49 protein-coding genes and 1 rRNA gene are annotated in these 56,724 nt (G+C 52.9%); 27 read left to right on the forward strand and 23 right to left on the reverse strand.

The features are described 5' to 3' along the window. Positions 1-8 precede the first annotated feature (8 nt). Positions 9-124 (forward strand): 5S ribosomal RNA (gene rrf, locus AADEFJLK_RS08915). Between the two features lie 320 nt (positions 125-444). Here the strand turns inward: rrf and AADEFJLK_RS08920 are convergent. From AADEFJLK_RS08920 to folB, 7 genes are all read right to left on the reverse strand, one after another. After that, positions 445-2,235 carry an ATP-dependent nuclease gene (locus AADEFJLK_RS08920; RefSeq protein WP_103973996.1) on the reverse strand — a complete coding sequence of 597 codons (1,791 nt, stop codon included), beginning with the start codon at positions 2,233-2,235 and terminating at the stop codon, positions 445-447. A 140-nt stretch (positions 2,236-2,375) separates the two neighbouring features. Continuing rightward, complete coding sequence (locus AADEFJLK_RS08925) at positions 2,376-3,368, reverse strand: mitochondrial fission ELM1 family protein (protein ID WP_249028011.1); 993 nt, start codon at positions 3,366-3,368, stop codon at positions 2,376-2,378. Next, entirely contained in the window at positions 3,349-4,332 is a 984-nt protein-coding gene (locus tag AADEFJLK_RS08930; protein ID WP_103973997.1) for an NAD(P)/FAD-dependent oxidoreductase, read from the reverse strand. Before AADEFJLK_RS08930 ends, AADEFJLK_RS08925 begins: the two co-directional genes overlap by 20 nt. A gap of 467 nt (positions 4,333-4,799) precedes the next feature. Next, positions 4,800-5,012: a type II toxin-antitoxin system RelE/ParE family toxin gene (locus tag AADEFJLK_RS26065; protein ID WP_211299181.1), complete on the reverse strand. Its 213-nt coding sequence runs from the start codon at positions 5,010-5,012 to the stop codon at positions 4,800-4,802. After that, positions 5,012-5,257 (reverse strand): type II toxin-antitoxin system ParD family antitoxin, encoded by a 246-nt coding sequence (locus tag AADEFJLK_RS08940; RefSeq protein ID WP_103973998.1) that lies wholly within the window; start codon positions 5,255-5,257, stop codon positions 5,012-5,014. The genes AADEFJLK_RS26065 and AADEFJLK_RS08940 overlap by 1 nt, the downstream gene beginning before the upstream one ends. 161 nt (positions 5,258-5,418) lie before the next feature. After that, positions 5,419-5,922, reverse strand: coding sequence for a 2-amino-4-hydroxy-6-hydroxymethyldihydropteridine diphosphokinase (gene folK / locus AADEFJLK_RS08945; RefSeq protein WP_103973999.1), 504 nt, complete (start codon positions 5,920-5,922; stop codon positions 5,419-5,421). Next, positions 5,919-6,278: a dihydroneopterin aldolase gene (folB, locus tag AADEFJLK_RS08950; protein WP_088621020.1), complete on the reverse strand. Its 360-nt coding sequence runs from the start codon at positions 6,276-6,278 to the stop codon at positions 5,919-5,921. The genes folK and folB overlap by 4 nt, the downstream gene beginning before the upstream one ends. 179 nt (positions 6,279-6,457) lie before the next feature. On the opposite strand from folB, the gene AADEFJLK_RS08955 reads away from it, so the two are divergent. The 7 genes from AADEFJLK_RS08955 (at position 6,458) to rsmD (ending at position 15,581) form a co-directional block, all read left to right on the forward strand. Then, the gene (locus AADEFJLK_RS08955; RefSeq protein ID WP_103974000.1) at positions 6,458-7,057 is read left to right on the forward strand and encodes a DedA family protein; all 600 of its coding nucleotides are present in this window, start codon (positions 6,458-6,460) and stop codon (positions 7,055-7,057) included. A 243-nt stretch (positions 7,058-7,300) separates the two neighbouring features. Then, positions 7,301-9,259: a molecular chaperone HtpG gene (gene htpG / locus AADEFJLK_RS08960; protein ID WP_088621022.1), complete on the forward strand. Its 1,959-nt coding sequence runs from the start codon at positions 7,301-7,303 to the stop codon at positions 9,257-9,259. 210 nt (positions 9,260-9,469) lie between these two features. Then, the gene (locus AADEFJLK_RS08965; RefSeq protein WP_088621023.1) at positions 9,470-10,705 is read left to right on the forward strand and encodes a hypothetical protein; all 1,236 of its coding nucleotides are present in this window, start codon (positions 9,470-9,472) and stop codon (positions 10,703-10,705) included. 417 nt (positions 10,706-11,122) lie between these two features. After that, positions 11,123-12,496, forward strand: a complete 1,374-nt coding sequence (locus AADEFJLK_RS08970) for a M16 family metallopeptidase (RefSeq protein WP_103974001.1) — start codon at positions 11,123-11,125, stop codon at positions 12,494-12,496. Positions 12,497-12,572: 76 nt separating this feature from the next. Further along, a complete protein-coding gene (locus tag AADEFJLK_RS08975) occupies positions 12,573-13,313 on the forward strand; it encodes an Lcl domain-containing protein (protein WP_088621025.1) in 741 nt (246 codons plus the stop codon). A gap of 416 nt (positions 13,314-13,729) precedes the next feature. After that, a complete protein-coding gene (locus tag AADEFJLK_RS08980) occupies positions 13,730-15,031 on the forward strand; it encodes a M16 family metallopeptidase (RefSeq protein ID WP_088620881.1) in 1,302 nt (433 codons plus the stop codon). Further along, the gene (gene rsmD / locus AADEFJLK_RS08985) at positions 15,021-15,581 is read left to right on the forward strand and encodes a 16S rRNA (guanine(966)-N(2))-methyltransferase RsmD (protein ID WP_103974002.1); all 561 of its coding nucleotides are present in this window, start codon (positions 15,021-15,023) and stop codon (positions 15,579-15,581) included. Before AADEFJLK_RS08980 ends, rsmD begins: the two co-directional genes overlap by 11 nt. Before the next feature lie 131 nt (positions 15,582-15,712). Here rsmD and AADEFJLK_RS08990 read toward each other — a convergent pair whose 3' ends face one another. Both AADEFJLK_RS08990 and AADEFJLK_RS08995 read right to left on the reverse strand, forming a co-directional pair. Then, a complete protein-coding gene (locus tag AADEFJLK_RS08990) occupies positions 15,713-18,070 on the reverse strand; it encodes an AMP-binding protein (RefSeq protein WP_103974003.1) in 2,358 nt (785 codons plus the stop codon). Further along, positions 18,060-19,043: a uroporphyrinogen decarboxylase family protein gene (locus AADEFJLK_RS08995; RefSeq protein WP_103974004.1), complete on the reverse strand. Its 984-nt coding sequence runs from the start codon at positions 19,041-19,043 to the stop codon at positions 18,060-18,062. Before AADEFJLK_RS08995 ends, AADEFJLK_RS08990 begins: the two co-directional genes overlap by 11 nt. Positions 19,044-19,240: 197 nt before the next feature. Here AADEFJLK_RS08995 and AADEFJLK_RS09000 point away from each other — a divergent pair, with 197 nt between their 5' ends. Next, positions 19,241-19,597, forward strand: a complete 357-nt coding sequence (locus AADEFJLK_RS09000) for a hypothetical protein (RefSeq protein ID WP_103974005.1) — start codon at positions 19,241-19,243, stop codon at positions 19,595-19,597. A gap of 139 nt (positions 19,598-19,736) precedes the next feature. Here AADEFJLK_RS09000 and AADEFJLK_RS24445 read toward each other — a convergent pair whose 3' ends face one another. The 3 genes from AADEFJLK_RS24445 to uvrA all read right to left on the reverse strand — a co-directional run bounded on the left by AADEFJLK_RS24445 (position 19,737) and on the right by uvrA (position 23,688). Continuing rightward, a complete protein-coding gene (locus tag AADEFJLK_RS24445) occupies positions 19,737-19,910 on the reverse strand; it encodes a hypothetical protein (RefSeq protein WP_157679432.1) in 174 nt (57 codons plus the stop codon). 247 nt (positions 19,911-20,157) lie between these two features. Beyond that, positions 20,158-20,502, reverse strand: a complete 345-nt coding sequence (locus AADEFJLK_RS09005) for a hypothetical protein (protein WP_088620876.1) — start codon at positions 20,500-20,502, stop codon at positions 20,158-20,160. A gap of 366 nt (positions 20,503-20,868) precedes the next feature. After that, positions 20,869-23,688 carry an excinuclease ABC subunit UvrA gene (gene uvrA, locus AADEFJLK_RS09010; protein WP_103974006.1) on the reverse strand — a complete coding sequence of 940 codons (2,820 nt, stop codon included), beginning with the start codon at positions 23,686-23,688 and terminating at the stop codon, positions 20,869-20,871. Between the two features lie 555 nt (positions 23,689-24,243). On the opposite strand from uvrA, the gene AADEFJLK_RS09020 reads away from it, so the two are divergent. After that, positions 24,244-26,589 carry a hypothetical protein gene (locus AADEFJLK_RS09020; protein ID WP_103974008.1) on the forward strand — a complete coding sequence of 782 codons (2,346 nt, stop codon included), beginning with the start codon at positions 24,244-24,246 and terminating at the stop codon, positions 26,587-26,589. A 143-nt stretch (positions 26,590-26,732) separates the two neighbouring features. On the opposite strand, the gene AADEFJLK_RS09025 is transcribed toward AADEFJLK_RS09020, so the two are convergent. After that, on the reverse strand, positions 26,733-28,325 hold the full coding sequence (locus AADEFJLK_RS09025) for a multicopper oxidase family protein (RefSeq protein WP_146054547.1): 1,593 nt from the start codon (positions 28,323-28,325) through the stop codon (positions 26,733-26,735). A gap of 203 nt (positions 28,326-28,528) precedes the next feature. After that, entirely contained in the window at positions 28,529-29,338 is an 810-nt protein-coding gene (locus tag AADEFJLK_RS09030) for an alpha/beta fold hydrolase (RefSeq protein WP_103974010.1), read from the reverse strand. 226 nt (positions 29,339-29,564) lie between these two features. On the opposite strand from AADEFJLK_RS09030, the gene AADEFJLK_RS09035 reads away from it, so the two are divergent. Continuing rightward, positions 29,565-30,038, forward strand: a complete 474-nt coding sequence (locus tag AADEFJLK_RS09035) for a hypothetical protein (protein WP_103974011.1) — start codon at positions 29,565-29,567, stop codon at positions 30,036-30,038. 248 nt (positions 30,039-30,286) lie between these two features. On the opposite strand, the gene AADEFJLK_RS09040 is transcribed toward AADEFJLK_RS09035, so the two are convergent. The 3 genes from AADEFJLK_RS09040 to dnaK all read right to left on the reverse strand — a co-directional run bounded on the left by AADEFJLK_RS09040 (position 30,287) and on the right by dnaK (position 34,787). Next, positions 30,287-30,487 carry a hypothetical protein gene (locus AADEFJLK_RS09040; RefSeq protein ID WP_170065066.1) on the reverse strand — a complete coding sequence of 67 codons (201 nt, stop codon included), beginning with the start codon at positions 30,485-30,487 and terminating at the stop codon, positions 30,287-30,289. A gap of 216 nt (positions 30,488-30,703) precedes the next feature. Beyond that, a complete protein-coding gene (locus AADEFJLK_RS09045) occupies positions 30,704-32,260 on the reverse strand; it encodes a complex I subunit 4 family protein (protein WP_103974013.1) in 1,557 nt (518 codons plus the stop codon). A gap of 400 nt (positions 32,261-32,660) precedes the next feature. After that, positions 32,661-34,787, reverse strand: coding sequence for a molecular chaperone DnaK (dnaK, locus tag AADEFJLK_RS09050; RefSeq protein WP_103974014.1), 2,127 nt, complete (start codon positions 34,785-34,787; stop codon positions 32,661-32,663). A 499-nt stretch (positions 34,788-35,286) separates the two neighbouring features. Between dnaK and AADEFJLK_RS09055 the strand changes: the two genes are divergently transcribed. Then, positions 35,287-35,565: a PepSY domain-containing protein gene (locus AADEFJLK_RS09055; protein WP_088619776.1), complete on the forward strand. Its 279-nt coding sequence runs from the start codon at positions 35,287-35,289 to the stop codon at positions 35,563-35,565. A gap of 345 nt (positions 35,566-35,910) precedes the next feature. On the opposite strand, the gene AADEFJLK_RS09060 is transcribed toward AADEFJLK_RS09055, so the two are convergent. The 3 genes from AADEFJLK_RS09060 to corA all read right to left on the reverse strand — a co-directional run bounded on the left by AADEFJLK_RS09060 (position 35,911) and on the right by corA (position 39,821). Beyond that, complete coding sequence (locus AADEFJLK_RS09060; RefSeq protein WP_103974015.1) at positions 35,911-36,618, reverse strand: hypothetical protein; 708 nt, start codon at positions 36,616-36,618, stop codon at positions 35,911-35,913. 180 nt (positions 36,619-36,798) lie between these two features. Beyond that, entirely contained in the window at positions 36,799-38,916 is a 2,118-nt protein-coding gene (locus tag AADEFJLK_RS25855; RefSeq protein WP_103974165.1) for a cytochrome-c peroxidase, read from the reverse strand. 263 nt (positions 38,917-39,179) lie between these two features. Continuing rightward, the gene (gene corA / locus AADEFJLK_RS09070) at positions 39,180-39,821 is read right to left on the reverse strand and encodes a copper(I)-binding protein CorA (protein WP_103974016.1); all 642 of its coding nucleotides are present in this window, start codon (positions 39,819-39,821) and stop codon (positions 39,180-39,182) included. A gap of 823 nt (positions 39,822-40,644) precedes the next feature. On the opposite strand from corA, the gene AADEFJLK_RS09075 reads away from it, so the two are divergent. From AADEFJLK_RS09075 to AADEFJLK_RS09135, 13 genes are all read left to right on the forward strand, one after another. Further along, positions 40,645-42,243 carry a nitrite reductase gene (locus tag AADEFJLK_RS09075; RefSeq protein ID WP_103974166.1) on the forward strand — a complete coding sequence of 533 codons (1,599 nt, stop codon included), beginning with the start codon at positions 40,645-40,647 and terminating at the stop codon, positions 42,241-42,243. After that, on the forward strand, positions 42,243-42,545 hold the full coding sequence (locus tag AADEFJLK_RS09080) for a c-type cytochrome (RefSeq protein ID WP_103974017.1): 303 nt from the start codon (positions 42,243-42,245) through the stop codon (positions 42,543-42,545). Before AADEFJLK_RS09075 ends, AADEFJLK_RS09080 begins: the two co-directional genes overlap by 1 nt. Further along, a complete protein-coding gene (locus tag AADEFJLK_RS09085) occupies positions 42,542-42,892 on the forward strand; it encodes a c-type cytochrome (protein ID WP_249028012.1) in 351 nt (116 codons plus the stop codon). Before AADEFJLK_RS09080 ends, AADEFJLK_RS09085 begins: the two co-directional genes overlap by 4 nt. 259 nt (positions 42,893-43,151) lie before the next feature. After that, on the forward strand, positions 43,152-43,568 hold the full coding sequence (locus AADEFJLK_RS09090; protein WP_088619782.1) for a HEAT repeat domain-containing protein: 417 nt from the start codon (positions 43,152-43,154) through the stop codon (positions 43,566-43,568). 6 nt (positions 43,569-43,574) lie between these two features. Further along, positions 43,575-44,117 (forward strand): DUF2380 domain-containing protein, encoded by a 543-nt coding sequence (locus AADEFJLK_RS09095; RefSeq protein WP_088619783.1) that lies wholly within the window; start codon positions 43,575-43,577, stop codon positions 44,115-44,117. A gap of 7 nt (positions 44,118-44,124) precedes the next feature. Continuing rightward, on the forward strand, positions 44,125-44,652 hold the full coding sequence (locus AADEFJLK_RS09100; RefSeq protein WP_170065067.1) for an Imm42 family immunity protein: 528 nt from the start codon (positions 44,125-44,127) through the stop codon (positions 44,650-44,652). Positions 44,653-44,687: 35 nt separating this feature from the next. Then, complete coding sequence (locus tag AADEFJLK_RS09105; RefSeq protein WP_103974020.1) at positions 44,688-44,861, forward strand: type II toxin-antitoxin system Phd/YefM family antitoxin; 174 nt, start codon at positions 44,688-44,690, stop codon at positions 44,859-44,861. Between the two features lie 22 nt (positions 44,862-44,883). Beyond that, the gene (locus tag AADEFJLK_RS09110; RefSeq protein ID WP_103974021.1) at positions 44,884-45,078 is read left to right on the forward strand and encodes a UPF0175 family protein; all 195 of its coding nucleotides are present in this window, start codon (positions 44,884-44,886) and stop codon (positions 45,076-45,078) included. Between the two features lie 34 nt (positions 45,079-45,112). Then, entirely contained in the window at positions 45,113-46,279 is a 1,167-nt protein-coding gene (locus AADEFJLK_RS09115) for a cytochrome D1 domain-containing protein (protein WP_103974022.1), read from the forward strand. 3 nt (positions 46,280-46,282) lie between these two features. Then, positions 46,283-47,308 carry a siroheme decarboxylase subunit beta gene (ahbB, locus tag AADEFJLK_RS25520; RefSeq protein WP_170065068.1) on the forward strand — a complete coding sequence of 342 codons (1,026 nt, stop codon included), beginning with the start codon at positions 46,283-46,285 and terminating at the stop codon, positions 47,306-47,308. Then, entirely contained in the window at positions 47,301-47,744 is a 444-nt protein-coding gene (locus AADEFJLK_RS09125) for an Lrp/AsnC family transcriptional regulator (RefSeq protein WP_103974023.1), read from the forward strand. Before ahbB (AADEFJLK_RS25520) ends, AADEFJLK_RS09125 begins: the two co-directional genes overlap by 8 nt. Position 47,745: 1 nt before the next feature. Next, positions 47,746-48,219, forward strand: a complete 474-nt coding sequence (gene ahbB, locus AADEFJLK_RS09130; protein ID WP_103974024.1) for a siroheme decarboxylase subunit beta — start codon at positions 47,746-47,748, stop codon at positions 48,217-48,219. A gap of 120 nt (positions 48,220-48,339) precedes the next feature. Continuing rightward, positions 48,340-48,825 carry a hypothetical protein gene (locus tag AADEFJLK_RS09135; RefSeq protein WP_146054548.1) on the forward strand — a complete coding sequence of 162 codons (486 nt, stop codon included), beginning with the start codon at positions 48,340-48,342 and terminating at the stop codon, positions 48,823-48,825. 62 nt (positions 48,826-48,887) lie between these two features. Here AADEFJLK_RS09135 and AADEFJLK_RS09140 read toward each other — a convergent pair whose 3' ends face one another. From AADEFJLK_RS09140 to AADEFJLK_RS09150, 3 genes are read right to left on the reverse strand one after another with little or no spacing between them, the layout of a single operon-like run. Beyond that, positions 48,888-50,345 (reverse strand): efflux transporter outer membrane subunit, encoded by a 1,458-nt coding sequence (locus AADEFJLK_RS09140; RefSeq protein WP_103974026.1) that lies wholly within the window; start codon positions 50,343-50,345, stop codon positions 48,888-48,890. Further along, a complete protein-coding gene (locus AADEFJLK_RS09145; protein ID WP_103974027.1) occupies positions 50,342-53,515 on the reverse strand; it encodes an efflux RND transporter permease subunit in 3,174 nt (1,057 codons plus the stop codon). Before AADEFJLK_RS09145 ends, AADEFJLK_RS09140 begins: the two co-directional genes overlap by 4 nt. Positions 53,516-53,518: 3 nt before the next feature. Continuing rightward, positions 53,519-54,667 (reverse strand): efflux RND transporter periplasmic adaptor subunit, encoded by a 1,149-nt coding sequence (locus AADEFJLK_RS09150; RefSeq protein ID WP_103974028.1) that lies wholly within the window; start codon positions 54,665-54,667, stop codon positions 53,519-53,521. A 162-nt stretch (positions 54,668-54,829) separates the two neighbouring features. Between AADEFJLK_RS09150 and AADEFJLK_RS09155 the strand changes: the two genes are divergently transcribed. Both AADEFJLK_RS09155 and AADEFJLK_RS25070 read left to right on the forward strand, forming a co-directional pair. Further along, positions 54,830-55,513, forward strand: coding sequence for a TetR/AcrR family transcriptional regulator (locus AADEFJLK_RS09155; protein WP_103974029.1), 684 nt, complete (start codon positions 54,830-54,832; stop codon positions 55,511-55,513). Positions 55,514-55,755: 242 nt separating this feature from the next. Next, the coding region (locus AADEFJLK_RS25070; protein WP_282957359.1) for a calcium-binding protein at positions 55,756-56,724 on the forward strand (969 nt) is incomplete at its 3' end.

The following is a 56,724-nucleotide window of genomic DNA, read 5'->3' on the forward strand; positions in this document are numbered from 1 at the left end:
CCGAATTGCTTGGTGACCATAGCGAGCGTGAACCACCCGACCCCATCCCGAACTCGGAAGTGAAACCGCTTAGCGCCGATGATAGTGTGGCAGTTTGCCATGCGAAAGTAGGGAATCGCCAAGCTCCTAAACGAAAGCCCCAACCTGACGGTTGGGGCTTTTTTTTTGCCTGCGGTTTTGCCGCTTGTTAGGATCGTGCATAAAATTAAGTCGGCGTTCCATTGCAACTCAGCGTGTCCGGCCCCGCCTCTGGGTCCCTGAGTGGAGCCAAAAAGCCGCACCCTTCACCCATTTCAGCGAAATCGATAATCAAGTAACACGGTTCTTAAGCTAACAACGCAAGGTTAATGCTCTCGGTAAAGGTCTTCAGCAATTGCTTGATAGCTATAAGGCCGACTTTTCGTTAGCGTTGGATTCTATAATTGAATATCCGCAGCTAACAGGCTATTTGTTTGATGAAGCAATAAAAGTACATAGCCGATCAATTTGTTTATTTAAATCAAGCACGGTTAAGTCGGCAGGGTAATGCTCAACGTAGTATTTTGCAACTTTCACTTTATTGGCTGCTCTTATATTTGATATTTTAGAGGGGGGCTTTGAAGAATCTGTATTTTTTTCATATTCAAGTAAGTTCGACCATTGGCTTTTTTGTAAAAGCTGAGCAGCACTCGGATGTATTGCCTTAACGCTGGATTCAATTTTCTCAGGATCTAAATAGTTTTCTATTTCCCGGCCTTCGGTGATCCAAGTAAAGCCTGGCCCCTTGTCAAACTCTGCTTTTAATCGTTGTTTTGTCGAATTTAAGCGGGCATGAGGGTCGGATTTATCGCTATCAAATAGAATGACTGCATTTCGGTTAAGTTTTCTAACGGAGACAAAATCATCAATGCTATCTGATAATTCATCCTGATCCACTCCTGTTAAATGACTGAACAGTCGTCCACCATAAAACATGATTGAATAATCAATGCCTTCGGTTAAATTGGTATTTTTAGATGTTAACCAATAGTTTAAGTAAATTCTATCTGATGGCCCTTCTACCCAAATAATGCAGTTGGTTTGCAAGATATCCGATGCTTTGTAACCTAAATCATTACAAATAGCCGAGCGTTGCTGCGTACTGGATATAGCTTCTACTTGAGAAGCTCCGTTAAACTGGGTGACGTGAAAAATTTCTGCTTCTACGGCATCTAAAAGGTGTGCCGAATGGGTTGTGAAGAAATATTGGTTACTGGTTTCTTCTGATAAGTATTTGATTAATTTTCTTTGCAATAATGGATGTAAATGCAGTTCTGGCTCTTCTACGCAGACAATGGTTTCATCTAATAATGTCGCAGCGGCCGCGATAATAATGACTTCATGAATGCCAGTCCCTAAGGATTCAAGAGGCAATATTTTATTATCCATCTCCACTAAGATCATTTGTCGGTCATGTGGGATTTCAATCCTAGCCGTTGGGTTGCTTAAGACATTCTGCAAAAAATGGTTAATGGCAATAAATTTTTCTTTATGTCTTTGTTCTGACAGTAAAGGGTTTTGTATTTGGGCCAATTTTTCAATGATACCTTCGCCGCTAAAATCAGATGCCTGGCTTCCTGCGGCTCCGATTTTTCTGATGGCTGGGATTATTTCAACATTTGGCAATGATTTTGGTGTAACTGATAAAATTTTAAGTATTTTTTCTATACCAATAAAGTCTTCTTGCCAATCATTTATATTTATGTGAGATTTATCTGTAATATCGTGCCAAAGTTGTTGCCATTCATGCGGTTCCATTAAGGCTTTTATCTCATTTGTATTGCTTGTTTCTAATAGAAATTCATTTTTTTTAATCCTTTCAATTGTGTATGTAAACCAAATGGTTCCATTATTATCATATAGATAGTTAAGCAGCTTTTCCAACTCTGGCGTATGTCGGAGTTGTTTGTCTCTCATGTAACTATTAATTTCATTTTTAAATATGGGAAAAGATATTCTGTGTATTGATTTTAAGGCAGAAAAATGAAAATCAATTTCATTAAACGTAGTTTTTTTGGTGTTGTAAGCTATTGGATGGCTAAGTTTAGCGATCTTAGAAAGAAAATAAGGATAATGGTGAGCAAGAAAATTTATTATATTCGACTTGCCAACATTGTTTTGCCCAATAATAAAATTAATTTTTTTCAGCGGTCCTATTTTTACTAAATCATTCCCAAAGCTTCTATAACCAGAAAAGCCAAAGCCATTTAACAACATCGTCGAATCCTAAGTAGCACTATTTACATCTATTAATTTGTTAGGGTAATTATAGCGGGTATGGCATCAGCTTGTTTAAGATTGTAAGAACCAAATATCTTATGTTTTAGTGTTTAATCCAGTGGATGAGACGTTGACAATTAATCAACATCTGATTCCTCTAACAAAAACCGCCGCTGTATCACGCTAACCACCGCCCCGGTCGGATCGGGTGGGGTGTAGTGCCACGGCTCGAAGGTATCGCCCAGTAATTTCGCCGCGCCATAGCTGATGAGGCCGCCGACGATTTGGCGGTGGTAGCATTCGGTGGCGGTGTTGCTGAGGTCTACTAACAGGGGTTTGCCTGTAAAGGCTGCTTCTGAACACATGGATAAGGAGTCGCCAGTGACGACGAACAGGTCGGCGTGGGCGAGTAGGGCGTGGTAGAAGTTGTCGGCGAGGTGTTGCCAGTCGAAGGCTTGGTAGGGGATGCCGTCCAGTCCGGCCAGTAGGGCGTTTAGGGCGGGGGCGGGGGTGCGGCGGCTGTTGGTGATGATTAAGCTGCCGCCTAGGGTTTTGCTGATGGCGGCAACCCGTGTGGCTAAGCGTTGGGCGTGGTCTTCGGTGAAGCCGTCGCAGTAGCGGGTGTTGCCGCCGACCAGCAGGGCGATAAGCGGGCGGGGCAGGGTGTTGAAGTAGGCGGCGTGTTGCTGGCGGGCGAGGCGTAAGTTGTCTTGGCTGAGTTGGTGCGGTACGCCGATCAGGGTAACGATATTGTCGCCCGCCAGTTGCGGCGAGGCGATCAGGTCGTATTCGGCCAGCCTGGGGTGGTGTTCGTCGGGTAAAATGGAAGCTAGGTAAATGGTGACTAATTGTCCGGCAAACAATGGGCGTAAGTCGGCGATGGCGGCGGTGGTCTCTTCGCCGGTGCCGCTGATGATCAGCAAGGGCGTGGCGGTATTGCCTTGGGTTTCATGCCGATAGCGTTGCTGTAAGTGCCGTCCATAAGTGCGGCTAGGCGCTTCAGGTAGGGGGATGAGTTGGTAGCCATAGCCGAGGCGTTCCGCCAAACCGATACGCGCGTGCAGTTCGCCTGTGTAGGTGCTGTCCACGACCCAGACCAGCGGTTTGGCCTTATTGGGATTGCTTGTCATGGTCTTGTCCCCGTTCGCTCAAATCCTGTGCGGCCTTCGCGCCCTCGGCGATGGCATTGACGACTGACTTATGCCGTGCGTTGGCGACATCGCCGATGGCATACACCCACGGTAGGTTGGTGCGTTGCGCGGCATCGGTTTGGATATAACCGTGCTCGGTCGCCAAGCCGTCTAAGGCGCTCAAGCCTGTCAAGCTATCGGTATTGGCGGTAAAGCCCAGCCGGGCAAAAATCCGTGCTACGGTGATGCTGCCGCCTTGGCTTAAGGCTAGGGTAACGCCGTGCGGATGGCTGTGGAAAGCGGTCACTTGGGTGTGGGTGCGTTCTTGTATCTGGCCTAGGCCGATGTATTTTTGTACGGCTTGGCGCACCGCCGCGCGGGCTTTGGGGACGGTGCGGACTACGAGTTGGACGTAAGCTCCGGCTTGGGCGGCATCTTGGGCGGTCAGGTAGGCGTTATCGCCGCCGCCGATAACCGCGACAGATTTACCTGCTAGGGCATCGGGCGGTAGCAAGTGGTCAAAGGGAAAGGTGCTGATTAGCCCGGCTGCGGCGGCGAAGCCGGGCAGGGGCGCGAAAACTTCTAGGCCTAAGGTGCGCACCCCGGTGGCGATGACGATGGCGCAAAAGTTAAGTGTGTACGGCTGGTCGGCTTGCCGGACGGTGGCGGTAAAGCCGTGGGCGGTGGCGGTCAGTGCCAGCAGTTGGGCAGAGTAGATAATGTCTATGGTTTCTTGGCGGATATGGGCGGCGTAAAGCGCGGCCAGTTCCGCCCCCGTTTTGTCGGGCATCCCTAGCACCCAGCGGTTGACGCGGTGCAAATCCCGCAGTTGCCCGCCCAGTTGGGGGTGTTGTTCGATGATAACGGGTGTGTAGTTGAGGTGTTTAAGCCACAACGCACAGGCCATGCCCGCCACGCCGCCGCCGATAATGGCGACTTTTGCCGATGTAGAAGCGTTAACCATAAGCCGTCAATACTGCCCGTCTGGCAGGCAGTCTGTGCCTACAACAGCCCGTAGGCAGGTTTTGGCGGTCGGTAACATAGCGGCTCCTGGGTGGTTAACGTTGGGTGGCGGCTGAACTCCCAACACTTTACCTGAAATTTGCGCGTAAGCAAATAAAACCGCCGCTGTTGATTGGGTTTTGTTGTTTGTGCGGATTTATCTTGGATGGCTTGGCGTAATAAGAAGGGGTGGGGTTTGGCCGTTGGGTTGCGGGGGGTACTTGATGTTCACATCTTTAATACTAACGCTCTCTATGGTATAGATGCCGCCGCTAAATTAAGCAACACCGATGACAGCCCACCCTGAAATTCTTAGACAAAGCCATGTGCATCAACGCTAAGCCGCAGCAACAAGCCATTTATAAATGGGCTTCTATGTCCATTCTTTGATGAAGAATACGCACTATTTCAATAAGGTTTATATCCACTTCACGGGTGTTTACCTAGTTGATATTTACGGTAGCCCCTGCGTATTTCGCTGCAATCATGGCCTTTTAGGTGATCGCTTGCCAAAACATGAAATGACCTGTCAAGAGCCGTTAAATAAAAATCCCTTTGTTGCTTTCCCCAATTATTTTGGGTATACCTACCAATGGCCTTAAGGTCGGATTTTGCTTTATTCGTCAGCTCAAAACCTGACATTAGTTACTGCTTTCTTCGTCTAGCTCAGCTATTAAGCTGTTTAGGGAATAATCAGCCCTGCCGCTTGCTTCGCCTTCTATGAGCGCTTTTTGTAGGGCGGCTAGTTTTAATTCCCGTTCTTCTAGCAACCGCAAACCAGCACGGATGGTTTCACTGGCTGAGCCATAGCGTCCGTCATGAATTTGTTTGGCGATAAATTGTTCAAAATGCGTGCCTATGGACACACTGGTATTTTTTTGCTGCATAGCCTTTATCTCCCACTAAGTACCAATAAATAATAGTAAATGGTATTCTGCTGGTAAGCAAGATATTAAAAAAGGGTTGGCCATTTTACAAGCCGCTTAGACCTTATCGGTTTACTGGTGTATAAAAGCCCTCGGCAAAAGCTAAACGCTTTTGCGGGCCATCACTCCGGCGGTGTTTCCAAAGCCACATCCACCCGCCATTGCAAGGGCTTGGTTTTGGCCATGGCTGCCCATAATTGCGCGTAGCTTTGCTGTAATAACGGGTGCTGTAAGTCGGGGGCGATTTCCGCCAACGGTTCCAGAACAAAGGCATAGCGTTCTATATCGGGGCGGGGCAGTTGCAGGCTGTCGTCGTTGATGACGGTGTCGCCGTAGAGCAGCAAATCCAGGTCTAACGTCCGCGCCGAGAATTTTTGGCTGTCCGCCGGGCGGCCATGGGCAAATTCCAGTTTCCGCAACAGTTGGGCGATGGTGTGGACATCCAATTCGGAATTGAAACCGACCACCAGATTATAAAAGGGTGCGCCGGGAAAGCCCACCGCGTCGGCTTCATAAACACTGGACACCACCAGTTCGCCGAACAGGTGTTGCAACGCCTGCACCCCCGCCGCGATATGTTTATTGCGTTCGATATTGCTGCCGATGCTGATATAACCGATGGTCATGTGCTTTTTACTCCCCGTTCGATGGTGATGCCGACATCAATGCCGCTGCCTATCGCGCCTTTTTTATTGAGGGTGATTTTTACCCACGGCACGGCAAATTCACCGAGGATCAGCTCGGCAATTTCTGAAATCAGCCGCTCCACCAGAAAAAATTCGCTGGCTTGGACAAAGCTGATGATGCGGTCGGAGACGGTCTTATAGTCTAAGGCATAGCGGATGTCGTCGGTGTCCGCCGCTTTGGCAATGTCAAAAGCCATTTCAATATCTAAAATCACGGTTTGCCGTTGCTGCCGTTCCCAATCATAAATGCCGATCAGGGTATCAATTTTAAGGCCGCCTAAAAAAACGATGTCCATATTTAAGGTTCCGCGTGGTCTGCTAAAAAGCCGCTAGTATCGGGGAAATGCACGGGGTGTACAAGTTTACTTTTTGGGGGCTTGGCGCTGACTCAGCGTCTAAAACCATCAATAACACGCCCTTCGCCTTAAAGTGCTAAAATCGCGCTTTTTTACGGTCGCCATTACAGGAAACGCACATGCTACACGAAGTCATCAATTGGCTTGTCACTACCATCGGCTCTATGGGTTATACGGGCATTTTTTTGCTGATGGCGATGGAGAGTTCGGTCATCCCCATCCCTAGCGAAATTATTATGCCGCCTGCCGGGTATTTGGTGCATGAGGGCAAAATGAATATGGCGCTGGTGATTGTTAGCGGCACCTTGGGCAGTCTGTTCGGGGCTTACGTCAATTACTTTGCCGCGCATTGGCTGGGCCGGCCTTTGTTGGTGAAATATGGCCATTATGTGCTGATCCGTGAAGAGACTTTAGTACGGGTTGAGCGCTATTTTGCCGAGCATGGCGAGATTTCCACTTTTATAGGCCGCTTGTTGCCCGTTATCCGCCATCTGATTTCCATACCCGCTGGTTTGGCGGGCATGAACCACCTCAAGTTTTCCCTCTATACCTTACTGGGGGCGTTTCTTTGGGTGACTATCCTCACCTTTGTCGGGTATTTTCTGGGGGAAAACCAAGCGTTGATTGCGCAGTATTCGCATCAGATTGTCTTAGGGCTGTTGGTGTTTAGCGCCATCTTGGTGGCGGTGTATTGGCAGGTAAAGGTGAAGGTTAATTGATCTAATAGCGTTAAACCGCTCATGCTTCGACAAGGTTCTCCTGAGCTTGTCGAAGCATGAGCGGTTTAACGCACATCCCCATACGAACAGTTTTGCGTACGTCACCACACCATGCCAATGCGCTAAGCTCTCTGTTTTGCATTCCCCATCTTAGCGCAACATCTTACGCCGGGCCTTGAAAATTATCAGCTCGCCCCCACATTGGGGTTGTCTATATTTTATAACCATCGGGAATTATCAAACATGACTGTTGAAGCAAAAAAAGAAACTTTGGGCTTTCAGACCGAAGTCAAACACCTGTTACATTTAATGATCCATTCCTTGTACAGCAACAAGGAAATTTTCTTGCGCGAATTGGTGTCTAACGCCTCTGATGCCGCCGATAAGTTGCGCTTTTTGGCCTTGTCTAACGATGGCCTGTACGAAGGCGACAGCGAGTTAAAAATCCGTTTGGCGTTTGATAAAGACCAAGGCACCATTACCATTAGCGATAACGGTATCGGCATGACCCGCGAAGAAGTGCAGGAACATATCGGCACGATTGCCAAATCCGGCACCAAACAATTTTTTGACGCGCTGACCGGCGACCAAGCCAAAGACAGCGAACTGATCGGCCAATTCGGTGTGGGCTTTTATTCGGCGTTTATCGTTGCCGATAAAGTCACCCTGACGACCCGCAAAGCCGGGGCTCCCACCGACCAAGCCACCCGTTGGGAATCCGCTGGCGAAGGCGATTACACCTTGGAAACGGTCGAAAAAGCCGGACGCGGTACGGAAATCGTCCTGCATTTGAAAGAAGCCGAAAGCGAGTTCTTAGACGGCTACCGTATCCGCTCCATTATCAGAAAATTCTCCGACCATATTTCTTTGCCTATCGTGATGGACAAAGAGGCGGCGCCTAGCTACGACGACGAACCGGAAGAGGGCGAAGAAAACGCCGAAGCCAAAGAGCCAGCCGCGCCGGAAATTGTTGAAGAAACCATCAACAGCGCGTCAGCCTTATGGACAAAATCGCGTCAGGAAATTTCGGATAACGATTACAACGAATTTTATAAGCATGTCGGCCATGACTACCAAGACCCGCTGACCCATGTCCACAGCAAAGTCGAAGGCACTAACGAATATACCTTATTGCTGTATGTGCCTGCCCGCGCCCCATTCGATTTGTGGGACCGGGATGCCAAGCACGGCGTGAAGCTGTATATCCGTAAAGTCTTTATCACGGACGATGCCGAGCAGTTGATGCCACGGTATTTGCGCTTTATCAAAGGGATTATTGATGCCAATTCCTTACCGCTGAACGTGTCGCGGGAAATTTTGCAACAAAGCAAACAAATCAGCACCATTAAAGCAGGTGCGGTGAAAAAAGTCTTGGGCATGTTGGAAGCTTTGGCGAAAAATGAGCCGGAAAAATACGCGCAATTCTGGAAAGATTTCGGCCCGGTCATGAAAGAAGGTGTGATTGAAGACCACGGCAATAAAGAGCGCGTCGCCAAATTGCTGCGTTTCTCCTCAACCCTGACCGACAGCACCACCCAAGACGTGACCTTGGAAGATTATGTCAGCCGTATGAAAGAAGGCCAAGACAAAATCTATTATGTGACAGCAGACAGCTTTGCGGCGGCAAAAAACAGCCCGCATCTGGAAATTTTCCGTAAAAAAGGCATCGAAGTCCTGTTATTGTCCGACCGTATCGACGAGTGGCTGGTCACTAACTTAAGCGATTTTGCCGACAAGCATTTGCAGTCGGTCGCCAAAGGTGATTTGGACTTAGGCGTTGAAGAGAGCGAAGAAGAGAAAAAAGCCCAAGAAGAAGTCAGTCATGACTTTGAGTCGGTGCTGAAACAGATTAAAGAGGTGTTGGGCGATAAGGTGAGCGACGTGCGCTTAAGCCACCGCCTGACCGAATCCCCTGCGTGTTTGGTCGCCGACGTTTATGGCATGAGCCTCAATATGGAACGCATTATGAAAGATGCGGGTCAATTAATGGGCGGCATGGGCATGGGCAGAAAACCGATTTTTGAAATCAACCCCAGCCACGCTTTAATCGCCCGCCTGAAGTCTGAGCAAGACGATGCCCGTTTTGCCGATTTGGCGCATATCCTGTTCGACCAAGCGATTTTAAGCGAAGGCGGACAATTGGAAGACCCGACGGCGTTTGTACATAAATTGAACGGCCTGTTGCAAGGCTTGTTGAACTAAGCGCTAATTGGGTGGTATAAAAAAGGCCGGAGCATTCCGGCCTTTTTTTGCGTAGGCAATCAGTTTTTTGGGTAATATTACCCAATCCTAACTGTATTTATGCCTTGTTGCACTTTCCCTGATCGTTGAAAATGGCTGCCAACAACAAAATGTGGCATTTTTGTCATATCTTGTTGGTAAAATGTCAATTCAACTTTAGTAGGAACGCCCATGCAAACAAAAAATACCTTATTATCCGCCCTGACTCTGTTATGTGCCGCACAAGCGGCGGTGGCGGATAATTTTGACACCACGGTGACCTTGGGCGGTATAACCCGTAGTTTAGGGTTCGCAACCTTTGATGATGCCATTAAGGCGGCTAACCATCCGGAAAATTATCAAGGTCTGTTTCCTGGCGTGAAAAGCACAGTCGGGGCAGACATTATTATGAATTTTAAGGGCGTACCGATTGAATTCCAAAAAGTCTCCACCACGCAGGTTAACGTCACCATTCCAGGTTTAGGGATTCAGCAATCGGTGGTGGTCACGCCCGGCGGTGTAGGCAGTTTGAGCAAACAATTGGATACAAAAGTAGAAAACTTTGTCAGAAGCCACAATGCCAGCATTAATAAACAATTGGCTAAGGTTGATCCGGCAGACCCTTTGGGCGGCAATCCGTCCAGTTTGATGGGGGTTATGGTCGAAAACGCCTATTTGTTGGCGATGACCGATGATTGGTCTGGCTCTACCCGCAAAAACCCCAATATAAAAAACCGTTTTGATGGCGGTATCCGTTATGGGCATTATGATTTAAGCGGCAAGTCGGTCGATACCTTTACCCTGCCGCTCAGCTATACGGTTAAGCTGGATGATAGGCAGCAGATTATTGTGTCGGCACCGTTTACTTATATCGACACCCAAGGCGCGACTTCTTATGACGGCGGCGCGGGGGTTGCCTATAAATACCGGATGAACGATAAATGGGTGTTAACGCCTGCGGTGGCGTATAGCTTGCGCGGCTCGTTCGATTTGGCCGATGCCGGGCATGTCGCTTCGGGTACGGTGACCAGCAAATACACCTTTGACCTGGAGTCTTTAGACCCTAATAGCTTAAAACTGACTATCGGCAATATGGCAGGTTACTACACCACCTTGCCGTTTGCGGTTAAAGGTTATTCGGTCGACCCGAATTTGCAAAACTATATTTTAAAGAACGGCCTGATCCTCAGCAAAAACGTCAATGGCGATTTTTGGGGGCATAAGCTGAATGTGGCGGGTAACTTTACCGACACCGAATATTTTGGCTCGCATTTCTTTGTTGACCAATACAATGAATTGGGTATAACAGTAAAAGCCGTCAATGATAAGCATTGGCTAAGCGCGTTGAGCTTGGGCGGCAATTATTTGTTCAGCGCGACGGGTAAGGATGTCAGTGGCTATCGCGTCAGCTTAATGTACCAATTCTGATAAGCCTTAGGGTAGGGTTCTATCTGCTGGCTTATGGGGTTGTCTGGACGTTGGGAATAAGGCCTTGTCTGTCCGGCAAGGTATTGTTTAAGCAAAGCTTACCGCGTTTAGGAGGCTGGTTTTTTTTATAAGAAACCTGTTTCTCGCTAAGTAACGTGGATGAAATTAAGTAGGCGTTCCATTACACCTCAGCGTGTTAAACCCCACTCCAGCCCTCCCCTTCGCAGGGGAGGGAGCGAACGGCTTCCCCGTCGTACAGGCGAAGTCAGGGGAAAAAGCCCCTCCCCCTGGCAAGGGGGACTCCTTCGGCTTCGCTCAGGAGGGAGGGGTGCTGTACTTGCGATTTTATTTCATGCACGTTCCTAACCCACTACTATCGGTTTGCCAGCCGGATTTTTAACCCTATCGTGAGGAATTATGAAGCATCTTATCGTCAGCACTGTGTTGCTGTGTTTACCTGCCGTTGCTAGCCAAGCCGCCGCTCCTGTTGCCGAGCGCGTCTTGGGTAACGGCTTAAAAGTGCTGGTGAAAGAAGACCACCGCTCGCCTGTGGTGGTTTCGCAGGTGTGGTATAAAGTCGGTTCCAGCTACGAACCGGGCGGTATCACCGGGATTTCGCACATGCTCGAACACATGATGTTTAAAGGCACGGATAAGCATCCGGCGGGGGAATTCTCGCGGATTATCGCCGAGAACGGCGGCGATGAGAACGCCTTTACCGGCCACGATTACACGGCGTATTTCCAAACTATGGCCGCCTCTAAGCTGGCGGTGAGCTTTGAGCTGGAAGCCGACCGGATGCGCCATTTGCATTTGCTTGCCGATGAGCTGAAAAAAGAGCTGGAAGTGGTCACTGAAGAACGCCGGATGCGCACCGAGGATAACCCGCAGGCGAAAATGTCCGAGCAGTTTATGGCGCTGGCGTTTACCAGCAGCCCCTACCGTAACCCGATTATCGGCTGGCCAGTCGATATCGCCAATTATCAGGTCGAAGATTTACAAGCGTGGTACCAACGCTGGTACGCGCCCAATAACGCCACGCTCGTCGTCGTCGGCGATGTCGATACTGCCCAGGCCTTCTCTTTAGCCGAGCAGTATTTTGGCGGTCTCCAGCCCGGCGAACTCAAACCCCTGAAACCCCAAACCGAAAGCCCGCAATTGGGTGTGCGCAGAATGACCGTGAAAGTCCCCGCCAAATTGCCGTCGGTGATCTTAGGCTATAAAGTGCCGTCCTTAAAAACCGCCGAACATGAGTGGGAAGCCTACGCGCTGGAAGTGCTGGCCGGGGTTTTGGACGGCGGCTCCAGCGCCCGTTTAAGTAAGGAATTGGTGCGTGGCAAGCAACTTGCCGTGTCCGCCGGGGCGGGTTATAACTTCAGCTCGCGGTTGGCCGATTTGTTTGAGCTGGAAGCCACCCCCGCCGAAGGTAAAACCGTTTGGGAACTGGAAACCGAATTGCGCAGCCAAGTTACCCGCCTGCAACAAGAGACGATCAAGCCGGACGAACTGCAACGCATTAAGGCGCAAGTGTTGGCGAGTGCCGTCTATGAGCGCGACTCCAATTTTTACCAAGCCATGCAGTTAGGGATGCTGGAGACGGTTGGCTTGGGTTGGCAGAAAGCCGACGAATATGTCAGTAAAATCAATCAAGTGACTGCCGAGCAAGTCCGTGACGTGGCGCGGCGTTACTTGGTTGACGACCATCTGAACGTCGCTTATTTGGATCCGCAACCGATAAACGCCGCCCCTGCCGCCCAGAAGGTAGTAAAATTATCCGCCAGAAGACAGTAAAATAAGATGTCTTTGTTAGGGCGCAGGAGCAATCCTTGCGCCTTGATAACCCCATCGAAAAAATAATAATAACGCTATGGCAAAAATACGCACTCATTACGACAATTTAAAAGTCGCCCACAACGCCCCCGATATTGTGATTAAGGCGGCGCATAAGGCCCTGATACAACAGCACCATCCTGACAAATGCCAAGACAAGGCCGCCGCCGAGCGGATTGTCCGTATTTTAAACGATGCCCGCGAGGCCCTGCTCGATCCCGTCAAACGCAAGCAGCATGATGCGTGGATTAAGGAGCAGGAGCACAAATATAAACATCATGCGTCCGCGTCGGCTCCGCCCAACGAAGACCCGCAACCGACCACCCACCCGAAAGAACCGCCCGTTACCGAACAGGTCATCAGCCATTACCGCGCCTTAAGTAACGGTTTGGCCCACGACATCCAAAGCCACCTGATCTGGTGCCGGTTTGCTTTAGGGCAAAGCTGGCAAACCGACAAGGCAGAAGGCGAAGCCGCCTTATATGCGTGGCAAGCCGCCCAAGAGGCGGTACACCTGTTTAATCAGCAAGGCGGTTATGCGGGTTATACCGACTGGCGCTTACCGACCGTGACGGAACTAAAAACCTTGCTCGATAGCCCAATCGGCCAAGCCAGCTTCATCAACGCCCAAGTATTCCCCGCCAACCCGCGCTGGCAATGGACAATCTCGCCCTACGCAGGCTATGGCGGCGGCGCGTGGCTGGTCAACTTTAGCGAAGGTTTGGCGATTAACGACAACCCTAGCTTGCCGTGCGCGGTGCGCTTGGTGCGGGGTTAGGTATTATTGTGTTTTATTATGTAAACTCGATCATCAAGTTTTTAACATTCAGATAAATAGCACAGCTACCGGATAATGAAAATTAAAATTAATTAAAAACAACAAGCTGCATCGAAGCCCGTCTCCCTCCCCTGATGGGGAGGGCTGGGGTGGGGAGAATCTAAATAAGGCTTTTTTCATTAAACGGACAGAAATACGTTGATTAAAATCTCTGAGCCATACGCATAAGTCATTGATTTTATTCTCCCCACCCCAACCCTCCCCATCAGGGGAGGGAGCGTCCACCTTGATAAGCCTTAGCTTTCCGCTAGTTTCCCTCACTATTAAGAGGTGACTTTATGAAAAACTTGATCATTGGGTTTAAAGTAGCCGCCATCCCCCCACAACCGCATTCATCCTAGAGGATTGCTAACATTATGCGTTTTTACTTATTCAGTTTCCTGATCTTCCTACTTAGCCAAACGGCCAGTGCGGCGGCTAAAATCGAGCATTGGCAAACCCCGCAAGGTAGCCGGGTATATTATGTCCATACCGAAGGCTTGCCGATGGCGGACATCCAAGTGCTGTTTGACGCTGGCAGTGCGCGGGATGGGGCGCAGTTTGGCTTAGCGTCGTTAACTGCGGGCTTGCTGGACACCGGGGCGGGCGAGTGGGATGCCAATGCCATTGCCGACCGTTTTGAAAGCGTCGGGGCCAACTTTGGCGCGGCTAGCGCGATAGACAACGCCACCGTGTCCTTACGGACACTGACCGACAAGCCGCTGTTCGACAAAGCTCTGGCGACCATGGAAGTCATCCTCAGCAAGCCGCATTTTGCCGCCGCTGATTTTGAGCGCGAAAAAAACCGCACCTTGGCCGGACTGAAGCAACAGGAAGAATCGCCTGGTGACTTGGCGAAAATCGCTTTTTACCAAGCCTTGTACGGCAACCATCCTTACGCGCACCCTGATGAAGGCACCTTAAGCACGGTCGCCGCCTTAAGTGCTGCCGATGTACAGGCGTTTTACCAACGCTACTATGTCGCCGCCAACGCCGTCATTGTCATTGTCGGCGATTTGTCCGCCGAGCAGGCCAAACGCACAGCCGAGCAATTGGTGCAACATTTGCCTACCGGACAAAAACCGCCCGCTTTGCCGGAGGTCGCCCCGCCAGTTAAAGGCAGTGAGCAACATATCGAATTCCCGTCCACGCAAACCCATGTTTTAGTCGGTTTGCCGGGTACTTTCCGCAAAGACCCCGATTACTTCACTCTGTATGTCGGCAACCATATCTTGGGTGGCGGCGGTTTGGTGTCGAAGTTATTTGATGAAGTGCGCGAAAAACGCGGCTTGGCGTATAGCGCGTCCAGTGCCTTTGTGCCCTTGTTAAAGCCGGGCCCGTTTTTAATCAGCCTGCAAACCCGCAACGACCAAACGCCCGAAGCCTTAAAAGTCCTGCATAAGACCCTGGCTGATTTTATCGCCCAAGGCCCTAGCGACGCGGAACTGAAAGCCGCCAAGCAAAACATCACGGGCGGTTTTGCCATGCGTTTTGACACCAATAAGAAATTGGCCAGCTATGTCGGCATGATCGGCTTTTATGAACTGCCCTTGGATTATCTGGACACCTTCCAGCAAAACATCGACAACGTCACCAGCGCCGCCATTACCGATGCCTTAAAACGCCGGGTACCTGTAGACCTGTTGCAAACCGTTACGGTCGGTAAGCGTGCAAAATAAGCTGCGGATTATTGGCGGCGACTGGCGGAGCCGTCAAGTGCTGTTCGACGATGCCCCCGGCCTGCGCCCCACACCCGCACGGGTGCGCGAGACTTTGTTCAACTGGCTGCACTACGACCTGTTAGGCCACCGTTGCTTGGATTTATACGCGGGCAGCGGTGCCTTGGGATTTGAAGCCGCTTCAAGAGGCGCGAAACAGGTGGTGCTGGTCGAGCAAAACCCGACCGTGTGCCGATGCCTAAAAAGCAATGCCGACAAGCTTGCCGCGACTCAGATTCAGATCGTCCAAACCGATGCTTTCCGCTATTTGGCGGGCAACGCCGAACCGTTTGATGTGGTGTTTATCGACCCGCCCTTTAGCCTAGGTGTGGCGGCGCAAAGCTGCCACTGGCTAGAAGATAAGGGCTGGCTCAGTCCCCACGCGAAAATCTATGTCGAATCGGCCAGCAACGTGCCGCTGACGGACTTACCAACGAATTGGCAGGTGCTGAAAAGCAAGGTGGCGGGCGAAGTGGCTTATCAATTGTTTGGGCGTAACGAAGGCGCGTGATGTATGTACCGCGCTATTGCGCGTCTTATCTGCCTTAAAGGGCACAAGTCTTGGAGCGCGGGCATCTTGCCCGCAAAGGTGGGCAAGATGCCCGCGCTCCACAGAAAGTTATTTATGCCCGTTCCTTGCGGTTAAAAGGCCTTTCTGATGTGGCGGCGTATGGGGGCATCAACCATGCCCATGGCAACCAATAAGGCTTGCCTGACGTGGGCGGCAGCCGCTATGCCCAGCAGTTGCCCCGTACCGCAATCTATCGGTAAGACGTTGATGGTTTGTGCAGATGCCGCCCAGTCCCATCGCTTAGCCGTGTCAGGCGTTCGGGGTGCCAATACGGTTAACGGGCCGGAAAAATAGCCCGGTTGCCAGTTATCGTTGGAGCTGGGTTCGGCAATGTCCGCCATGATGAGCGATTGTATCGGCTGGCCGGAGCCGTTAAGTTGGCAAGCGGCGGTAAACGCGGCCAAGGCGGTGCGGGAGAAGCCCAGTAAATGCTGGGGCTGGGTATTGGCGCGGGTACGGATATGGCTGCTGATATAATCCGCCTGCTGGATAATGGTTGCCTCGCCGGACGGCAAAGTGAGCGTATCAAGGGCAACGGTGTTCGGCAGGTGTTCGGCAAACGCTAGCCAATGGGGATAAGCGTCGCCGTCTGCCATGATGACGTACAGTGTCGCTTCGGCGGCGGCTGGTGCGAGTACGGCTTGCAGCAATCCGGCAAACGTCTGTTGGCTTTGCAGTAAGTCGCGCGGTAGCCGCCGCTGAAGGATGGTTTCCATGCGTACCAGCACCATCAGGGCGGTGAGCGAGTCGCCGCCTTGGTCAGCGAAAGACTGTGCCGGATTAAGCGGCGGGTTGAGCCGCAGTACCTGCATCCAGCAATGCGCCAATTGCTCGGCGAGGGTTTGGGGGGCATTGGGCGGGGCAGCGATGGGCTTAACAGGGACTAGCTGTTGTAGGGCCGCTAAGTCGGCCTTATGGTTGGGTAGCCGAGGTAACTCTGGTAGCCAATGGATATGGGCAGGAATGAAGGCGGCGGGCAGTTTGGCTTGCAGCCGGGCGCGTAAAATGTCCGTCGGCAATGTTGTGCCGACCAGCCAGGCCGCCAGTTCGGGGCTTTCCGCCGTGCCGACCACGACCAAGGCTAGGTCTTGGATGCCGGGGATTTGCCGTAACTCGGCTTCAATGGCATCCAGTTCGACCCGATGGCCACGAATTTTGACTTGCCTATCATTGCGGCCAACAAATTCCAGCAAGCCGTCTGGCCGTTCACGCGCCAAATCACCCGACACAAAACATCGCCATCCGGGGCGTTCTGGATGCCCGTAAAACTTCTCACGGCTCAGCGCAGGATTACGCCAATAGCCTTGGGCGATAAAGGGGCTGCTGATAACCACCTCGCCAATTTCACCCGGCGAAACAGGCTGCCCGTCTGCCCCCCGCAACCAAGTGTCGCGTTCGGCAATGGCATAGCCGACCGGAATCAGGGCGGTATCAAAATGCTGTTGGCGGTTGATGAACCAATGCCGATACAGCGTCGCGCACTCGCTGGAGCCGATGCCGTTATAAATCAGGCAATCGTCGGGGAAATGGCGGTAAAACTCGGCGACATCGCTGGCGAAACAGCGGTCGCCAGCGAGATACGCCAAGCGTACCGAAACCAAGTCTTGGGCGGGCGGGCTGCTGTGCAAAAACGCCCGCAATAACGGCGGGATGGCGTGGAAAACGCTGATGCCATACTGGGCAACCAAGGCGCTTAACCCGGCCAGTCCCGTCGTTTGCACCGGGATGCCGACCAAGGCCGCGCCGTTCAGCAACGCCCCGTAAATGTCGCGGATAGCCCCGTTGACGCTAGGCGAGTACAGGCTGGTCAGGCGGTCGTCAGGGCTGAGGTGGATGGCGTGGCTGTATTGGTAAACGTCATGCAGCAAGCCGCGCTGGTTCTGATAGATGCCCTTAGGCTGTCCGGTACTGCCTGAGGTATAGAGGATATAGGCGATACTGTCGGCCTGCCCCGCCAGTCTGGATGCTGGCCGGGTGGGCAAAGCGTGAATGTCGATGATGGGCAACTGGCCCAGCCAAGCGGCGGCGGCCTGTTGTAGGCTAAGGTCACTAATGGCGCAGGTGACACCTGCCTGTTCTAAAATCAGCCGATTACGCGCCGCCGGAAAGCTGGGGTCTATCGGCACATAAGGGCGGCCAGCAGCCAGCAAACCCAGAAAGGCGGCGGCTAAGGAGCCACCAATCGGTAACAGCACCGCGACCGGGTCGGGCGAGGCTTGCGCCACGGCGGCGGCGACCTGTAAGGCCAACTGGTAAATGTCCTGATACGTCCAGCTACGCTCGGCCTCAATAACGGCAGGCTGGTCGGGCTGGGTGCTGGCAAAGGCGGCGAACCGGGCGAAGACAGGCTGGTCTAGGTGCTGGCGCGGCCACGCCGCAAAAGGCCGTCCGGCCGGGCCGCGATAATCTAGGGGAAACTCAAGCGCCATGGTTAATCGTCCTTATCCAAGTGGCGATATGCGCATCAGTTATCGCCAGCGGTATGACACAGGGGCCGGTTAATAACGCCCCGGTTTGCTGAAATCCCGCTAAGTGCTTATGGATGGCCGGATGCAGCCGCCCCGGTGTATCCCATACTGTGAAGGGTAGGCCGATAACGGCGGGGAGGTGGCTGATAGCCCGATACGCGCTAGCAGGCGGGTTAGCCGCCCCCAATTCGTAATGGATCAGCCACTGTCCGTTGCTGGGTAGGCCGTCGAAGTGGATGTTCGGGCCGTGGATATGCAGGATATTGCTGCTAAAGCCGTCACAGGCCGCCATGGTTGCTAGATCGCCCGCGCGTCCGATGTGCCGGTAGAGACCGCGTGGCAAGACGGCTTCGGATAGGTGTTGGGCGGCGAGATAAATGCCGTCTACCCCCGCTGCCTGATAAGCCGCCAGTAGCCGTCCAGTACCTGTTTGGAGTGTCGCCAGGCCGCTGGATACCGCGTCCGGTGCGCTCTGCACATGCGCCCGCAGTTGTTCCGGCCCCGCCAGCATTAAGGCTTGGGTCAGCGGCGGGAACACTGTCGCCAACAGCGGCACCTCGGCGGGTAGGGCTTGGCGCAGGCACTGGGCGGCGGCGACCATATCCCGTTCCAGCGGAGTAAGGCTAGCGCTCAGATTTAGCCAGTCGCTGGGGCGGGTAATGGCCCGGCGGAAAAACGTGCGCCGCCCCATCGGATCGCCGCGCCATTCGGCATGGCCACCGCGCCCCGCCACCTGATAATTACCTGCGGGAGTGAGCTTAACCAGTTGCACCCCAGTCGTCCGCTGAAAGGCTAAGGTGGCGGCGACCAGCGTTTCGCCCGCTTGGTCAGCCAGCGGATGGTGCCGCCAAAAGGCTGCCAGACAGCGCGGCGGGGCTAAAGGTGCTTCGGTGGTGTCGTGCTGAAAGAAAGTTGTCAAGCAGGTTGGGGGCATGGCAAGCGTATTATGATGATGAATCCGCTAGGCAGTCTACTGGTTTGGCGGTAAAAAAGCCATGCTTTAGGCGAGAATGGATTCGCGTTATTTTAGCGGCGGGCCTATCAAGGATAGCTAAACCCCAAGCATTTATATTTGCACGTTATCCCTAACGGCAACGGTACTTTTAACCCCACTAAGCCACCTCTATTTTTATGAACCTGACACAAGTAAAATGCCTCGCCGTTTTTGCGGTCTTTGCCGTCATCGGCTTCGGGCCGATTTCTCCCGGTTGCCTGATAGGCCTGTCTGTCGTTGTCCTGCGGCCACAATGGTTTTTGACGCTTAGCCAGCATCTGTATGCCAACCTGCCCGCCGCCCAAGTGGCCTATACCGACATTACGCCCCAGCAAACCCAACAGGCGCGGGTAAAAGGTTTCTTGAGTTTATTGGCCTTGTTTATCATTGATATTGCCCCCGTTCCGGTGACTCCCGTCATCGCCTTTGCCGTCATCATCATCCGGCCATTACGTTTTTACCATTGGGTGTTAAGGGTGTATGGGCCGCGTTAGCTAAAGGGTACGGATCTTTGGGGCGCGGGCATCTTGCCCGTAAGGGTGGGAAAGATGCCCGCGCCCCAAAGCGGAAGCCGCATAAGCCAGTTTCCCGCTTCAGTGGCTTTATTAACGGGCTTGCTGCCTGTCATCGGGTTTACGCGCTGTCGGCGGCTTTTTTAAAGCGGTGGGCAGTGGCGGCGTGGCGGTATTCTTTCATACATTCACAAGCATATAACAGGCAATGGCTGTATTTGTCATGCCTTACCTTGGTCGGCAACGCTTTGCTTGCGCTGGGCTTGGTTGCGGTTTGTGCGGTGTTATGGGACATGGGCTTGGGGAGCTGGATAGTTACAAGGAGTGGGGCGGTAGCGTAATGGCTTACAGGGGCAAGCAGCGGGAATGGCTCCGGTCACTTGCTTGTACATAAACGGGTTTTCACCGCTAAGCCCTTTTTGTCCTCAGGTGGCTGGCTGTTGTCGTGCAAAGCCTAGCCGCCTGCCGGGCTTAGCCAATTTATTGGCTAAGCCATCAGATTTTTGCAGCCTTTGCGCTGATGGCTTAGCCACTGTTAAGCCTTACTGCTGTTTTTTGGCTTTTCTGTCCGCTTTTAATGTCGTCATAGATGCTTTGCACGCTTCGGAGAATTGAAAGGACTTATTGGCCTTTTTATAAGCGTGCAGGCATTTCAGCAAGCCTTTGCCGACGACTTGATCGGTGCAGCCTGCGGTTACTGCGTCTTGGGCGCAAGCGCTGTCTACCGCCTGTTTATCGGCTTTGCCAGGAGCAGGCATATTGCTTGGTGCAGGTGCCTCGGTAGGCATGGGTTCAGTGACACCGCCTGCTTGGGCTGGGGCTGCCAATAGGATGCTGGCGGCCAAACAAACGGCTACGGCCACAGATTGGGTGAGTTTTTTAGTCATTATAATGCCTCGTGATGTGTGGTTTGGAAAATGTCCGCAAGCGGCTTGGCACAACAGCCAAGCAGGATAGACGGTTTTTGGGTATCGGCTGACTTTCTGGAGCACCTAGGCTACAGCGTTGGAGGGCGGTAGTTAAGTAAGTGCAGCCGATACTCAGCAGCTTAAAGCAAGTACCGAGCCATATATATAAATCAATGGGTTATAGATTTTTATACCCTATTCTGGCGGTTATCGGGTGCTTATGAGCCAGTTGCTGTGGGCAGGCTAGGGCAAATCAACCAAACCCCAAGCAGGGCGGGGTTGAATCGCCGTGGAATTGTCCTGCCTGTCCATAGCCTTCGGGGCTTGCCGAGCAAGACCCCTTCATTAAACAAAAAACCGTTGCAAATAGTTCCCGGTATGCGACTGCGGACACGCCGCCACCGTTTGCGGCGTACCCTCGGCCACTAACGTGCCGCCGCCGTCGCCGCCTTCCGGCCCCATATCAATCAGCCAATCGGCGGTTTTAATCACATCCAGATTATGCTCGATGACGATAACGGTGTTGCCGTGGTCGCGCAAGGTATGCAGCACACCCAGCAACTGCTTAATATCATGAAAATGCAGCCCGGTGGTCGGTTCGTCAAGGATGTACAAGGTCTTGCCCGTATCGCGTTTGGACAATTCCTTCGCCAACTTAATGCGTTGCGCCTCGCCGCCCGATAAGGTCGTGGCGTTTTGGCCTAAGGTGATATAGCTCAGGCCGACTTCCATCAGCGTTTGCAGTTTACGCGCCAAACTCGGCACAGCGCTGAAAAACGCCGCCGCGTCTTCGACCGTCAACTCCAACACCTCATGGATGGTTTTGCCTTTATAGCGGATGTCCAAGGTCTCGCGGTTATAGCGCTTGCCGTTGCAGTGTTCGCAATGGACAAAAATGTCTGGCAAAAAGTGCATCTCCACCTTAATCACCCCATCGCCTGTACACGCCTCGCACCGCCCGCCCTTAACGTTAAAACTGAACCGCCCAGGGGTGTAGCCGCGTGAGCGGGCTTCCGGCGTGGCGGCGAACAGCTCACGGATGGCGGTAAATAAGCCTGTATAAGTGGCCGGATTAGAGCGCGGGGTGCGGCCTATCGGGCTTTGGTCTATATCCACTACCTTATCGAAATGCTCCAGCCCCTCAATCGCTTCGCAGGGGGCGGGGATAAGGCTGGCGCGGTTAATCAGCCGCGCCGCATGGCTGTATAAGGTATCGTTAACCAAGGTCGATTTGCCGGAGCCGGACACGCCGGTGACACAGGTCAGCAAGCCGACCGGAAACCGGATGGTGACGTTTTTCAGGTTATTGCCAGACGCGTTGCGCAACGTGATTTGCTTATCGGGATTGACGGGTGTCGTGGTGGCGGGTACGGCAATACCTAGCTGGCCGGACAAATACTGTCCGGTTAACGACGCGCTTTGCGCCAGAATATCCGCCAACGTCCCTTGGGCGATAATCTGCCCGCCATGCACCCCCGCCCCGGGGCCTATATCGACAATATGGTCGGCGGCGCGGATCGCATCTTCATCATGCTCAACGACAATCACCGTATTGCCCAGATCGCGCAAGCGGAACAAGGTTTTCAACAAACGGTCATTATCGCGCTGATGCAAGCCGATGGACGGCTCATCCAAGACATACATCACCCCGACCAGCCCCGCGCCGATTTGGCTGGCGAGGCGGATACGCTGCGCCTCGCCGCCGGACAAGGTATCGGCACTGCGCTCCAGCGTCAAATAATCCAAACCGACATTGACTAAAAACTCCAAACGCTCTTGGATTTCCTTAACAATTTTCACCGCAATTTCCCCGCGCTGCCCCGGCAAATTCAGTGCCGCAAAAAACGCCAACGCGGCGCGGATCGGGTAACGGGTAATACGCGGCAAAGGTTGGCCGTCGATAAAGACATTACGCGCCGCCGTGTTCAGGCGCGTACCATCACAAGCGGTGCAAACTTTTTGCGCCAAATATTTCGCCAACTCTTCACGCACCAACGCCGAGTCCGTCTCATGATAACGCCGCTCCATATTGGCGATAATGCCCTCAAACGGATGCTGTTTCAGCTTAAAACCGCCGCTGGCTTGCGGGTATTTAAAGTCGATACTCTCCGTGCCGCTGCCATACAGCAACAGGTTTTGGATACGTTCCGGCAAGCTGGAATAAGGGGCTTCGGGGTCGAAGCCATAATGCGCCGCCAACGCGCAAATAATCTGATAATAATAACCGTTGCGCCGATCCCAGCCGCGTATCGCCCCGCCCGCCAAACTGATGTCAGGGTTATGGATCACCAGTGACGGGTCAAAATGCTGGCGCACCCCCAAACCGTCGCAATGGCTACACGCGCCTTTAGGATTGTTAAACGAGAACAGCCGAGGTTCCAACTCGCTCAGGCTATAACCGCAATGCGGGCAAGCATAACGCTCGGAAAACAGCAGCTCAGTCGCGTCCTCTTCCAAACTGGCGGCAATCGCAATGCCGTTGGCGATGCGCAACGCCGTAGCGAACGACTCCGCCAAGCGCAAGGCCATATCAGGACGGATTTTAAAGCGGTCGACAATCACCTCAATGGTATGCTTCTTTTTTAAATCCAACGTCGGCGGCTCGTCCAGATCATAAACCACGCCATCAATCCGCGCCCGGATAAAACCCTGGGCGCGTAAATCATCAAGCAATTGCAGGTATTCGCCCTTCCGCTGGCTAATCACCGGAGCCAGCAGCATCCAACGCTGCTCAGACGGTTGCGCCAACACTTGATCAACCATCTGGCTGATGGTCTGCGCCTCTAAAGACACTTGATGTTCCGGGCAGCGCGGCGTACCCGCCCGCGCGTACAGCAAGCGCAGATAATCGTAAATCTCAGTAATCGTGCCGACGGTGGAACGCGGATTATGCGACGTGGATTTCTGCTCGATAGAAATGGCGGGCGACAAGCCTTCGATATGGTCAACATCCGGCTTTTCCATTATCGACAAAAACTGCCGCGCATACGCCGACAGCGATTCGACATAACGCCGCTGACCTTCGGCGTAAATAGTATCAAACGCCAACGAAGACTTGCCGGAACCGGATAAGCCCGTAATGACAATCAGCTTATCCCTAGGCAAATCCAGATCAATATTCTTAAGATTATGCGTTCTCGCACCGCGTATGCTAATTGTCGCCATTAAAAAACCCGCCGCTGGTAAAGGGAGCCATGATACGGTTAAAGGGGGTTAGGGCGCAACTTTAGGGGCAATCTGGGAGCGCGGGCATCTTGCCCGCAAAGCCCGCGCGCCCAGAATGGCTTTAAAGCACAATCCCAACCTTAATGCAGTACGGCAAGCACCGCCCCTTACCCCGCCCAATACCATCCCGCCCGAAGCCCCGACATTTTGGTGCATCAGTAATAATAGCTTTGCGTACAAGGCTTGTGTGTAAAGGGCAGGCAGGATACCCAATCCGTTAAAAAGTGAATATTCCACAGTTAAGGGTTTATTTTTTTATTGCGTTAGGCGGGTATAGCAACAGGGGTATTTGCCAACAGAGGGCAAGTCTGGTTACAATCCGGCAATACCGACAAATAACACACCTGTTTTGGCATTATCCCAGCACGCGCTTTTGTAGCGGGGGCCATACTATAAAATAAACCGCCGATAAATTTGCCTAACTGGAAGCCCTTGGGTTTTGGCTTGGGCGGGTTTTCTATACTTACCATAATTGCCTCTTGAGAGCAGATACCCATGACCGCACCCGTCACCCTGACCGCAGCTAAAGCTTTGGTCTATGCCAAAACGTCAACCGCCCCCATCATCGTCAAAGACTCCAACGACAACATCGCCGCCAATGCCGACGCGCTAGTGGCCTTGGGGGCGCAAATTGTCTCCTTGCAGGGTAATAGCCACCTGTTTTACCAGGCACTCAGTGTCGCCGAACTGCTGGGGTTGGATACTAAGACATACTATAAAGGCAATCTTGAAGTTTTCACGGATATCCGTGACACGGCGGCTAATATCGCCGCTAACGCCGCCGCTTTGGAGTCGCTGGGGGCAGTAGGGCTTCATAATGGCGTGTCTATTGAAGTCTTTGTCATCGACACGGCGGCCAATGTTGTGGCTACTGCCGCCACTTTGGAGTCGCTGGCGGCGGTGGGGGTTCATAATGGTGAGTATCTTGTCAGCATCGTCAATGACACGGCGGCCAATGTCGTGACCAACGCCACCGCCTTAAGGACGCTGGGTGCGGGGCTACCCGACGGTCTCGCCATTAACGTCAGCGACACGGCGGCTCATGTCCTAGCCAACGCCGCCGCCTTGTGGACACTGGCGGCAGGGTTTGTCCATGACGCTTATCTCAACAACAACCGCCTCAACGAAAACCGCCTCACCGTCGTCATCAGCGATACGGCGGCTAATGTCGCGGCCACCGCCTTTGCCTTGGGGGCGTTAGCGGCGGAACTATCCCAAGAAACCAGTAATGCTGGTCATGGAGACCTCTATAACACTAATTCCCTCGTTCTCACTATCAGCGACACGGCGGCGAATGTCGCGGCCAACGCCGTCGCCCTAGGGGGGCTGGCAACGGAGCTATCCAAAGACTTTTATATAGGTTTGGGCGGCATCACCAACAACAACCGCCTCACCATCGCCATCAGCGACACGGTGGCCAATGTTGTGGCCAACGCTGTCGCTTTGGGAACACTGGCGGCGGGGTTGCCCAACCTCAACAACAGCCTATCCATCTCTATAATCGACACTTCTGGCAATGTTTTTGTCAACTTGGATAAGATCAATAAATTGTTGCCGTCATTACCTATTGCAGATATAAAATTGACGGATACCACTGTACCTACCTTAGCCGTCACCGCCAACCAATACGCCGCCGATGCGGCGGTGCTGACCAAGATTACCAGCACCTACCATATAGCCGTCACCGACAGTTCCGCCAATGTGCTGGCCAACCTTGCCACCCTACAAGCCAATGTGTCCCATATCAGCGGCATCACCCTCACCGATACCGCCACGCCCACCTTGACCATCGCCGCCAGCCAGTACACCGCCGATGCCGCAGTGCTGGCCAAAATCATCAGCGCCTACCACGTCGCCGTCACCGACACCGCCGCCAACGTACAGACTAACCTTGCCACCCTACAAGCCAATGTGGCCCATATCAGCGGCATCACCCTCACCGACACCACCCTGCCTACCCTGACCCTCACCGCCAGCCAGTACACTACCGATGCTGGGGCCTTGGCGAAAATCAACGCCGCTAACCCGTATCATTTGGCCGTCACCGGAGCGACCTTCGCCAACTTCGCCGCTGAGGTGGCTAACACCCACGTCACCAGCATCACCGTGGTAGACAGTGCCGCCAACATCAACGCCCATCTCTCTGGATTAGCGGCCAATTTGGGCAAACTATCCGGCATCACCTTCACCGACACCACCACACCCACCCTGACCATTGCCGCCAGCCAGTACCGCGCCGATACTTGGGTCTTAGCGAAAGTCAGCGCCGCCAGCCCGTACCATTTGGCCGTCACCGGGGCGAGCTACGCCAACTTTGCCGCCGAGGTGGGCAACACCCATATTACCAGCATCGCCGTGGTAGACAGTGCCGCCAACATCAACGCCCATCTCGCGGGCTTGGAGACCAATTTGGCCAAGTTATCCAGCATTACCCTCACCGATGCGACCACCCCAACCCTGACATTAATAGGCTCGCAAACCGCCGCCGATATGGGGGCGTTAAACGCCATCCAATCGCCTTACCTGCTGTCCGTCAATGCCTCGGCATCTTACCTTAACACTTTGAATTTAAGCACCGTCCACACCCCGCTGATAGAAATCAAACCGACCGTATTGGACGCAGTCACCCTGACCGAAACCGCCCACATCACCGACCTTAACCTGGCATTAATCAACCTGACGGGCGACAGCATCAATGAAAAAGCGTACGGCAGCACGGGTACGGAAGTGGACATTGTCGCCGCCAACGGCGCAGTTCTCCACCAACTGATTTTCACCCATAACACCGAAGCCCAATTGCAGTTGTTGGGTATAGGCAGCACATCAGTGCATTTTCTGTAGCGGGTTATCTGGAAAACAACGCGGTAAGGTGCACCTTCCGTAGGGTTCAATAGTGAGGATGTATGCGCTCCGATTGCGCCTTGCCGTATGGCGATGCCGGGCAAAAACCGCCTCACCCGACACCGTTTTATCTAACAATTCCCCTAAGGCACAATCTCAAAATTAGCCATCATGCCATTGTCTTCGTGGAACAATATATGGCAATGGAACACCGATTTGCCGATGAAATCGGGGAAGGCCATGCGGATCAGGATTTTTTGTCCCGGCAACACGTTTACCACATCCTGTGTACCGTAGGCTTTGACGGGCATACCGTCGATTTCGGTGACGATGAAGCTGTTGACGTGGATGTGGAAAGGATGGTCTTCGGCGACACCGCCCTCGTTTAAGGAACGGTTGGAATCGTTGTAAATCAGCCATTCCTCGGTCGTGCCTAACTTGACTTGCGCACCGTTGCGCAAGGCCTCGAAGGTTTTGCCGTTGATGTCGAAATAGGGGGTGTTGGTACTCAGGTCAAAACCCTCGCTAAACCTCAGATAACGGCGTTTGACTATCGGGCCGGTCAGATAAGCGGGTGGTTCGTCCAGTTGCACGGGTACGGTGCGGGGGGTGTCCAGTTTTCCGGCCACAACCATTGTTGCCAGTTGTGCCGCTCTCCAGTCGCCGAACGGCCCGGAGTTGTAGCCTAATGTCCTAAACGCATAACTGCCTGCCTTGCCGCCAGTGACGGTGAACTCGAAGCGTTTGCCGGGCGGTACTAATAAGGTGTCGGTGGTATAGCTTTCCCAGAGCATGGCACCGTCTTCGGCGACCACGGTAAAGCGATGCCCGTCCAAGCTCAGTTTGTAATACGGCTCATTGCCGATATTCGCCACTTGCCAGAGCTGGGTTTCACCGGGATGTATGCCAATGCTCGGTGCCAATTGGCCGTTGAGGGTGTGCAGTTGGTCGGCGGGGGCAACCCCGGTCGCCAGCGCACCGTTGGCGATGGCGATGTTTTTTAAGGCCATTAGGCGTTTACGCGCCCCTTGCAAGGCGGGGATTTGCGCCGCTCCACCCTCGACCACCAGCAATCCTGCCAGTCCTGCGTAGATTTGGTTGTCAACCACGCCATGCACATGCGGATGGTACCAATACAAGCCACCCGGATGGTTGGCGGGGATTTGGAAATCATAATCGTAAGAGCCGCCGAAGGGCGTGGCCAAATAAATGTCATCAGCCTTAGGCAAGGGCGAAACGTGCATCCCGTGGAAATGGGTGTTGAGGGTATTGGCGGGCGGCACGGTCATGGCGGTGGCATGGTTGTGCGTGGCGCCTGGGTGGGGATTGGGTGCCGCTGCCGCCGTCAGGTCGAGGTTGTTATGGACTTTCAGCAAGATGTGGTCGCCGGGTTTGACCTGCAAGGTCGGGCCAGGATAATGACCGTTGTAAGTCATGGTGCCGCTGATGAGTTGCCCGGCCACACTGGTGGCTTTGGTGGTCGCGCGTAAAGTAGCCTGAAGAGTGCCGCCACTGCTGGCGAAGACTATCGGTTCTTTTAGGGGGGCAGTGGCGGTGCTGGCCGGCAAGCTGTCCGCTAACAGGTTTTTGGGTAACAGTCCGAATGCGGCGGCGGAAGTGCCGACGGCGCCGAACATGCCCAATAATAATACCCGGCGGCGGCCTTGGTCGATGGTTTCGGTGCTGTCTATGGTGTCCGTGGTATGGAGGTCTTGGCTGTCATGCTGATGGTTCATAATGCGTCCCCTATTGTTATTGCTGATGATGCTCAGCTTTTGTTGGTGAAGAAACTGCTTTTTAACCGCCGTTGTAGGGTAGCAAATCGGCTGCAAAAAGGCCAGTAGCTTCTGGGCAACAATGACTTAGGGTAATATAAGGCCTTACGCAATAGTGTAAGGGCGATGAGCTGTTGGTGGTTGCCCCACTCCCGACAACCGTATCATTCAGCAAGAAATGCCCGTATTGCGGCGATCACTTCATCGGGCGCACTGATATGGGGGCAATGGCCGATGGTATTGATGACCGACAAGCGGCTGCCAATAATCTGTTGATGAAGGTATTCGGCCACAGCCAAAGGCACAAAAGCGTCTTCTTGGGTTTGGATCAGCAGTGTCGGTTTGGTCAATTTGGCCACGTCGGCCCTATGGTCTGACTGGAATATTGAACACAACACGGTCAGGACATGGGCTTGCGGGATAGCTTTAATGGCATAGGCGAAATGTTGGGCCAGTTCGGACTGGTCGGGGTGCGGCATCGCCGTTTTTGCAAATGCACTGCTCCAAGATGAAAAGCTGTTGACTATAGTGCTATAGATACTGTTTAAATCGTGCGCCGACAAACCGCCGTAATAGCCATCATCCGCATTTAAATAACGGGGAGAAGCGCCAATCAACACCAACTTGCAGAAGTAGTCAGGCTGTTTGAGCACCGCCAAGACGCTGATTATGGCTCCGACAGAATGGCCAACCAAAATGGCGTTTTTTATCTCTAATACCTGACAAATATCCAGCAAATCGGTGGCGTACGGGTGGAGGTTAAGGTAATGGTGTTGCACAAACGCCGCCGGATCTGACTGTCCTGCCCCGACATTGTCGAACAAAATCACCCGGAACCCTGTCAAGAATGCGCCCGCCACGGTATGCCATGCCGTTTGGTCTGTGCCAAAACCATGGACAAAAATTATGCTATGGCGGGCATTCGGATCACCAAGCACGGTGACATGGTTTTTTTTGAATGGTTTGGCCGTCATGCCTTGATCTTGTGCGTATTAAAATTGGATAACTATGGATTTGGTTTCTGATTGTACCGGATACGGGCTTGCCCAGCCAGTCGTAGGTTCTGTCGGTAACCCTGATGGCCGCGTGGGTCGGGCCGCTTCTTTTTGGTACTTTTGAGTATCGGGTTTTTTACAAGATTGATGACGATGCCTAAGTTTGGGAGGCATCCTCACGTTACCCTAATAGCAGGTCTATACTATGAAAGAAATGCCAGAGGCAAGATATTCGGAACGCTTATTTTTACTTGGATATGTAGCATGGAAACTTCCTAATGGTTTGCGCTCATCATTGCAGATCCGAGGGGTGGGTTTTATGTACAGGGTTGGAAAAAAACTTAAAGAACAATGGGGTATTTCGTTATTAGACGAAGAATGGATGCCTTGTGATAACTTTTTCTATTCGGATATGGAATATCCGTTATTGGTTGCCGATGTCTTTTTGAATATAAAAACGGCGGACTGGGTTGGCGTTCATCCAGCTATTGGGACACCGCTTTACGGTAAACCGCGCACAAGAATCGAGAGATTGCATCGTAGGCGGCTTCGAGAATTCAATGCCCTTAAGCACTGCCTCAGAACTTGGGGGAAAAGTGAAGTGGAATATTGGTGTTATCTAAAGCAAAACGCTTTGCTTGAACAGTTAATTTCATCCGGTCATGGATGTAGTAGGTGAGTGTGCCTATGTTGTTTAATATTCGTGAATTCAACCCTTCGGCTTCGCTCAGGGCAAGGCAGAGATAAAAATGTTAAAAGATAGATGCACACCTACTTAACGTGCGTATTATCAGTCAAGCCTAACAGAGCGTTACTGTGGATTCTGCTGTCGGACAAAAAACGGCACTTAGGCGACCGTAGATACGCCAAAAGGCGGGGTGGCGCAAACGCCTGACTAAAACACTTTGATGGCTATAGCCCTATAGCTTATTTCCCAACGTTAATGATGACGCCATCCCCCGCCGCCCCTATCATCTCTGTCACCGCCGCCCCAGCCGCCGCCACCATAACCCCTGTAGCCTCCTCCGCCCCAGCCACCACCATAATGCCTGTAGCCGTAGCCCCCGCCGTAACCATAACCCCTATAGCCGTAGCCTCCGCCATAGCCGCCAGCCGGATACACGGCACACGCACTCAGCGTACACAACAACAATAACAAAAAACCTTTTTTAATGAACGTAGCCATGATGAAATCCTTAAATAGGATGAAGTTTGTAACATCATCTGCTTATCTGGCTGAATAGGATATGAATACTTTGGCTGTGGGGGATTTATTTATGTTGCAGGCCGGATCCGGCGGCTTTCTCAACTAAAAAGTGGGTTTAGTAACCGTTAAAGCCCACCCTACGGTGCTTTAGGCGTTGCGCTGCTGGCTTCGTCGCGTTGCGACTGGTGTATCGGAAACGCCTGTACCCACACCGTCACTTCGGCACTGATATAATTCAGCCACGGGGTGGTGTAAAAGCCACTGGTGACCAACAGTAAGGCCAGCACTAAGGTGATCAGGCGTTCTTTGGGGGCCGGTTGCGGGACGCGGCTGTAAGGTTGCGGGTGGCGTTTGGCGGTGGCGATAAACATTTGCTGGAAGGCGCGGAGCAATAACGCCGCCGCCAGGACATTGCCCAACAGCACCACAATCGCCACCGCCCAGCCATATTCTTCGATAATCCCCTCGGTCAACAAATGCGCCGAATCAAAACCCGGTGTACCCGGCATGACCATGGTGCTGAATGCGGACAGTAAAAACAGCACGCCGATGGTGGTGTGTTTGTCCAACAGGCCGCCCAAGCGCGGCAGGTAAGCGGTGCGGGTGCGCTGGTAAATCAGCCCGACGCTGAAAAACATCCCGGCACTGGCTAGTCCGTAAGCAATTGCTAACAGCAAGCTGCCCTGCAAACCGAAGGCGTTAAAACAAAACACGCCGATAATCAGCAAGCCGCTATGGCTAAGGGCGACAAACGCCAGCAAGCGGCGGACGTTGATTTGCATCATCGCCAACAAAGCGCCGTAGACGACGCTAATGAGGCCTAAAATCAGCACAAACGGCGCCCATTGCTCAGCCACGCCGGGTAAAATCGGCAAGATGAAGCGGATTAAGGCGTACAGCCCCAATTTTAAGCCGACCACAAACACCCCCGCCGTAGCAACCGTACCCTGTTCGGCCAGTAGCGGTAACCAACCGTGGAACGGGAACAGCGGCATCCGTATCGCGTAGCCGAAGAACAGCAGGATAAAAATCAGCACTTCGTCGTGCAGATAGGCGTTGTTTTCTTTAAGGATCAGCCAATCAAACGTCAAATCATGGTCGGAGCCGACCAGCCCGAAGGCCAAGAACAAAAAGCCCGCCAAGACCATCAGCAAGCTACTGCCCCAATATTGCAGCAATAGCGTCACCACCCAACGGCGGTTTTGCCCCGTGCCGGCCCACACGGTCAACAGCATCAGCGGCAGCAATTCCAACGCCGACCACAACCAGAATTGCATCAGGTTTAAGGCCGCAAACGCGCCGATCAGAATCGTTTCATAAGCCAGCAGGCAGGCGACAAAGGCTTTGTTGTTGACGTGGCGGGTAATGACTGTGTACACCAAAGTCAAAAACGCCAGCACGGCGGTGAGCGGGATAAACAGGATGTTCATGCCGTCCACGCCGACGCTGTAGCTCAGCCAACCGACATGGACGCTCTCCAGCAACTGCACCCCCGCCGCGCGATGGTCGAACACCAGCAGCAGATAAATGCTCAGGGCGACGTTTAATAAAGTGCCGACAAAGCCAAACCGTAGCGAGGCCTTAGGCGAATGCGACAGTAAAATCGCAATCATCGCCAGCAGGGGGATGAGCGTCAGGGTGGTCAGCACCGGAAACGCGGCGCTGTGTGACCAGAGGGTTTGTGGGGCTGTCATGGGCTTGGGCGGTTGGGTTTGGGCAAGTTTATGCCATGCCGGGAAGGGCTATTTTAAGCGTAAAAGGCTTGGCAGCACAGGGAATTGCTATGGTTGTCTGGCGCGGCAATTTAAAAGCCGCTGTTACCGTAGTGTGTGGTTTGGGGAGGGGGGTCGAAAAGCCTCAGCAAATTACCTGTATGGTGTTGGCTTCATGATCCTCAGGTATCTTTTTATGGATATATCTAAAAAAAGAGATTCATCACCTGATTCTGTCTTAGTAAAGGTTAAAGCCTTTGGTCTCCAACGCATCTATAGGCTTTCTAAAACATCGGCAAACGCTTGTTATAGTAAAACGCCCCCAGGAGCGCGGGCATCTTGCCCGCTCTTGCGGTGAAGATGCAACCCAATAACGCTGCCCTTATCGGCGGTTGTTTGATAGCTCGTAAGCCAATCTTGTCAGCTCTTCATCAACTTCCGCTGCCTGTAAGCTTGCCAACGGTTTTTCGGGTTGATTAAAAAACTGAAATTTCGCCAATTCTTCATGCAGGCCATAAGGGCAAGAGCGGATCATGATAGGGAAAACCTGCAAATATCGGCGCTCTTTTTCGGCAAATATTCTGGGCAGTTCATTTTTTAAGATAAAAGGGGAACCCAAAAAATCATGGGATAGCAAAAGAATCGCTATGCTGGCTTTTTCAATTTCAGCATATATTTTCTCTTCCCAAAACTCTCCGGTATTTATCATGCGGTCTAGCCAAATTTCATGTCCTTGTTTGATAGAAACCATCAACAACGATTTTTGAATTTTTTGCGCCCAAGCCGAATCTTCATGGGCATAGCTGATGAAGATCCTTTGGGAGCTAGCCGCATTTTTAGCCGCCACTTTATCCGATGCCGTTCTTGGCTTTGCGCCAGAAAAATCATGGTCACGATAGCTTGCATTTGGGGTGGTGTAGTTTTGCACCGCCGCTGTCAGTTCTTTGAGCTGAGCGTCACTTAACCGCCCCTTAGGTTTAATGGAGAGGCTTTTTTTATTGTATTTATTGTCTGTACCCCGTTCTTTTGCGGAAACGTCTATGGCACCGTTAGCATCAATATCAAAACTCACTTCAATTTCAGCAACACCTTTAGGTGCAGGTGTAATGCCCGTTAACTCAAAGTATCCTAAAGAGAGGTTGTCCGCGGCCTTCTCTTGGTCACCTTGCAGTATGTGAATACTGAATGTGCCCTGATCATCTTCATGGGTAGTGAATTTTTGACTGGCGTATGTTGGAATCCAAGTGTTTTTAGCAATTAAAGTGGCGACCGACCCGCTTGGATACTCAATGCCTAGAGAAAATGGAGTTACATCTTGCAGCAAAACATCTTTGACTTCGCCGCCTAATACGCCTGCTTGAATCGCGGCCCCAAGGGCGACGGAATCTTCCCGCCTGGCTTTGCCGTCAGGCTTTATGCCAAAAAAATACTCAAGCACTTCTTGCGCCAGCGGTATTCTTGTACTGCCGCCTACCAAAATTACTTGCCGCAAGTCTTTTCTACTCAGCCCAGCCGCTTGTATGGCTTGATGGCAAATGACAATAGAGCGGTCTATAAAACCGCGAATCAGATCTTCAAATATTGTTCGCGTGATAAGGCAATTTAGATGCTTAACGCCGGATTTATCGGTTGCGATAAAAGGCAAATCCACTTCTGTAGACCGTTCGGAGGATAAAATGATTTTCGCAGATTCTGCCGCTTCTTTAAGCCGATGCGTGGCGATAGGGTCGGCGAGCAAATTAATCCCGTGTTCTCGCTGAAATGTGACGGCGAGATAGTCTACGAGCTGCATATCAAAATCTTCACCACCCAAAAATGTATCGCCCATGGTGGCAAGCACTTCAAATTGCAGTTCATCATAGATGGACGGAAATTCCATGTCGAGGGACGTACATTCAATAATTGAAATATCAAACGTGCCACCCCCCAGATCATAAACAGCTACTCTTCGGTCGTCAAGACCCAAACTGTGACACTGCAATGCGGCGGCGGTCGGTTCGGCGATTATTCTTTTTACCTCCAGCCCGGCAATTGTCGCGGCATCCCTGACGGATTGTTTTTGCGATTCGTTGAAATCGGCGGGTACGGTTATTACGGCTTCGGTAACGGCCTCTCCCAGAAAAGCTTCGGCAGAAATTTTCAATTTCTGTAGGGTATAGGCAGAAATTTCCTCAGGCGAATAGGCTTTGCCATGTAAGCTGACCCATGCGTCACCATTGTCTGCCCTGACAATTTGATAAGGCATAAATTCGATTAGTTTTTGCACAATAGGGTCATCGAATGAGCGCCCTATAAGGCGCTTGATTGCAAAAACAGCATTGGCGGGGTCTTTAATCGCATACCGTCTTGCCGGTTTGCCCACTAAACGCTGCCCTGAATCCGTTATCGCCACATGGGATGGCGTGGTGCCTTCACCTTCTATATTTTCAATTATGACGGGAACACCGTCTTTAAAAACTGACACCCGCGAGCTTGTTGTTCCTAAATCAATGCCAATGATGTAGCTCACTATTTAATCTCCGGGTTATTAATACGCCCCGCCATTTTATAGGAAAAACCGTATTTTTTGTAAAACAACAGGGTAGGCCTAAGGCAGGCATCTTATCATTTTACAGGCCAGCCATTGCCCGGTCTCTCTTCCCCCGCAGAACCCCTTAACCCCAAGCGACCCCGCAAAAGATGTTGCAGGCACAACAGTATTTGCGGGGTTAAAGGAAGCCTAAATAAAAGTAAGTTATGATATAGCACATTGATAATAAATAACTATTTTTTATTTAAAAAGTGGCTTGGTAGTTGCATTAGTCAGGTTAAGGACATATCGCTAGGGTTGGCGAGCCATCAATAAGCCCGTAAACGGTAACGCTAAACGTTCTTGATTTATAGCCGACGTTATACGCGGGCAGTTGTTTGGCAAATCGCGGTTAAGCTCCCTTGGTAAAAAAGCTTGGCTTTTAGATGGGCTGTATGGCGTTGGTTATTCACTGTATCCCTAAACCAGGAATTCTATTATGAAAACGTTAAACGCCTTAATCGCCAGTGTGTTGATGTTCGTGTCGTTGCAAGCCAGCGCCGCTGTGATTAACAAAACCCAAGCCGAAACGATTGCCGAGACCGCCGTACAAGGCGGCACGGTCTTACAGGCGCACTTTGATCGCCGTGACCATGGTATTCCCGCCCATTGGGACATTGATATTGCCAACCCAGGTGCAAACCCCACGATGGAAGCGGCGGTATGGGTTGATGCCAGCACGGGTACGGTTATCAAAATTATTTATCAAAAATTGTAAAGGCTGGCGGTTGCCGGGCGGGTATTGGTGTGCCTTGCCCGGCTTTGATGCCGAAGGCTTCCTATAGCTAGCAATCCACTTCCCCCCCTCGTTGGATTGTTAGCGCCTCTCCCTTCGTCAACCCACCTATAGCTATGGGTACTTGTACTCATGGATGTAGATGGTGTTGATCCCGCCCTATCTCTGTTGGGTGTATGTCTTACTGTTCCGTGTTATGTCGGCAAATCGGCGGTAACACGGGGTTTTTTAAGGCAGATGCCCAATGGCTTGCCCTGCGCGTTGCAAAACCGCCTTTTATCCGCCATCTTGGCGTGGCGATTTACCAGACTAATTCCGGCTCCCCTGCTAAATACTGCCCGCCGTATCAACTTTTGGCGCGGCCTTAACAATAGTCACTTGATATTCAATATCCTGCACCATCTTGCCGTAACTCGTCCCGGGGTTATGGTATTCGGCCCGAAACTTTATTTTATGTGTGCCTAGAGGCAAGGGCTTTAGCATTACCCAGTAGCCGTCGGTGGCGGATGGGTACATTTTCGCGGCCATGGCGCTGTTGGGTGCGAATGCTAATAAATCGAAGCAGTCGGGTGAGCTGTACCGATGGAAAGCGGGGTTAAGGCTTTTTTCCTTATCTACGGTGACGGTGAAGGTGCGTAAATAATCGTTATTCATGGCGGCGTTTTTTTGCACTTCGCCGCACGTCGGGAGTGGTTGGCCTTGGGGCGGATAGTAGAGCATGTTTATGACCGGAAAGAAGATATAGTGGTCGCTGGGTATTGTACAGGTGCGGGTAATCTTGGAAGAGCCATAGCCGCCCGCCAGAAACCAGACTCGCCCCGCTTGGTTGATATGACACTGGCTACCCGTGCGGTCTACCACGGGGCTGTCTTCTTGCGGCATGGAATTGGCCCATTGCCACCAATTATTGGCATATTCGCCTAGGGATTTTCCATAAACCTTGGCATCGGGCGCGACCATAAGGCCGGAACTGGTTGCCGCGCTGGCGGCACTGGCTGAAGCGATCAGCAATAAGAGGCGGGCAGAGTTTTTCATGGAGTGGCATGGCGAAAGCGGTTGATGGTACTTGCGATGTTAGCAAGTTTTGGGCAGTCGCGCATCTGCTAGAGGAAGGTTTTTCGGCAATAGCTTGGGGGGCTAATCAAACCTTTCGCCACGGAGGCTGCACAGGCTCCGTGGCGAAAGGCAGATGAGTTTAGCCGCTGAGCTTAAGCCTCAAGGCTTAAGATAATTCGCCAGCGGCTTTAATGGCCCTAATGCTGCATCCCGGCCATTTTTACCGACCGCCGGGATAACCAGGTGCAAGTCCGCCGCCTGTTCGGGGTGGTGGGGGTCGGCGGTGGTTTGCTGGCCGTGCGGTACGGTGAGTTGGGGATGGTCGAAGGGGGCGCGTTCCCAGCGGACACGTTCGTCGGTCAGGGATTTTAAAAACGCCACCAAATCGGCTTTTTCCGAGTCAAAAATGCCTTGTGGGAAGACCAAGGTGGCAAAGTGGTGGGGGTTGTTGAAATTGCCGCCCCGGAAGTAAAAGTCCACCACTTGTTCCAAGGTCAGCAAACTGCCGTTGTGCATATAAGGGCCGGTCAGTTCGATATTGCGCAATGACGGCACTTTAAATGCCCCGTTCACCGCCACCATAGCGCGGCCTTGGCGGCGTTTTTGCAGTTCCGCTTCCAACACCAGCGGGGTCGGTATTTTGGCGTAGACGGAACGAGTGTAGCAACTGCCTGTGATGTAAGGGTCATCCAACAGTTCGCTTTTGAGATAATCTTCGGCAAAGGTGTTGTCCATATCGCAGGAATTGACGATGATCGGGTCTACCAACGGTGTGCCGTCGCGGAGTTTTTGCAGATATTGCCGACTAAACGACAGCGGGTTGCCGTACGGGTCTTTACCGCCTAGCCCGATGTCGGTTTCGGTAGGAGCGACGCTGGTATTGAAATAGCCTTCATCCAGCATACCGTTGACCACGCCGTTACCCGTTACCGAGCCGTTGATGGTTTTGCGGTTGACCAAGCGCAACGAGGCGAAGCTATTGGCGGGGGTGACGACTTTAGGATGGGCGGCGGCGGATAAGGTCGGGCCGGCGTGGCAGATAGCGCAATGGGCGTTCAGGAAAATGACCAAGCCGCGTTTTTGTTTGGCGTTGAGGGCTTCCGGCATTTGCGGGTAGCTGCCGGGGATGCGCAGGCTATCGAAAGGCGTTTGGTCGGAGACCAAGGTTTGTTGGTACAGTTGTAAGGCCAAGCCAAAAAAGAAGGAGAAGTTAGCTTCCAGTTGCGAGTAGGCGGGTTGGCCAACTTCGCCCGTACCTGCCCAATAGCGCGGGGCAAAGGCGGACTTGATCAGGGCGGCATAAGTGGTGTTTAAGCCTTTGCCGGAACTGTTGCGCAAGCCAGCCAAAACGCTGTCTTCGGCATGGACGGCTTGAGTGGCGAGGGGCTGGCGGGGCAGCAGTTTGCGGCCAATCTCAGGGAACGCCCGTTGTTGGCAGGACATTTCTGAGCTGTTGACGGCAGGAGCCACCGCTTGCGAGGCTAAGGCGGCGTTTTCCAGTTGGATGGCCTGTGGGCTGACCGTGCCGTCGGCCTGTTGGACCCAAATCCGCGCATCAGGGTCGCGTAAGCCGAAGGGCGAAACGCCGTTGAAAATATTATTGGCCCGACCATCCCAGAAGTTACGGAAATTAAAGCCCGAATTAATCACACTGGGGGCTTGGCGGTTCTGGACTTGGCGGGTGTTGCCGGCCTGCGCATGGAAAATAGTGTCGGTGGTCGGGGTGCAGTTATCCTTAGGGCTTTTCACTGGCCCTAAGTTGGCAAAATTGGCGCTAAATGTTCCTGCCGAGGACACGACATCATCGGTGTTAAATAACACGGCGGACTTACGGTCTTTTGGGTCGGCCAGTTGGTATAGCGGGAAATCGCTACGTTTAAGGGTGTAATTGGGGCCGCCGGATGCGCCTGAGGCGGTGTTTTCGAAGGTTAAGCCGCTGGCGGCGTTGCTATGCAGCTTGCCGGGTGCCAGTTGGTTTTTATAGCGTCCGTCCACCCCGGCGTGGAAATGGCAAGAGCCGCAGGCCATGCCGTCGCTGCCGACTTGGGTATCCCAGAACAGGGCTTTGCCTAATTGGATGGCGATGGTTTTATCGGTCACGATGGGGCTGTCGCCATCCAGCAAACCGGGAGTTGTGGGCATGGCGACACCTTGCAAGGACGGCGGCGTATCACCATGGGCGCTCACCTTATGACTGAGCAAGAGGCCGAGCAGCAAGGCCAGACCGGGCAAAAAATAAGGGGCCGGTAAACTATCGGCGCGTTGGCTTGTGTTCATAAAATGACCTGTTGCTGGTTTTTTGCGGTTAGGCGCGTGCATAAAATTAAGTCGGCGTTCCATTACGTCTCTGCGTGTTAAACCCCACCCCAGCCCTCCCCTTTGCAGGGGAGGGGGCGAATGTCTTCCCTGTCGTATAGGTGAAAGTTAGAGGGAAAAGCCCCTCCCCCTGTCCCTTTCGCTCAGGGAATGCGCAGGCTGGGAGGGGGGCCGGACTTTCGCCTGTACAACAGATTTTATTTCATGCCTATCCCTTAATGCGGTTAGGGGGTTGTAACGGTAACGGTGGTGTCGATGTTAAACGATTTGATGGTGGGGTCGACAGTCGCGTCAGGGTTAAAGCCACCGACCACAAACATATAGCTGCCAGTGTGGCTAGCCGTAAAGGTCATTTGCAACTGGCCGGGTACGCCGTCTTTTTTGCCGTTAATGCCTTTGACGTGTTGGGTATTGCCGTCTAAGTCATAACCAAACTTTTGGATACGCATGACAATATCGCCAATGCTGGCCCCGGTTGACTCGTCAGTCGCGCCGAATTTGGTAAAGTTAGCTTGTTGCGGATAAAAATGGTCGACCACATAGCTGTTTGGGGCAGTATCGTCTTTGCCACGGAACCAGATGGAAATGCCCGGATGGATGCCGGCGGTTTCCGAGATCAGGGTAATGGTAACGGTTTGGCCTTTTTTCGCGGTGAAGCTGCCCCAGTCCGATTTATGCGTCCAGCCCATATCGCCGAAAGCAGGATCACGCCAGCCTTTACTGGAGACGGTGAAAACGTCGTAGGTCAGAGTATCGGTAAAGGCGGTGACACTGCCGGGTTGGGTTGCCGCATAGCTTGCCGAGGTAGCGAGCAGGGCAGAGGTAAATAAGAGGGCGCGGGTTAACGGTTTAACAATGAATGGCATCGAAGTGTTCCTGTTTATAGTTAGTGTCAGCCTATCGGCCAAGCCTAATCACCATGTTGAGGGGGAGGTGTGGGCAAGGTTTTGATAAAGCCAATGGATAAGCGTGTACCGTTAGCGTTGTTGCCCAGAAGACCTGTTAAGCCAGTCTAAGCCCGTCAGAGAAAACAGTACAAAAGTACCAAAAGCATGAACTATGCCAGTATAAAAATATGAATTAAATTAATAGATTGGTGATTGTTAAAACAGTGGAATAGGTCAAATGCCCTATTTTTTGTAAGGAATAAGGGATATGCCGCAATTTATGGGTCTGGCGCAGGGTTTTTGGCCGGACAAAGGCAGAGGATATTCGGTAACGTCTTATATTTAATATATTATTATTTAATGATATATGTTATTTAACCTAGTTTAATTAGAGGGCAGGAATTTATGCTGTTGGCCTTGTCCGCTGAACACCGGGAAACAAAAAGGGCGGATTATGCCACTACGGCGGCTGTTGGCGAGCGTGCGTTCGGGTAGGCTGTCTATTGCCCACCGTGTATAAAAACCTAGTCTATTGATAATTAAGTTATTTTAATTTTATTAAAAAGTATATAGCCGTGCAACGAAAACCCATAACCCCATGCCGCATAAAGGCTTTAGTCTCTACGCCCCGCGAATAACTTGCATCTTCTTAGCAGTCATTGCTACTATCTCGCACCCGCTGGGGTTTTATCTTAAACCCACCCAACGATTTTCCCTTAAAAAGCCACCATCGCATCATAATACTTGAGCTTTGGGCAAAAATTATATAGTATTGACTCGATACAAACAGGAGCTCTTGATGATGAAAAAACTGACTACAAGCCCTTATTTAGCCGCACTGGCCGGATTAACCGCGTTGTTGCTACCCTTAGGCGCGTCCGCCGAACTGGATGCCGCCGCTGCCCACACGCTGTATGAAAACAATTGCGCCAGTTGCCACGGCTCCGACCACGGCGGCTTTCTCGCCCCGGCACTCAATGCTGAGACCCTGAAAGGCCGTAGCCCCACCGCGTTGCGCACTATCGTCATGGCGGGCAGTTTCGACACCTTGATGCCGCCGTTCTACGGCAAGCTGAATGACGACCAGATCCGTGGGGTCATCAAGCACCTGCAAACCACTCCCAAGCTGCCTAATCCGGCCTGGACTATCGACGATATGAAAGCGTCGTTAAAAGTTTATGTCAAAGACGAAAGCACCTTACCTGCCAAGCCCACTTATGCCATTGACTCGATAGACGATGTGATCGGCGTGGCGGCGCGGGGCAAGTACGGGCGCGGCGAAGGGGCCAAAGCCGTCTTCATCAACAGCAAAACCCACCAACAAATCGGCGAAGTACCGACAGGTACGGCGGCGCACATTATCGACTACAACCCGGCCAATCCGCGTTGGGCTTACATTAAAACCGACACCGCCGAAATTTTCAAAGTCGATTTATACTCCATGCAAGCCGTGCGCAGCATCAAAACCGGCTTCAATGGCCCCGGTTTAGGCGTATCACGCGACGGTAAATACATCATGGCCGGCTCGTTTGTGCCGCATAACGCCGTGATCTTAAACGCCGATACTTTAGAGCCATTAAAAACCTTTGAACTGGAAGGCATAGACCCCGACGGCAAACAAGTCAGCTCCGACTCCGGCATGATTATCGGCACACCGTTTGCCGACATTTTCGCCATTGCCCTGGAAAACGCCGGACAAGTCTGGGTAGTTGACCTGACAGAAGGCTTCCCCGTCACCCGCATCACCGATGTGGGCCACCATTTGCACGATGCCTTCCTGACCCACGGCGGCAGCAAGCTGATGATCGCTTCTTACGATGACAGTATTGTCGCGGCGATTGATTTGAAAGAACGGAAAATCATCAAAAAACTCGAAGCCGGTTGTGTGCCGCATGTCGGCGGCGGTTCTGCCGTGGTGGTTGATGGCCGTACCTTAGGCTTTGGCACCAACTTTGGCGATTGTGACAAAACCGTGGTCAGCGTTTGGGATCTGGACAAAATGGAAGTGGTGAAACAAATCCCGGTCGCAGGTGGCACCGAATCCCCCGCCGCCCATGCCAACGCGCCTTATGTCGCCGTAGATATTATTTCCAAAGACCGCCGCGCCCGCACCATCCAGTTGATTGATAAGAAAACCCTGGAAGTCGTTAAGACCTTGGATGTCGGCGGTCACGCTTACTTCCCCGAATACAGCGCCGACGGCAAATTCCTCTACGTCAGCGCGGGTTACAGCGGTGATGAAGTGGTCGTGTATGACGCAACCACCTTAGCCAAAGTCGCCTCTATCAGTATGGAAAGCCCGGCGGGGATTTTCTCGCATGGCCGCGTCAGATACATGACCCGTGGCCTGTCGCCTGATGATCTGGCGGCCCGCGATGGCGGCCTGCAAGGAGCCAAATAATGAAACGCTGGCTACTGACAGGCGGCTTACTGTTGGCGGCACACGCCGCCCATGCCACCAACCTCTACGCCGGACAAAGCCGGGCGGCAGCAGTCTGCTCACAATGCCACGGCATTAGGACACCCTCCGCCGACGCGCCTTTTCCGACCTTGGCCGGACGCGATGCCGAGTACCTGCAAACGGCACTGAAACAATACCGCGACAAAACCCGCAAATCCGACATCATGAACGCCATTGCCGGTTCGTTAACCGACGAGGATATTGCCAATGTCGTCGCGTATTACGCGAAGCTGAAACCTTGAAACCTTATTGGTATAGGGTGATGTTGACCGCCAAGCCAGCGGCATTGTCCGCTGGCTTGGCGGTGGCCTTGCTGTTGCCCGGCATCGGCACAGCAGACCCCACGCCCGCCCGGCAAACCGAACTGCGGAACTTACTGAAAAACGACTGCGGCGCGTGTCATGGCCTGACCTTACAAGGCGGGATGGGGCCGGCCTTATTGCCTGAGCGCTTGGCAGGCAAACCAGATGACTTGTTGGTGACGACGATTTTGGAGGGACGCAAGGGGACGGCTATGCCGCCTTGGCAGCCGTTTATGAGTAAGGATGAGGCGGGGTGGTTGGTGGGGGTTTTGCGTAAAAATAAATAGTTGCGTAGGTCGGGCACGCTTTTCTGCCCGACAGAAACCGCTCAGTTTACCGCCCCTTTTACTAAGCCATAAGCCGTAAAGCGGGTGTTTTTAAGCAGGCGATAGTGGTAAATGTCGGGCAGAAAAGCGTGCCCGACCTACCCGAAACCTGCGGGCTTCGTTGTTTTTATTAATGACAAGCAATTGATTATTAAATAATATTTATTATATTTATGGTAGTGATGGCTATCATGGCATCATTGCTCCGCCCGTACCTAGGATGACAATAACGGAACTGATTGGCGAGTATTTGCAGTGTTTTCGCCAAGGCGATAGTGAAATGGCTTTTTTCGGGTTACTTGATATAGGCTGTGAGGCGTTACCCGAACTGGTTTTACAATTCCAACAGGAACAAGATAACGCTATCCGTGAATTTTTGGTTGAAGTTATTTGGCAATATCGGCAGGCATCCGCTATCCCGTTTCTTGCCGAACGGCTTTACGACCCAGCCCCTGCTATCCGTAGGCAAGCGCTCAATGGTTTAGTGACGTTGGCTTCCCCGCAGGTGCTTGAGGTATTGACGGTAGCAAAAGCACATTGGCGGTTACAAGCAAAAGATACTGAGGCATTTGCTGATTGGCTTGATGAAGCTATCGGGCAGGTTGAATCCACGCAAGATAACATCTCTATTAAGTGAAGCATAATGAAACCCCTCTATTTTTTACTCTTACTCGCCCTATCCATCGCCCACGCCGAAACCCGTATCGCCGTTTTAGATTTTGAGCTAAACGATATGACCATGAAGCCGGGGATAGCGGAAGAAGTCGCCCGCACGGCAAGCATTAAGCCGTTGCTGGAGGGGGAATTAAAAAGTGCGGGGTATGCGGTTATTGCCGTGCCGTTAGCCGCGCAACAACAGGCCAATAGCGGTTTTGGCTATTTGTTCGACCATGACGAAGTGGCGGCGGCTTTGGGTAAAACGCTAGGGGCGGATTATGTGTTGGTGGGGCGGCTGCATAAGCCCAGCTTTTTATTCGCTTATTTAATGGGGCATTTAATCCGCGTTAAAGACGGGCAGTTGCTGGGCAATTATATTTCCGAGACCAAAGGCGGCGATAAAAAACTGACGCTTAAGGCGGTTGAAAGCCTGACGGTTAAGATGGATGCGGACTTGGATAAACGCTATACACCGCCACCGCCAGTACGGAAAGGCACTTTGTCTTTGCCAAATCCTGAACACATTTAGGTTAATTATGCTGATCGGCAATCCTCTTTCTTTCGCCATCGAGTGCTATCATGAACCCTTAAATACCCGGCACGTTTTTGGGCGCATGTGTCTTTGGGTTGCGGGTAACAGGTTAGGAGATATTACCGAGCCTGATTGTATGCTAAATCCAACAGCAGCGAATTTATCAAGATTGCTGGAGCGATTATCAACCCTGAATGATCCGGCTTTATTGCAACTGAGTGACCGTGAAGCGTTCGATTTTCTTAATCAAGTCCTGTATTTAGATGACGACAGAACCAATGATGAAATACAGCAAGATGCAGAACGGTATTGTAAATTTCATTTTTTAACTCTTGGTGGCGAATCATTTGAGAGGACAAAGTCGTTTATTGTACTGGTTGGCGAAGAGGTTGCCTTGTTATTTACTGATAATGTGGATGTTTTTCACAGTGCGCATTTACCTAAAAGCGAATTTATCGACGTTGTCGGGCAGTTTTATAGCTGGTTTAGGCACGAAGAATTAATTCGCTTAAATACAGTTGCGCCGTGGTAGGCAATTTATAAAAACCTGATTGGGTGTAATTTAGCATGATTATCCGTGACGATGACAAGCAAGTAACCCTTGCATCCTTGGCAGATGATAACGCTGAGCAAGAAACGCAATATCTATTAGCAAACGCCACCAATGCCGAAAGGTTGTTGCGGTCACTCGCACAAGCACGGACAGGGCTGCTTATGGCCCATGAGCTGATTGAAGAATGAAAAGGCTACCAAAGGATAAATTATGCAAGATTTACGCTTTTTATCGGCGTTAACGCTTTATAGAAAACGCTGTTTATCACTCGGTAAGGCCGCAGAATTAGCAGGTTATAATAAGCTTGATTTTATTGACCAACTGAACAATGCACAGGAACCGATTTTTGACTACAACGCCACGGAAATGGCCGAAATTTTTGCAGATGTGCAAAAGTTGCCTTGAACGTTTGAATAATTAAAACAAAAAAACCAAACCCATGAACAAACTCCTCCCCACCCTAGCCCTAACCCTCTTCGCCCTCAGCGCCCAAGCCGATCCCCGTGCCACGGGGGATTTAGGGCTGGTTATCGAACGCGAAGACAGCGCCGCCCTTATCATCAACACCTCCGAGCCTAAGCAGTTGGCGAAAATCGACGGCTTGGGCGATTTGTCCCATGCCTCGGTGGTGTTCTCGCGCGACCAGCGTTATGCGTATGTGTTTGGCCGTGATGGCGGCTTAAGCAAGATTGACTTGCTACAAGATAAGCTCGATAAGCGTATTATCCAAGCGGGCAACAGTATCGGCGGGGCGATTTCCCAAGACGGCAAGCTGATTGCGGTGTCCAATTACGAGCCGGGTGGGGTGAAGGTGTTCGCCGCCGATACCTTGGCCTTGGTGGCTGACATTCCCGCCGAGTATGCGCCGGGCAAACGCTCGAAAGTGGTCGGCTTGGTCGATGCCCCTGGGCAGAAGTTTGTCTTCAGCCTGTTCGATGCGGGCGAGATTTGGACGCTGGACATGAAAAATCCCCAACAACCCGTGGTCGAAAAATTCAAAAACATCGGCAAGGAACCTTATGATGCCTTGATGTCGCCGGAAGGGCGGTTTTATATCGCCGGATTGTTTGGCGAAAGCGGTCTGGCCTTATTGGATTTATGGGATACCGCCGCTGGCGTGAAGCGCATTTTGCCGACCTACGGTAAAGACGACCCTAAGCTGCCGGTCTATAAAATGCCACACTTGGAAGGCTGGGCGATGGCGGGGGATTTGTTGTTCGCCCCGGCGGTCGGCAAGCATGAGGTGTTGGTGGTGGACAAGCGCACTTGGACTTTGCTGAAAGCCATTCCGGTGGCCGGGCAACCCGTGTTTGTCATGGCGCGGCCTGATGCCCGGCAGGTCTGGGTCAATTTTGCCATGCCCGACAACAACCAGTTACAAATCATTGATACCAAAGACTTGACGGTCAGCACCACCTTAAGCCCCGGCAAGGCGGTGCTGCACATGGAATTTACCCCACGCGGTGAGCAAGTTTGGGTGGCATTGCGCGATGATAACCAAGTGGTGGTCTACGATACCGCGACCTTGCGGGAAGTCACGCGCTTGCCTGCCCGTCACCCTAACGGGATATTTTTTAGCGCTAGGGCGCATAAAATCGGTTTTTAAGCCATGCAAATAACGCTGACCGAGTTACATAAGCGCTTATTAAACGATTTCCAACGCGATTTCCCTTTAATGCCCAGCCCTTACCGCGCTCTCGCCGGGCATTTGGGCGTGGACGAGGCGGCGGTGTTGGCGGCGTTTGCCGAATTGGACCGGCAGCAATTGGTTAGCCGGATCGGCGCGATTATCCCGCCCAACCATATCGGTGCCAGCACCTTGGTGGCGATGGCGATACCGCCCGGACAATTGCAGGCGGTGGCGGATAGGATCAGTGCCTTTCCTGAGGTTAACCATAATTACGAGCGCGAAAACCGCTTTAACTTATGGTTTGTCGCGGCCGCCTCCAGTGCAAAGCAGTTGCAGACGGTACTGGCCGCAATTGAACAGGCGACGGGGTTCGCGGCCTTGCGCTTGCCCTTGGTTGATGATTTTTTTATTGATTTGGGGTTTCCGTTAGATTTTTGCCAGTCCGGCAACACCCCACCTACGGTGGGCTTATCAAATCCCCCAGTGGCTCGACAAACTCAGTACAAACCTGATACGCAGGATTTGGCATTATTAGCGCAAATTGCCGATGGCTTGCCCTTATGCCCCCGGCCTTATGCGCAACTCGGTCTCCAAATCAGTATGGACGAGGCGGAGGTTATCCACCGTTTAACAGTGTTAAAAGCCCAGGGGCTGATTAAACGCCTAGGGGTGATCGTCAAACACCGCCCCTTAGGCTACCGCGCCAATGCGATGGTGGTCTGGGATGTCCCCGATACGCAGGTCAAGCAACTGGGTGGGCAAATCAGCCAGTTTAGTTTTGTGACCTTGTGTTACCAACGCCCCCGCCATGCCGAATGGCCTTATAATTTGTACTGCATGATCCACGGTAAAGACCGCGCCACGGTGTTGGCGCAATTGGCACAGTTAAGCCAAGCCTGTGGCTTGGGCGAGTTTGCGCGGCAAGTATTGTTCAGCCGCCGCTGTTTTAAACAACGCGGGGCGGTTTACCAAGCCCCACCGACTCCGGTAACGGCTAATGGATGATCTCGACCGCGCCATCATTAACACCCTGCAAGCCGGTTTCCCTATCAGTGACGCGCCTTACGCGCAAGTGGCGGCCAGCTTGGCTATCAGCACCGAGGACTTGCTGGCGCGTCTGCAAGCCCTGTTGGCAGACGGTACGCTGACTCGCTTCGGGCCCTTATATAATGCTGAGCAAGCGGGCGGGGCGTTGACCTTGGCGGCGGTGCAAGTGCCGGAAGCGCGGTTTGACGAAGTCACCGCGATCATCAACGCCTTCCCTGAAGTCGCCCACAACTATGCCCGCAGCCACACGCTGAATATGTGGTTTGTCCTCGCGACTGAAACCCCGCAACAACAGCAGCACACCCTCGCCGCCATTGCCGGACAAACGGGCTTGCAGGTTTATAACATGCCCAAGCTGAAAGAGTATTTCGTTAATCTGAAATTGGAAGCCTGACATGGACGCAACCGACCGCCGCCTAATGCACGCCACCCAAGCCGGCTTGCCGTTGACTTTGGAGCCGTACCAAACCCTTGCCGAACAACTGGGCTTAAGCAAAGAAGAAGTCATGCAGCGTTTGAACGCCATGCAAGCGGACGGCATCATCCGCCGCATTGGCGCAGTGCCTAACCATTATAAACTGGGCTACCGTTTTAATGGCATGACGGTGTGGGATGTGCCGGATGAGCAAATAGACAGGCTGGGCCAACAAGTCGGGCAACTGCCTTTCGTCAGCCATTGCTACCACCGCCCCCGACATTTGCCGGATTGGCCTTACAACCTGTTTGCGATGGTACATGGCAAGCACCAGCAAGATGTAGACGCGCAAATCCAACACATCGCCGCTGTGCTGGGTGAGTGGTGTCGCGGCAGGGAAGTGCTGTACAGCACGAAAATCTTGAAAAAGACTGGGTTCCGTAGCGGCCAGTAGCTTGCAAGCTAGTTTATACGGATACCGTCGTTACACAGCGCCATAGATGACTGAGTGTATTCGCTTCAGCTGCAAGCAACAAATAAAAAGCCGATTTTCTGGTTTTAATGAAGCAAAACGTTGGATTTCGAAAGGCTATCAACCATGGCATTTGTTAACGAAGCAATATCCGAAGACGATCAACGTAAGCTCACCGCTGAGGTCAGCTATGCCGGACTGAAACCTAGGCAATGGATACCTCCATTTACCCGACCTTATTGGTGGGCGATAGACCGTGAGCGTGGGGTCTATCTATTTGCTTTAAATGGCAAATATTATGAACAATTGCCTTTTTATGTGCTGGGGATTGCCGGACAGACTGTTGTGTTTAGTGCGGAAAGAAAAAGCCAGGGCGAATTTGCGAAAGGCATCCATTGTTTTTATGCAATTGATGAGCTGCTTATCCCGGCCAGTCTGGAGCCGCGTCGGGATGAAATCAAACAACTCATTTGTGAAAGCTTAAAAGAAAAAACGCATTTTCAACCCTTCGCAAACGGCGGTACTGCTGACCGACCAAATACAACCGACCGCATAACCATTTTCTCTTTTAAAGTCGAATTCAGGTAATTCATGAATTTAACGCCCCCGTTCAATTCCAGGAATCGTTGCCAATTGGCCGTTTTATAACATCAGGGTTTTTTCTCTTCCGCACTAGCCATTTCCCAGCCACCGCCCAAGGCCTTATATAAGGCGACCAATGCCGTTGCGGTGCTGGTTTCGCCTTGGGCGCGTTGGTTTTCATCTTGTAACAGGCGTTGTTCGCTATCCAGTACAGTCAAAAAATCGGCTATTCCTTCTTGATAACGCAGCCGCGCCAAGTCGCGGGCTTTTTTGCTGGCTTGTGCCGCCGAGACCAGCCACGCTTGCCGCGTCCGTTGTTTATTATAGGCGACTAAGGTGTTTTCGGTTTCTTCCAAGGCGTTTAAGACCGTTTGCTGGTACTGGGCGAGGCTGGCTTCGGCGTGGGCATCGGCGGCTTTGATGCGGGCGTAGACGCGGCCTAAATCGAACGCCGCCCAACTGATTTTCGGGCCTATGGAATAGGAATCGGAGCCTGCGCCCGTGAAGCTGGACATATTGTAGCCTTCCAGGGCGATGGAGCCGACAAAGCTCACGCGCGGGAACAAGTCGGCGGTGGCGACCCCGATCCGCGCGGTGGAGGCGGCTAAAGTCCGTTCGGCCAGACGGATGTCGGGTCGGCGGCGCAGTAGGTCGGCTGGGCTACCGATACGGATGGTTTTTGGGATGGCGGGTAACGGGACGGGTTGCGACAGTTTGCCGATTAATGCGCCGGGCAGTTGTCCGGTCAGTACGCCCAGCCGGTGTATGGCTTGGTCAATGCTGCTTTGCAGCGGCGGCACGGTGGCGCGGGTGGCATCGAGCTGGGCTTGCGCACGGGTAGTGTCCAGTTCGGTGCCGCGCCCTAGTTCGAATTTGGCGGTGGTGATTGCCGCTGTTTCGGTTTGGTTGGCGATGTTTTTCTCGATGACCGCCAATTGGTTTTGTAAGCCGCGCAGTTCAAAATAGTTTCTGGCGACTTCGGCGATCAGGCTGACGCTGAGGTCGCGCAGGGTGGCTTCTTGGGCTTGGGTTTCGTCATTGCTGGCCTCGACATCGCGGCGGACGCGGCCAAATAAGTCGAGTTCCCAAAAGGCATCAAAACCGGAATTGTACAGTTTCAGTTCGCGCGGTACGAAATTGCGGTTATTCAGGGCGCTGATACTGCGTTTTTGCTCGGTATAATTGGCGTGGGCGGTCACGGTCGGCGCTAGGTTTAAGCCCGCTTCGATATACAGCACCCGTGCTTCGCGCAGGTTGGCGCGGGCGGTTTGCAGGTCATAGTTATGCTGTAGCGTTTGCCTGACCAATTCGGTCAACTCTTTATCATGGAACAATTGCCACCAAGCGAAATCGACGTTTTGCGCCGAGAATTCGGGGTGTGTGCTCTGGGTGAAGTTGCCCGGCGTGGCAGTGGCGGGGGCTTTATAATCGGGGCCAACCGCACACGCGCTCAGTAGACCAGCACCGCAGACCGCGCCGATCAGGCGGGCGGCTTGGGTTAAGGTGAAGCGTGTCGGCGCTCTCATGGTATCACCTCGGCAGGGGAGGGTTGGGCGGGTGGCCGTAAGCGCTGGGCGATGGCTTGCACCACCACATAAAAGACCGGGGTGAGTAACAGGCCGAATAAGGTCACGCCCAACATGCCGCTGAATACGGCAGTGCCTAACAGCCGCCGCGATTCCGCCCCCGCACCTTCGGCGACCACCAGCGGAAACACCCCCATGATGAACGCGAAGGAGGTCATCAGAATAGGCCGCAGGCGGATACGCGAGGCTTCCAGCACGGCTTGGAAGCGGTCGAGGCCGCTTTCTTGGCGCTGCTTGGCGAATTCGACGATCAAAATCGCATTCTTGCTGGCTAGCCCCACCAAGACGATGAAGCCGATTTGGGTGAAGATGTTATTGTCCATGTTGCTGATCCAGAGACCCGCCATTGACGACAGGATGCACATCGGCACGATCAGGATCACCGCAAACGGTAATGACCAGCTTTCGTACTGTGCCGCCAAGGCCAAAAATACGAAAATGACGCTGAGCGGGAACACCAATAAGGCGACGTTGCCCGCCAACACCTGTTGCAGGCTCAGCTCGGTCCATTCAAAATCGAAGCCGGGCGGCAACTCGGTAGCCATGAGCTGATTCATCATCGTGATGGCTTGGCCGGAACTGACATCGGGTAAGGTGCTGCCGTTGATTTCGGCGGCCGGATACATATTGTAGCGGGTGATTTTGTCCGGCCCGGTGATTTCCTCCACGTTAACCAGCGAACTTAGCGGCACCATGCCGCCTTGGCTGTTGCGGGTCTTCAGTTGGGTGATGTCTTCGGGTTTCATGCGGAAGGGCGCGTCGGCCTGCGCCACCACTTGGTAGGTGCGCCCGAATTGGTTAAAGTCGTTGACGTACAGCGAGCCGAGATAAATTTGCAAGGTGTCGAACACGTCTGACAGCGGTACGCCCATCGCCTTGACGCGGGTACGGTCAACATCGACAAACAACTGCGGCACGCTGGTGCGGAAGGTGGTGAACAAGCCGACTAAGCCCGGTTGTTGGTTGCCTTTGCTGACCAGTTCGGCATTGGTGCGTTGTAGTGCGGCAATCCCGGCATTGGTCCGGTCTTGGATTTGCAGCTTGAAGCCGCCCACCGACCCCATGCCCCGGATCGGCGGCGGCGCAAACACGGCGATAGTCGCACCTTCAACCGCCGCGAGGCGTTGCTGGAGCTTTTTGATGACGGCATTGGCGTGCAGCTCAGGGTGGCTGGCGCGGTTGTCGAAACTGTCCAAGCGGGCAAACAGCGTGGCGACATTGGATTGGCTGGAGCCGCTCAAAATCGAAAACCCGGCGTAGGCGTTGACATGTTTGACCCCCTCGGTATCGAGGATAATGCGCGAGGCCTGTTGGACGACGGCTTGGGTACGGCCTAACGAAGCGGCATCGGGCAATTGCGCATACAAAATCAAATAGCCTTGGTCTTGTTGCGGGATAAAGCCAGTCGGCACTTTATCAAAGGCCACGAAATTTAGGCCGTTCAGCCCCAGATACAGCACCAGCACCACGGTCGCCATGCGGATCAGCCTGCCGACCAAGCGCGTGTAGCCGGTGCCGAACCAGTCGAAACAGCGGTTAAAGCCGCGAAAAAACCACCCGAACAGGCCATCAATCAGCCGCGTCAGCTTATCTTTTTCGCCATGACCGCCGAGCATTAAGGCGCATAAGGCCGGGCTTAAGGTCAGTGAGTTGAAGGCGGAGATGGCCGTGGACACGGCGATGGTCAGGGCAAATTGTTTGTAGAACGCCCCGGAAACTCCGGTGATGAAGGCGGTCGGCACAAACACGGCGGCCAGTACCAAGGCGGTGGCGATAATGGGGCCGACCACCTCGTCCATCGCCAAGCGGGTCGCGTCGCGCGGCGACAAGCCTTCGGCGATATGGCGTTCGACGTTTTCGACCACGACAATCGCGTCATCGACGACAATGCCGATGGCCAGCACCAAACCGAATAACGATAAGGTGTTTAATGACAGGCCCAGTGCCGCCATGACCGCAAAAGTGCCGATTAGCGACACGGGTACGGCGAGCAGGGGGATTAAGGTCGCCCGCCAATTTTGCAGGAACACCACCACGACCAGCACCACCAGCAACAGGGCTTCAAACAAGGTCTTGATCACCGCGTCGATAGACTGCTGCACGAACACCACGGTGTCATAGACCATGTTATAGTCCAAACCTTCTGGGAAGCGGGTTTTTAGGTGTTCCATCGCTTCCACCACGGCTTTTTTGGTGTCCAGCGCGTTGGAGCCGGGCAACTGGAAGATCGCCAAACCGACGCTAGGCTCGCCGTCCAAAAACAGCCCGGAGTTGTAATCCTTAGCGGCCAGCTCAATACGCGCGACATCTTTCAGGCGGGTCACTTGCCCGTCCGCGCCTTGTTTGATGACAATATCAGCAAATTGTTCAGGCTGCATCAGCCGCCCTAGGGTACTGACCGTGTATTGGAAATCCGCGTCTTGGGGTGTCGGTTGCTGGCCGACCACGCCCGCCGCCACTTGGACATTCTGTTCGCGGATAGCGTTGACCACATCGCTGGCGGTCAGGCTGCGGGCGGCGATCTGTTCGGGGTTCAGCCACAGGCGCATACTGTAATCACGCGCCCCGAACACCAGAATATCACCGACCCCCGGCAACCGCGCCAGTGTGTCCTTGATTTGCAGCAAGGCGTAATTGCTCATATAAATGCTGTCGTAGCGTTTATCGGGGGAGAGCAGGTTGACGACCAAGCTTAAATCGGGGCTGCGCTTTTTGACGCTGATACCTTGCCGCCGGACTTCTTCGGGCAAGCGCGGTTCAGCCAAGGCGACCCGGTTTTGCACCAGCACTTGGGCTTTATCCAGATTAGTCCCGGATTTGAAGGTGATGGTCAGCACCATATTGCCGTTATTGGTCGACTGCGAAGACATGTACAACATATCTTCGACACCGTTCACCTCCTGCTCGATAGGGGTCGCCACCGTTTCGGCGACCACTTGGGCGTTGGCGCCGGAATAGCTGGCGCTGATGACCACCGTAGGTGGGGCGATTTCGGGATATTGCGCGATCGGCAAGGCAAGCAAGGCCAAGCCGCCGATCAACAAGATGAGGATGGATAACACCGCCGCGAAAATGGGGCGGTCAATAAAAAAGTGGGCGAATCGGTTCATGGCTTATTGCCCCGTTTGGTTGGCCGGGATGGCGGTGCGTTCCGGTGTGACGGTGATGCCGGGCTTGAGTTTTTGCAAGCCTTCGACCACCACCCAATCGCCGGGCTGTAAACCGTCGGTGATGACCCGCGTTTGGCCGATAGCCGCACCCAGCCCGACTTTGCGGTACTCGGTTTGGTTGGCGGCATTGATGACCCAAACAAAGCGTTGCGCCTGATCGGTGGCGATGGCCTTATCGGGCAATAACAGCGCCGGGTAAGGCAGGCTGCCGCGCACCCGCAGCCGCGCGAAAAAACCGGGGCTGAGCAAGCCGTCCGGGTTGGCGAATACGCCGCGTAAACTCACTGTGCCGGTCGCGCTGTCTGCACGCGGGGCCAAGTAATCGAGTTTGCCCTGATGGGGGAAGCCGGTCTCATCGGCAACCGCCAGTTGCAGCGGCGTTTGTCCGATAGCCATGCCGCCTTGGGCGAGCAAACGCCGATATTTCAGTGCCGAACGCTCATCGGCATCGGCATACAGATACACCGGATCGGTGGAGACCATAAACGTTAAGCGCGTCGCATCGGTTCCGTCCCCGCTGACCAGATTGCCTACCGTCACCAGTTCGCGGCCAATCCGCCCATCTATCGGCGCATAGACTTGGGTGTAGTCCAGATTAATCCGTGCCGTATAGACATTGGCTTCCGCCGACTTGACCGCAGCGGCAGCCTCATGCAGGCCGGTGCGGCGCGTATCATACTCTTCCGTGGCGATGGCTTTGGCCTGGAATAGCCGCTCGGCACGTCGCCAATCGTTTTGCGCCTGCTCCCACCGCGCTTGCGCCCGTTCCCGCTCGGCTTCAGCATAATTTAACTGCGCTTGGTAGGGCTTAGGGTCGATGACAAACAGCAGGTCGCCTTTTTTTACTTTAGTCCCGGCGGTGAAGTTGACCTTTTCCAGATAGCCGCTGACCCGCGCCCGCACATCAACCGCCCCGACCGCTTCAATATGGCCGGTAAATTCGTCCCATTCGGTGACGGTTTGTGCTAAAGGTTGGGCGATTTTGACATTGGGGGGCGTGGCTTGAGGGGCTTTGCCGGGTTCCGCCTTGTTATTGCAGGCACTGAGCAGCGCCACTGCCAGTACGGCCAGCCAGCAAGTGTGTTTTTTCATCCTGTTTGCACCCCAGGGTCAAGTCAGATTAAATGATAATACATATTACCATTTAATTTCAGATAAAATCTATATCTGAACGCCGTAGGCCTTAAAATTCCTAATTTGAAAAGCCTCGGATACGAAGTGAGGGGATATTTCATTTAGCAGGCAAATAACACAATGATTAAATGCGGAAGGCCGCGTAAGGGCGAAGAAACTCTCAGTCGGGACAGGTTAGTGGACAGCGCCTCCCAGCTTTTTCTTGAATATGGCTATGGCAACCTGTGCTTGGAAACCGTCGCCAAAGAGGCCAGGGTGTCGATGCGGACGATTTACAGCCAGTTCGGCGGTAAGGCCGGGCTGTTCGGGGCGGTGATCAAGCGCTGTAGCGACCGTTTTGTGACGGTCTTGGCGGAGAACAATGTCTTGGAAGGCCAGCCGGAAGCGGCTTTGCTAGATTTCGCCAAACACTTTCTGTACGGCATCACTAGGCCCGATGCCGTGCGTCTGCGCACCATCCTGTTAGGCGAAGCCTTGCGTTTCCCCGATCTCGCCACCCAGTTTTATGAGCAAGGGCCAGGACGCACCCAAGTGCATTTGGCGCAATTTTTTGCCCGCCAACAGCAGGCGGGGCATTTTCTCGGCACCGACCCGCAAGTGCTGGCCGATTATTTTTTAGGGGCGTTCCGTAGCGAACGCTTCCAAAAACTCCAACTCGGTTTGGCTACAACCCCTGACGAGGCCGAAATTGAGGCTTGGGCGCGGCAAACTACCACTTTGTTTTTGTATGGCAGTTTGAAAGCTGGGGTGGATGGGAATGGCAATAAGGCGGGTATGGATGAAGAAAGGGGGGGGAAGAAATAATTCAGACAACCGCTAAAGGCTACGCGCTTTGGAGCGCGGGCATCTTACCCGCACTCCCAGAAGCAGACGACTTTACGATAAGACTTGCCGTGGTTATTTTTAGCCCACTGCTAACCCACTGTTAAAAAACGGCAAAATTTTTATCCGGTTGTGACGTATTTACTCGTTTTAAGTTTTTGTACGGTTTATACTTTAGTTTCGGGTATTGGTTTTTTTCAGCACACAAGCTAAGGTGGTAAACAATGGCAACTTATGTCGGTAGTATCTATGGTGATTATTTTTTCGCCTCGAATGCGGATGATAGTCTTTATGGCTATGGTGGTAATGATACGCTGTATGGAAACGGCGGCAATGACATGCTCAGCGGTGGGATAGGCAATGATTATCTGAATGGCGGGTTGGGTAACGACACCTATCTGTTCGCCCCTTATGACGGTACGGATGCGATTATTGATGATGGCGGTACGGATACCGTCACGTTCAGCGATGTCGCGTCTACAAGCGTTAGCGTCAGCCGGACGAACGACGGTTATAATTTACAACTGAATTATAGCGGTAGTGTCAGCCAGTTGACGGTTTGGAGTTATTTTGGCTCGGCCGACTCCCGCATTGAGCAATTTAAGTTTAGTGATGGGGTGGTGTGGAGTTGGACGGATATTAAGGCGCATATCCACCAAACCCCCACCAGCGGCGATGACTTCTTATATGGCTATGACGACAGCAACGACACGCTGAATGGCTTGGCGGGCACTGATTCGCTGTATGGCTATGGCGGTAACGACAGGCTGAAGGGCGGTGCGGGCAATGATAATATGGACGGCGGGTTGGGCGATGACACTTATCTGATCGCTAAAACCGACGGGTCGGATTGGCTGAGCGATTATGGCGGCACCGATGTCCTTAAGTTCACCAATGTGACGGTCGCCGACCTTACCACGGTCAGCCGCACCAATTTCAACGATTTGCTGCTGAGTTATGGTGGCGGCAACGAAGTGCGGTTAGCGGATTATTTTGCCTCGGCCTCTTACCGCGTCGAACAAATCCAGTTTAGTGACGGGACGGTGTGGGGTTGGGATGACATTAAGGACAAGGTGTTGCAGGCGACGGCGGGCGATGATGCCCTGTATGGCTATGACGGCAACGACACGTTAAGCGGACTGGCCGGTGCCGATCTGTTGTTCGGTTTTGGCGGCGACGATAGTCTGAACGGT

The organism is Methylovulum psychrotolerans (assembly GCF_002923755.1).
GTDB lineage: Bacteria > Pseudomonadota > Gammaproteobacteria > Methylococcales > Methylomonadaceae > Methylovulum > Methylovulum psychrotolerans.

Excerpts from the sequence above, each read along its gene's own strand:
- AADEFJLK_RS08920 (WP_103973996.1), bottom strand. The coding sequence starts at position 2,235 with ATGTTGTTAAATGGCTTTGGCTTTTCTGGTTATAGAAGCTTTGGGAAT.
- AADEFJLK_RS08925 (WP_249028011.1), bottom strand. The coding sequence starts at position 3,368 with ATGACAAGCAATCCCAATAAGGCCAAACCGCTGGTCTGGGTCGTGGAC.
- AADEFJLK_RS08930 (WP_103973997.1), bottom strand. The coding sequence starts at position 4,332 with ATGGTTAACGCTTCTACATCGGCAAAAGTCGCCATTATCGGCGGCGGC.
- AADEFJLK_RS26065 (WP_211299181.1), bottom strand. The coding sequence starts at position 5,012 with ATGTCAGGTTTTGAGCTGACGAATAAAGCAAAATCCGACCTTAAGGCC.
- AADEFJLK_RS08940 (WP_103973998.1), bottom strand. The coding sequence starts at position 5,257 with ATGCAGCAAAAAAATACCAGTGTGTCCATAGGCACGCATTTTGAACAA.
- folK (WP_103973999.1), bottom strand. The coding sequence starts at position 5,922 with ATGACCATCGGTTATATCAGCATCGGCAGCAATATCGAACGCAATAAA.
- folB (WP_088621020.1), bottom strand. The coding sequence starts at position 6,278 with ATGGACATCGTTTTTTTAGGCGGCCTTAAAATTGATACCCTGATCGGC.
- AADEFJLK_RS08955 (WP_103974000.1), top strand. The coding sequence starts at position 6,458 with ATGCTACACGAAGTCATCAATTGGCTTGTCACTACCATCGGCTCTATG.
- htpG (WP_088621022.1), top strand. The coding sequence starts at position 7,301 with ATGACTGTTGAAGCAAAAAAAGAAACTTTGGGCTTTCAGACCGAAGTC.
- AADEFJLK_RS08965 (WP_088621023.1), top strand. The coding sequence starts at position 9,470 with ATGCAAACAAAAAATACCTTATTATCCGCCCTGACTCTGTTATGTGCC.
- AADEFJLK_RS08970 (WP_103974001.1), top strand. The coding sequence starts at position 11,123 with ATGAAGCATCTTATCGTCAGCACTGTGTTGCTGTGTTTACCTGCCGTT.
- AADEFJLK_RS08975 (WP_088621025.1), top strand. The coding sequence starts at position 12,573 with ATGGCAAAAATACGCACTCATTACGACAATTTAAAAGTCGCCCACAAC.
- AADEFJLK_RS08980 (WP_088620881.1), top strand. The coding sequence starts at position 13,730 with ATGCGTTTTTACTTATTCAGTTTCCTGATCTTCCTACTTAGCCAAACG.
- AADEFJLK_RS08990 (WP_103974003.1), bottom strand. The coding sequence starts at position 18,070 with ATGGCGCTTGAGTTTCCCCTAGATTATCGCGGCCCGGCCGGACGGCCT.
- AADEFJLK_RS08995 (WP_103974004.1), bottom strand. The coding sequence starts at position 19,043 with ATGCCCCCAACCTGCTTGACAACTTTCTTTCAGCACGACACCACCGAA.
- AADEFJLK_RS09000 (WP_103974005.1), top strand. The coding sequence starts at position 19,241 with ATGAACCTGACACAAGTAAAATGCCTCGCCGTTTTTGCGGTCTTTGCC.
- AADEFJLK_RS24445 (WP_157679432.1), bottom strand. The coding sequence starts at position 19,910 with ATGTCCCATAACACCGCACAAACCGCAACCAAGCCCAGCGCAAGCAAA.
- AADEFJLK_RS09005 (WP_088620876.1), bottom strand. The coding sequence starts at position 20,502 with ATGACTAAAAAACTCACCCAATCTGTGGCCGTAGCCGTTTGTTTGGCC.
- uvrA (WP_103974006.1), bottom strand. The coding sequence starts at position 23,688 with ATGGCGACAATTAGCATACGCGGTGCGAGAACGCATAATCTTAAGAAT.
- AADEFJLK_RS09020 (WP_103974008.1), top strand. The coding sequence starts at position 24,244 with ATGACCGCACCCGTCACCCTGACCGCAGCTAAAGCTTTGGTCTATGCC.
- AADEFJLK_RS09025 (WP_146054547.1), bottom strand. The coding sequence starts at position 28,325 with ATGAACCATCAGCATGACAGCCAAGACCTCCATACCACGGACACCATA.
- AADEFJLK_RS09030 (WP_103974010.1), bottom strand. The coding sequence starts at position 29,338 with ATGACGGCCAAACCATTCAAAAAAAACCATGTCACCGTGCTTGGTGAT.
- AADEFJLK_RS09035 (WP_103974011.1), top strand. The coding sequence starts at position 29,565 with ATGAAAGAAATGCCAGAGGCAAGATATTCGGAACGCTTATTTTTACTT.
- AADEFJLK_RS09045 (WP_103974013.1), bottom strand. The coding sequence starts at position 32,260 with ATGACAGCCCCACAAACCCTCTGGTCACACAGCGCCGCGTTTCCGGTG.
- AADEFJLK_RS09055 (WP_088619776.1), top strand. The coding sequence starts at position 35,287 with ATGAAAACGTTAAACGCCTTAATCGCCAGTGTGTTGATGTTCGTGTCG.
- AADEFJLK_RS09060 (WP_103974015.1), bottom strand. The coding sequence starts at position 36,618 with ATGAAAAACTCTGCCCGCCTCTTATTGCTGATCGCTTCAGCCAGTGCC.
- AADEFJLK_RS25855 (WP_103974165.1), bottom strand. The coding sequence starts at position 38,916 with ATGAACACAAGCCAACGCGCCGATAGTTTACCGGCCCCTTATTTTTTG.
- corA (WP_103974016.1), bottom strand. The coding sequence starts at position 39,821 with ATGCCATTCATTGTTAAACCGTTAACCCGCGCCCTCTTATTTACCTCT.
- AADEFJLK_RS09075 (WP_103974166.1), top strand. The coding sequence starts at position 40,645 with ATGAAAAAACTGACTACAAGCCCTTATTTAGCCGCACTGGCCGGATTA.
- AADEFJLK_RS09080 (WP_103974017.1), top strand. The coding sequence starts at position 42,243 with ATGAAACGCTGGCTACTGACAGGCGGCTTACTGTTGGCGGCACACGCC.
- AADEFJLK_RS09090 (WP_088619782.1), top strand. The coding sequence starts at position 43,152 with ATGACAATAACGGAACTGATTGGCGAGTATTTGCAGTGTTTTCGCCAA.
- AADEFJLK_RS09095 (WP_088619783.1), top strand. The coding sequence starts at position 43,575 with ATGAAACCCCTCTATTTTTTACTCTTACTCGCCCTATCCATCGCCCAC.
- AADEFJLK_RS09100 (WP_170065067.1), top strand. The coding sequence starts at position 44,125 with ATGCTGATCGGCAATCCTCTTTCTTTCGCCATCGAGTGCTATCATGAA.
- AADEFJLK_RS09105 (WP_103974020.1), top strand. The coding sequence starts at position 44,688 with ATGATTATCCGTGACGATGACAAGCAAGTAACCCTTGCATCCTTGGCA.
- AADEFJLK_RS09110 (WP_103974021.1), top strand. The coding sequence starts at position 44,884 with ATGCAAGATTTACGCTTTTTATCGGCGTTAACGCTTTATAGAAAACGC.
- AADEFJLK_RS09115 (WP_103974022.1), top strand. The coding sequence starts at position 45,113 with ATGAACAAACTCCTCCCCACCCTAGCCCTAACCCTCTTCGCCCTCAGC.
- ahbB (WP_170065068.1), top strand. The coding sequence starts at position 46,283 with ATGCAAATAACGCTGACCGAGTTACATAAGCGCTTATTAAACGATTTC.
- AADEFJLK_RS09125 (WP_103974023.1), top strand. The coding sequence starts at position 47,301 with ATGGATGATCTCGACCGCGCCATCATTAACACCCTGCAAGCCGGTTTC.
- ahbB (WP_103974024.1), top strand. The coding sequence starts at position 47,746 with ATGGACGCAACCGACCGCCGCCTAATGCACGCCACCCAAGCCGGCTTG.
- AADEFJLK_RS09140 (WP_103974026.1), bottom strand. The coding sequence starts at position 50,345 with ATGAGAGCGCCGACACGCTTCACCTTAACCCAAGCCGCCCGCCTGATC.
- AADEFJLK_RS09145 (WP_103974027.1), bottom strand. The coding sequence starts at position 53,515 with ATGAACCGATTCGCCCACTTTTTTATTGACCGCCCCATTTTCGCGGCG.
- AADEFJLK_RS09150 (WP_103974028.1), bottom strand. The coding sequence starts at position 54,667 with ATGAAAAAACACACTTGCTGGCTGGCCGTACTGGCAGTGGCGCTGCTC.
- AADEFJLK_RS09155 (WP_103974029.1), top strand. The coding sequence starts at position 54,830 with ATGATTAAATGCGGAAGGCCGCGTAAGGGCGAAGAAACTCTCAGTCGG.